This window comes from Phormidesmis priestleyi BC1401 (genome assembly GCF_001650195.1).
Lineage (GTDB): Bacteria > Cyanobacteriota > Cyanobacteriia > Leptolyngbyales > Leptolyngbyaceae > Phormidesmis_A > Phormidesmis_A priestleyi_B.
In genome coordinates this window covers 1-57671 of sequence record NZ_LXYR01000009.1, presented here as the reverse complement: position 1 = coordinate 57671, position 57671 = coordinate 1, and the positions used below count along the sequence as shown (strand labels likewise).

Annotated in this window: 55 protein-coding genes and 1 tRNA gene (1 of these 56 running past the window's edge); 23 read left to right on the top strand and 33 right to left on the bottom strand. The window is 49.3% G+C overall.

The annotated features are described in order from the left end of the window. A protein-coding gene (locus A8707_RS07175; RefSeq protein ID WP_068816124.1) for a sensor histidine kinase crosses the window boundary here: on the bottom strand, window positions 1-1359 show its 5' portion. Its footprint begins 570 nt before the window's first position; only the first 1359 of its 1929 coding nucleotides appear in the window; its start codon is at window positions 1357-1359; its stop codon lies off the left edge, out of view. Window positions 1360-1980: 621 nt separating this feature from the next. Between A8707_RS07175 and A8707_RS07170 the strand changes: the two genes are divergently transcribed. After that, window positions 1981-3669, top strand: coding sequence for an ATP-binding protein (locus A8707_RS07170; RefSeq protein ID WP_068816123.1), 1689 nt, complete (start codon window positions 1981-1983; stop codon window positions 3667-3669). Between the two features lie 10 nt (window positions 3670-3679). On the opposite strand, the gene A8707_RS07165 is transcribed toward A8707_RS07170, so the two are convergent. Beyond that, the gene (locus A8707_RS07165; RefSeq protein WP_197484668.1) at window positions 3680-4489 is read right to left on the bottom strand and encodes a hypothetical protein; all 810 of its coding nucleotides are present in this window, start codon (window positions 4487-4489) and stop codon (window positions 3680-3682) included. Between the two features lie 103 nt (window positions 4490-4592). Next, entirely contained in the window at window positions 4593-5336 is a 744-nt protein-coding gene (locus tag A8707_RS07160; RefSeq protein WP_068816178.1) for a histidine phosphatase family protein, read from the bottom strand. Between the two features lie 166 nt (window positions 5337-5502). Between A8707_RS07160 and ndhM the strand changes: the two genes are divergently transcribed. Continuing rightward, the gene (gene ndhM / locus A8707_RS07155; RefSeq protein WP_068816121.1) at window positions 5503-5862 is read left to right on the top strand and encodes an NAD(P)H-quinone oxidoreductase subunit M; all 360 of its coding nucleotides are present in this window, start codon (window positions 5503-5505) and stop codon (window positions 5860-5862) included. A gap of 5 nt (window positions 5863-5867) precedes the next feature. Here ndhM and A8707_RS07150 read toward each other — a convergent pair whose 3' ends face one another. Both A8707_RS07150 and trmD read right to left on the bottom strand, forming a co-directional pair. Further along, entirely contained in the window at window positions 5868-6827 is a 960-nt protein-coding gene (locus A8707_RS07150) for a DUF1517 domain-containing protein (protein ID WP_068816120.1), read from the bottom strand. Between the two features lie 28 nt (window positions 6828-6855). Continuing rightward, on the bottom strand, window positions 6856-7566 hold the full coding sequence (trmD, locus tag A8707_RS07145; protein ID WP_068816119.1) for a tRNA (guanosine(37)-N1)-methyltransferase TrmD: 711 nt from the start codon (window positions 7564-7566) through the stop codon (window positions 6856-6858). Window positions 7567-7865: 299 nt separating this feature from the next. On the opposite strand from trmD, the gene A8707_RS07140 reads away from it, so the two are divergent. Continuing rightward, window positions 7866-8678: a cyanophycinase gene (locus A8707_RS07140; RefSeq protein ID WP_197484667.1), complete on the top strand. Its 813-nt coding sequence runs from the start codon at window positions 7866-7868 to the stop codon at window positions 8676-8678. Window positions 8679-9083: 405 nt separating this feature from the next. Next, window positions 9084-11798: a cyanophycin synthetase gene (gene cphA / locus A8707_RS07135; RefSeq protein WP_068816117.1), complete on the top strand. Its 2715-nt coding sequence runs from the start codon at window positions 9084-9086 to the stop codon at window positions 11796-11798. A 54-nt stretch (window positions 11799-11852) separates the two neighbouring features. Here the strand turns inward: cphA and A8707_RS07130 are convergent, their stop codons facing one another. The 5 genes from A8707_RS07130 to A8707_RS07110 all read right to left on the bottom strand — a co-directional run bounded on the left by A8707_RS07130 (window position 11853) and on the right by A8707_RS07110 (window position 16623). Continuing rightward, window positions 11853-12032 carry a Sec-independent protein translocase subunit TatA/TatB gene (locus tag A8707_RS07130; RefSeq protein WP_068816116.1) on the bottom strand — a complete coding sequence of 60 codons (180 nt, stop codon included), beginning with the start codon at window positions 12030-12032 and terminating at the stop codon, window positions 11853-11855. Window positions 12033-12143: 111 nt separating this feature from the next. Then, window positions 12144-13094 carry a GDP-L-fucose synthase family protein gene (locus A8707_RS07125; protein ID WP_068816115.1) on the bottom strand — a complete coding sequence of 317 codons (951 nt, stop codon included), beginning with the start codon at window positions 13092-13094 and terminating at the stop codon, window positions 12144-12146. Window positions 13095-13140: 46 nt separating this feature from the next. Continuing rightward, the gene (gmd, locus tag A8707_RS07120; protein ID WP_068816114.1) at window positions 13141-14220 is read right to left on the bottom strand and encodes a GDP-mannose 4,6-dehydratase; all 1080 of its coding nucleotides are present in this window, start codon (window positions 14218-14220) and stop codon (window positions 13141-13143) included. A gap of 424 nt (window positions 14221-14644) precedes the next feature. Continuing rightward, window positions 14645-15349, bottom strand: a complete 705-nt coding sequence (locus A8707_RS07115) for an undecaprenyl-phosphate galactose phosphotransferase family protein (protein ID WP_068816113.1) — start codon at window positions 15347-15349, stop codon at window positions 14645-14647. A 128-nt stretch (window positions 15350-15477) separates the two neighbouring features. Beyond that, the gene (locus A8707_RS07110; protein WP_068816112.1) at window positions 15478-16623 is read right to left on the bottom strand and encodes a glycosyltransferase; all 1146 of its coding nucleotides are present in this window, start codon (window positions 16621-16623) and stop codon (window positions 15478-15480) included. Window positions 16624-16651: 28 nt separating this feature from the next. Here A8707_RS07110 and A8707_RS07105 point away from each other — a divergent pair, with 28 nt between their 5' ends. After that, window positions 16652-16939, top strand: coding sequence for a hypothetical protein (locus A8707_RS07105; protein WP_068816111.1), 288 nt, complete (start codon window positions 16652-16654; stop codon window positions 16937-16939). Window positions 16940-16990: 51 nt separating this feature from the next. Here the strand turns inward: A8707_RS07105 and A8707_RS07100 are convergent, their stop codons facing one another. Beyond that, on the bottom strand, window positions 16991-18760 hold the full coding sequence (locus tag A8707_RS07100; protein ID WP_068816110.1) for an Rqc2 family fibronectin-binding protein: 1770 nt from the start codon (window positions 18758-18760) through the stop codon (window positions 16991-16993). Window positions 18761-18923: 163 nt separating this feature from the next. Between A8707_RS07100 and remA the strand changes: the two genes are divergently transcribed. Next, window positions 18924-19190 carry an extracellular matrix/biofilm regulator RemA gene (gene remA, locus A8707_RS07095; RefSeq protein WP_068816109.1) on the top strand — a complete coding sequence of 89 codons (267 nt, stop codon included), beginning with the start codon at window positions 18924-18926 and terminating at the stop codon, window positions 19188-19190. Between the two features lie 124 nt (window positions 19191-19314). After that, window positions 19315-19884 (top strand): guanylate kinase, encoded by a 570-nt coding sequence (gene gmk / locus A8707_RS07090; protein WP_068816108.1) that lies wholly within the window; start codon window positions 19315-19317, stop codon window positions 19882-19884. 73 nt (window positions 19885-19957) lie between these two features. On the opposite strand, the gene A8707_RS07085 is transcribed toward gmk, so the two are convergent. Further along, on the bottom strand, window positions 19958-20368 hold the full coding sequence (locus A8707_RS07085) for a response regulator (protein WP_068816107.1): 411 nt from the start codon (window positions 20366-20368) through the stop codon (window positions 19958-19960). 214 nt (window positions 20369-20582) lie between these two features. On the opposite strand from A8707_RS07085, the gene A8707_RS07080 reads away from it, so the two are divergent. Both A8707_RS07080 and A8707_RS07075 read left to right on the top strand, forming a co-directional pair. Then, on the top strand, window positions 20583-21116 hold the full coding sequence (locus tag A8707_RS07080; protein WP_068816106.1) for a universal stress protein: 534 nt from the start codon (window positions 20583-20585) through the stop codon (window positions 21114-21116). Between the two features lie 366 nt (window positions 21117-21482). Further along, window positions 21483-21980, top strand: coding sequence for a universal stress protein (locus A8707_RS07075; RefSeq protein WP_068816105.1), 498 nt, complete (start codon window positions 21483-21485; stop codon window positions 21978-21980). A gap of 8 nt (window positions 21981-21988) precedes the next feature. Here A8707_RS07075 and A8707_RS07070 read toward each other — a convergent pair whose 3' ends face one another. The 3 genes from A8707_RS07070 to A8707_RS07060 all read right to left on the bottom strand — a co-directional run bounded on the left by A8707_RS07070 (window position 21989) and on the right by A8707_RS07060 (window position 25422). Further along, window positions 21989-23479, bottom strand: coding sequence for a M16 family metallopeptidase (locus A8707_RS07070; RefSeq protein ID WP_068816104.1), 1491 nt, complete (start codon window positions 23477-23479; stop codon window positions 21989-21991). Between the two features lie 27 nt (window positions 23480-23506). Continuing rightward, window positions 23507-25066, bottom strand: a complete 1560-nt coding sequence (locus A8707_RS07065) for a M16 family metallopeptidase (protein WP_068816103.1) — start codon at window positions 25064-25066, stop codon at window positions 23507-23509. A 62-nt stretch (window positions 25067-25128) separates the two neighbouring features. Further along, the gene (locus A8707_RS07060) at window positions 25129-25422 is read right to left on the bottom strand and encodes a hypothetical protein (RefSeq protein WP_068816177.1); all 294 of its coding nucleotides are present in this window, start codon (window positions 25420-25422) and stop codon (window positions 25129-25131) included. A 296-nt stretch (window positions 25423-25718) separates the two neighbouring features. On the opposite strand from A8707_RS07060, the gene A8707_RS07055 reads away from it, so the two are divergent. Then, complete coding sequence (locus A8707_RS07055) at window positions 25719-26243, top strand: photosystem I reaction center subunit XI (RefSeq protein WP_068816102.1); 525 nt, start codon at window positions 25719-25721, stop codon at window positions 26241-26243. 5 nt (window positions 26244-26248) lie between these two features. Here A8707_RS07055 and A8707_RS07050 read toward each other — a convergent pair whose 3' ends face one another. After that, window positions 26249-27574: a PhoH family protein gene (locus tag A8707_RS07050; protein WP_068816101.1), complete on the bottom strand. Its 1326-nt coding sequence runs from the start codon at window positions 27572-27574 to the stop codon at window positions 26249-26251. 180 nt (window positions 27575-27754) lie between these two features. Here A8707_RS07050 and A8707_RS07045 point away from each other — a divergent pair, with 180 nt between their 5' ends. Then, window positions 27755-30016 (top strand): FdhF/YdeP family oxidoreductase, encoded by a 2262-nt coding sequence (locus A8707_RS07045; RefSeq protein ID WP_068816100.1) that lies wholly within the window; start codon window positions 27755-27757, stop codon window positions 30014-30016. 77 nt (window positions 30017-30093) lie between these two features. Here A8707_RS07045 and A8707_RS07040 read toward each other — a convergent pair whose 3' ends face one another. Together A8707_RS07040 and A8707_RS07035 are read right to left on the bottom strand one after the other, a co-directional pair. Further along, on the bottom strand, window positions 30094-30294 hold the full coding sequence (locus tag A8707_RS07040) for a chlorophyll a/b-binding protein (protein ID WP_068816099.1): 201 nt from the start codon (window positions 30292-30294) through the stop codon (window positions 30094-30096). Window positions 30295-30393: 99 nt separating this feature from the next. Next, window positions 30394-31452 carry an agmatinase family protein gene (locus A8707_RS07035; protein WP_068816098.1) on the bottom strand — a complete coding sequence of 353 codons (1059 nt, stop codon included), beginning with the start codon at window positions 31450-31452 and terminating at the stop codon, window positions 30394-30396. A gap of 168 nt (window positions 31453-31620) precedes the next feature. Here A8707_RS07035 and A8707_RS07030 point away from each other — a divergent pair, with 168 nt between their 5' ends. Genes A8707_RS07030 through hisC form a run of 3 tightly spaced genes read left to right on the top strand, consistent with a single transcriptional unit; the run spans window position 31621 to window position 34534 of the window. After that, entirely contained in the window at window positions 31621-32514 is an 894-nt protein-coding gene (locus A8707_RS07030) for an NAD(P)-dependent oxidoreductase (protein ID WP_068816097.1), read from the top strand. 4 nt (window positions 32515-32518) lie between these two features. Further along, entirely contained in the window at window positions 32519-33454 is a 936-nt protein-coding gene (locus A8707_RS07025; protein ID WP_068816096.1) for a CE1 family esterase, read from the top strand. A gap of 30 nt (window positions 33455-33484) precedes the next feature. Next, window positions 33485-34534: a histidinol-phosphate transaminase gene (gene hisC / locus A8707_RS07020; RefSeq protein ID WP_068816095.1), complete on the top strand. Its 1050-nt coding sequence runs from the start codon at window positions 33485-33487 to the stop codon at window positions 34532-34534. A gap of 91 nt (window positions 34535-34625) precedes the next feature. On the opposite strand, the gene A8707_RS07015 is transcribed toward hisC, so the two are convergent. After that, window positions 34626-34853 carry a hypothetical protein gene (locus tag A8707_RS07015; protein WP_068816094.1) on the bottom strand — a complete coding sequence of 76 codons (228 nt, stop codon included), beginning with the start codon at window positions 34851-34853 and terminating at the stop codon, window positions 34626-34628. A 416-nt stretch (window positions 34854-35269) separates the two neighbouring features. On the opposite strand from A8707_RS07015, the gene A8707_RS07010 reads away from it, so the two are divergent. Beyond that, complete coding sequence (locus A8707_RS07010) at window positions 35270-35743, top strand: 3'-5' exonuclease (protein ID WP_231947966.1); 474 nt, start codon at window positions 35270-35272, stop codon at window positions 35741-35743. Window positions 35744-35920: 177 nt separating this feature from the next. On the opposite strand, the gene A8707_RS07005 is transcribed toward A8707_RS07010, so the two are convergent. From A8707_RS07005 to A8707_RS06990, 4 genes are all read right to left on the bottom strand, one after another. Continuing rightward, window positions 35921-37150, bottom strand: a complete 1230-nt coding sequence (locus tag A8707_RS07005) for a glycosyltransferase family 2 protein (protein ID WP_068816093.1) — start codon at window positions 37148-37150, stop codon at window positions 35921-35923. 124 nt (window positions 37151-37274) lie between these two features. Then, complete coding sequence (locus A8707_RS07000) at window positions 37275-37895, bottom strand: class I SAM-dependent DNA methyltransferase (protein ID WP_068816092.1); 621 nt, start codon at window positions 37893-37895, stop codon at window positions 37275-37277. Continuing rightward, entirely contained in the window at window positions 37892-38638 is a 747-nt protein-coding gene (locus tag A8707_RS06995) for a PIG-L deacetylase family protein (RefSeq protein WP_068816091.1), read from the bottom strand. Before A8707_RS06995 ends, A8707_RS07000 begins: the two co-directional genes overlap by 4 nt. Further along, window positions 38631-39842 (bottom strand): acyl-CoA dehydrogenase family protein, encoded by a 1212-nt coding sequence (locus A8707_RS06990; protein ID WP_068816090.1) that lies wholly within the window; start codon window positions 39840-39842, stop codon window positions 38631-38633. The genes A8707_RS06995 and A8707_RS06990 overlap by 8 nt, the downstream gene beginning before the upstream one ends. A 187-nt stretch (window positions 39843-40029) precedes the next feature. On the opposite strand from A8707_RS06990, the gene A8707_RS06985 reads away from it, so the two are divergent. Continuing rightward, the gene (locus A8707_RS06985) at window positions 40030-40467 is read left to right on the top strand and encodes a DoxX family protein (protein WP_068816089.1); all 438 of its coding nucleotides are present in this window, start codon (window positions 40030-40032) and stop codon (window positions 40465-40467) included. A 13-nt stretch (window positions 40468-40480) separates the two neighbouring features. Here the strand turns inward: A8707_RS06985 and A8707_RS06980 are convergent, their stop codons facing one another. Further along, window positions 40481-41479, bottom strand: a complete 999-nt coding sequence (locus A8707_RS06980) for a hypothetical protein (protein ID WP_068816088.1) — start codon at window positions 41477-41479, stop codon at window positions 40481-40483. A gap of 77 nt (window positions 41480-41556) precedes the next feature. On the opposite strand from A8707_RS06980, the gene A8707_RS06975 reads away from it, so the two are divergent. Then, on the top strand, window positions 41557-42126 hold the full coding sequence (locus tag A8707_RS06975) for a YIP1 family protein (protein WP_068816087.1): 570 nt from the start codon (window positions 41557-41559) through the stop codon (window positions 42124-42126). Window positions 42127-42128: 2 nt separating this feature from the next. Here A8707_RS06975 and A8707_RS06970 read toward each other — a convergent pair whose 3' ends face one another. After that, the gene (locus A8707_RS06970; protein ID WP_074382475.1) at window positions 42129-43166 is read right to left on the bottom strand and encodes a YihY/virulence factor BrkB family protein; all 1038 of its coding nucleotides are present in this window, start codon (window positions 43164-43166) and stop codon (window positions 42129-42131) included. 325 nt (window positions 43167-43491) lie between these two features. Here A8707_RS06970 and A8707_RS06965 point away from each other — a divergent pair, with 325 nt between their 5' ends. Further along, window positions 43492-43911 carry a hypothetical protein gene (locus A8707_RS06965; RefSeq protein ID WP_068816086.1) on the top strand — a complete coding sequence of 140 codons (420 nt, stop codon included), beginning with the start codon at window positions 43492-43494 and terminating at the stop codon, window positions 43909-43911. Between the two features lie 199 nt (window positions 43912-44110). Beyond that, window positions 44111-44872 carry a type I methionyl aminopeptidase gene (map, locus tag A8707_RS06960; RefSeq protein ID WP_068816085.1) on the top strand — a complete coding sequence of 254 codons (762 nt, stop codon included), beginning with the start codon at window positions 44111-44113 and terminating at the stop codon, window positions 44870-44872. A gap of 76 nt (window positions 44873-44948) precedes the next feature. Here map and A8707_RS06955 read toward each other — a convergent pair whose 3' ends face one another. From A8707_RS06955 to purN, 3 genes are all read right to left on the bottom strand, one after another. After that, window positions 44949-45929, bottom strand: a complete 981-nt coding sequence (locus A8707_RS06955) for a CHAD domain-containing protein (RefSeq protein WP_068816084.1) — start codon at window positions 45927-45929, stop codon at window positions 44949-44951. Window positions 45930-46015: 86 nt separating this feature from the next. Then, complete coding sequence (locus A8707_RS06950) at window positions 46016-46885, bottom strand: branched-chain amino acid ABC transporter permease (RefSeq protein WP_068816083.1); 870 nt, start codon at window positions 46883-46885, stop codon at window positions 46016-46018. 405 nt (window positions 46886-47290) lie between these two features. Further along, on the bottom strand, window positions 47291-47977 hold the full coding sequence (purN, locus tag A8707_RS06945; RefSeq protein ID WP_068816082.1) for a phosphoribosylglycinamide formyltransferase: 687 nt from the start codon (window positions 47975-47977) through the stop codon (window positions 47291-47293). A 110-nt stretch (window positions 47978-48087) separates the two neighbouring features. Between purN and A8707_RS06940 the strand changes: the two genes are divergently transcribed. Beyond that, entirely contained in the window at window positions 48088-48993 is a 906-nt protein-coding gene (locus A8707_RS06940) for a carbohydrate ABC transporter permease (protein ID WP_068816081.1), read from the top strand. A 32-nt stretch (window positions 48994-49025) separates the two neighbouring features. Here A8707_RS06940 and A8707_RS28970 read toward each other — a convergent pair whose 3' ends face one another. Then, entirely contained in the window at window positions 49026-49202 is a 177-nt protein-coding gene (locus tag A8707_RS28970) for a hypothetical protein (protein WP_197484666.1), read from the bottom strand. Between the two features lie 163 nt (window positions 49203-49365). Continuing rightward, the gene (locus tag A8707_RS06935) at window positions 49366-49566 is read right to left on the bottom strand and encodes a hypothetical protein (RefSeq protein ID WP_068816080.1); all 201 of its coding nucleotides are present in this window, start codon (window positions 49564-49566) and stop codon (window positions 49366-49368) included. A gap of 205 nt (window positions 49567-49771) precedes the next feature. On the opposite strand from A8707_RS06935, the gene A8707_RS06930 reads away from it, so the two are divergent. Next, window positions 49772-49843: transfer RNA gene (locus A8707_RS06930), tRNA-Val, on the top strand. Window positions 49844-50038: 195 nt separating this feature from the next. On the opposite strand, the gene A8707_RS06925 is transcribed toward A8707_RS06930, so the two are convergent. After that, window positions 50039-51691, bottom strand: a complete 1653-nt coding sequence (locus tag A8707_RS06925) for an ABC1 kinase family protein (RefSeq protein ID WP_068816079.1) — start codon at window positions 51689-51691, stop codon at window positions 50039-50041. Between the two features lie 209 nt (window positions 51692-51900). On the opposite strand from A8707_RS06925, the gene A8707_RS06920 reads away from it, so the two are divergent. Continuing rightward, window positions 51901-52380 carry a hypothetical protein gene (locus tag A8707_RS06920; protein ID WP_068816078.1) on the top strand — a complete coding sequence of 160 codons (480 nt, stop codon included), beginning with the start codon at window positions 51901-51903 and terminating at the stop codon, window positions 52378-52380. A gap of 281 nt (window positions 52381-52661) precedes the next feature. Here the strand turns inward: A8707_RS06920 and A8707_RS06915 are convergent, their stop codons facing one another. Then, a complete protein-coding gene (locus tag A8707_RS06915; RefSeq protein ID WP_068816077.1) occupies window positions 52662-55973 on the bottom strand; it encodes a chemotaxis protein CheB in 3312 nt (1103 codons plus the stop codon). 227 nt (window positions 55974-56200) lie between these two features. Next, window positions 56201-56650 (bottom strand): pyridoxamine 5'-phosphate oxidase family protein, encoded by a 450-nt coding sequence (locus tag A8707_RS06910; protein WP_068816175.1) that lies wholly within the window; start codon window positions 56648-56650, stop codon window positions 56201-56203. 435 nt (window positions 56651-57085) lie between these two features. Here A8707_RS06910 and A8707_RS06905 point away from each other — a divergent pair, with 435 nt between their 5' ends. Further along, window positions 57086-57577 carry a cation-transporting P-type ATPase gene (locus tag A8707_RS06905; RefSeq protein WP_068816076.1) on the top strand — a complete coding sequence of 164 codons (492 nt, stop codon included), beginning with the start codon at window positions 57086-57088 and terminating at the stop codon, window positions 57575-57577. The last annotated feature ends 94 nt before the right edge of the window (window positions 57578-57671 follow it).

Genomic DNA, 57671 nt, shown 5'->3' with positions numbered 1-57671 from the left:
CTCCAGAATGGTCAGATATCGAGCACGACGATCGGGCGACAAATCTGCTTCGCGCAGCATCCGAATCGCCAGCATCATGCTGGTCAAAGGAGTTCGCAATTCGTGGCTCAACGTGCTGAGAAACTCATCCATGCGCTGATTCATTTCCCGCAGTTTTTCAATCTGTCTGCGAGTAGTCTCATACAGCTTTGCCTGAACCTCTAAGCTTTGTTGCAGTTGAGCCGTGCGCTCTTCGACCAGTGATTCAACCTGGCGCAGCGTCTCAGTTTGAATGATAGCAGAACTAATTTGAGCACCGATCAATTGAGCAAACTCAATCTCATCAGGCTGCCACTCGCGAGGCTGATCGTGCTGAAGGGTGATAAACCCCAGCAATTTATTTTTGCTCTCTAGCGGCACCACCAACAGAGATGGCATCTGCTCAGGTTCAAATAACGGTGCGATTCCCGTCGTCTCTGTCTTTGCCGGAAAATCGCCCTTATTGCTTAACACGATCGGCGCGGCTGAATGATTGACCGCATATTGACACACCACACATTCTGACACCCAAAAAGATTGACTGACCGGAGCCTCATTTAAGAGGGAAATTTGGAGCGGTGGAGCGATCGAGTCATTGTCTCGCCACTGACACTCGACAATCACTCTGGCTTTAGGAATGCGATCTAAAGAACGCAGATTATGGCGCGGGTCCCAATATCTGAGGCGAAGCACAGAACCCTGAGCGACCTGAAGGGCTTGGGCTGTACCGTCAATTGCCAGTTTGAGAACGTGCGGCAAATCCGCTGAGTTTTGGATAGCCATTGTCAACTCTCGAATCAGTGACTGATATCGAGCCTGTTTGAGAACTTGTTGCTGAAGCAGAATGTGAGAAACGGCAGCAGCAACTTGGTCAGAAACCGTCGTTAGGGTCGTCACTTCTGGCTCTGTCCACGGGTGAGAATGGGAGCGGATGAGACTAACCGCTCCGTTGACTTGACCTTGAAAGCGAGTGACGACTGACAGGATAGCTGCGATCGAGACTGACTTCCGCGCAGGAACCGAATCACTGATTTGTAAATCCGCAATCATCGGAGTTCCCGCGTCCAACGTCTCAGCCTCAAGCGTTGGATAGATTGCTAAAACTTCGGTTTGCTGAGTGGCGTTGACATCCTTGCTAAACCAGACAGCCATTTGGCGCTGAGTCAGATGCTGAGAGCAACTAGAAATCACACAGCCTTCTGCTCTAAATTCTTCTCCCAAAATTGCAGCAATTTTAGACAACATAATCTCAGGCTGAGAGGCGACCCCTACCTGAGCAATTTTGTGTCCTAAAAGCGCGTCTAAGATTTGCTGAGTCGGTTGGCTAGAACGTTGATGCACGACAGTGCTTTCACCTATGCGGTTAGTGAGGGAATTGCATTCTTGTAGCTTTGTGTGAGCGCACGAAACCTCTGCTTACATTCTGCGATCGTGCCCTTAGTGATTGCTTGACTAGGAGGGTTGCCTCACTCTAAAAAATGGCAGCAGGGTAGATCTGTCTTTTAGGGGCTGAGTGGAACCAGTTTTTGTTAAGCCTTGGTTCAATGGCATTATCAGCCATAAGATTAGCGTGCAGAGAATTTTAGAGTAACCGTAATTTCCCCACGATTTCTTTGTACTATTCTTAAAACCTCCAGACTTGCACTGAGATAGCCAAGAGTGGGCAGAAGGGAGCCTATCAATCCTAATTAACTTGTGAGATGCAGAGATTTTACCCTCACCCTAAATCCCTCTCCCCAAGGAGAGGGACTTTGACTTTCTGGCTCCCTTCTCCTTGGGGAGGAGGGCTGGCGAGGGCTTCGCCCCACTTCGTGAGGAGGGCAGACCGAGTTTACAACTGATTAAGGATTGCTATATCAATCCTTAAAAATGAAACCGTTCTCTCTTTTTGGGGTTGATATAGTACACTTGAACGAACAGTTAGACGATCAGATAAATTTATAAAACGGTTGATTGGCAAGCATGACCCTAAATCAAGCGTCCTCTCTCTCTCTTAAGGTGATTGGCACGGTCAAAGGTCCGGGCGAAAACGGGAATCAGTATGTGTTCATCACATCTGACAATCGCTCGGTCAAGATCGGTGAATATGTTTACTACGAAGTCCGAGAGAATGAGAGTGCGTTCAAGATCTTAGGAAAAATTTCGGCGCGTCGTTTGATCGATCATTTGCCCGATCGCATTTTTGCCGATACGGAGATCAGTCCCGAAGCGATCGCGGCGCTTGTAGGCTTCACTTATGCCAACCCTGAGATCTATGAGGTCAGCGTCGATGTCATCGGCTATTTTGACCGATCATTGGGATTCATGAACCCTCGTAAAAGTCCGAATCCCGGCGCAAAGGTGTGTCTGGCTGACGATCAGATGTTGAGGCAGATTCTCAATCGCAAACAGCCCCAGGAAATTGGATCGGCTCACATTGGGTCGCTGCTGCTGAGAGACGCGGGTGCCGTGCCGATCGCCCTAGATGTCAAAGAGCTAGTCAGCACCCACATGGCAATTCTGGCAGGGACGGGATCGGGAAAATCTTACACGGCGGGCGTTTTGGTCGAAGAGCTGCTGTCACCTCACAATCGAGCGGCGGTGCTGATTCTCGACCCTCACGGAGAATATGGCACTCTGACCGAAATGCGCGGTCATCCAGCCTTTCAAGACCCCGACGGCTATTCGCCTAAGGTGAAGGTTTTAACCCCAGACGATATTCGGATTCGAGTGTCCTCGCTGGATTACTCAGACATTTTGACGCTGCTGCCTGAAATGAGCGATCGCCAACAGTCGATTCTCAACAAAGCCTACAGACTTCTGCAAAAGCACAAAAAAGGTGACTATCGCTGGGGCATTCAGGATTTGATTGCGGCGGTGCGGGAGGCAGACGTGCAGGAAGACGACGAGGGCAACCTCAAACAGGGTTCTTCGGCTCCTGCGTTGGAGTGGAAACTAGAGCGACTGGAGCGATCGGACTACTTTCACACGTTTGAGCACACGGTCAGCCCAAAAGATTTGTTTGAGCCGGGGCAGGTCACAGTGCTGCAAATGAATGAGATTAGTCAAGACGAGCAGCAGGTGATCTGTGCGGCGGTGCTGCGACAGTCAAACCAGGCGCGAATGAACACGCATCGAGGATTGACCGAAAGCAGCGACGAAAATTATCTGCCTTACCCCGTGTTCATTTTGATCGAAGAGGCACACCGCTTTGCTCCTGCCCACGAGCCGTCTCGCTGTAAAGCTGTGCTGAGAACAATTCTGAGTGAGGGACGAAAATTTGGGGTCGGAATCGGACTGATCACGCAGCGTCCGGGCAAGATTGACTCCGACGTGCTGTCTCAATGTATGAGCCAATTCATCATGCGAATTGTCAACCCAGTCGATCAAGAAAGCCTGAAGCATGGAGTCGAAGCGGCAGGTCGAGATTTGCTGAAAGAGTTACCTGCCTTGACGAAAGGACAAGTGATCGTATCTGGCGCGTGTGTCAACACTCCAGTGTTGTGCAAAGTGCGTCAACGTCTGACCAAACACGGTGGCGAAACGCTGAATGCGCCCGAAGAGTGGCGGAAGCACTTTCAGACTCACCGAGTGCAAGAGCGGACGATCGAGCAAGCTCCGATCGCCATTCCCAAAAGAGCGCAAACGGTGCGGGGTCGCAGCATTGACTAAAACAAAACCCTTACTTTACTTTTTCGAGTGCCGCTTCTTGGTACCTGCGGTAGAGAGCGGTGCGATCGAGGGCGATCGCATAGCGTTTGTCGCTGGCAGGAACGGTTCCCATTAGAGCGGAGGCTTTGCCCCAGGTATCTGCTAAGTTCTTCCACTGGGCGGGGGTTTGCGCCGTTCTGCCGATTTCAGAGGCTCTCTCTGCTAAACGAACTGCCGTTGCAAAATTGTCTGGTTCAGGCTTAACCGCACTGGCTGATTGGAGGGAAGTTGGAGCGATCGTCGATCGCCCATTTTGCCAGGTGTAAATCCCCCAACCTGCTAACAGCAGCGCAGCGCTTAATCCCAATCCACCAACGATGCCTTTGGTAAACTGGTGTTTTTCACGAATCAGGGAAGGAGATACTGTTTTGGGGCGATCCAAACTGTCGAGGCGGTCTTCTCGCCAATCGGTTAGAAATCGCTTTAGAGGATTTTTGCGCTCTAGAACAATTTCTTTTGACCAGAGAACCTGTCCATCTGGGTCACGGTTAATTTCTTCGAGCCACAATAATTGCTGTTCGCGGACAATGCGGCTGTTGATGTTGACTCGCCGAACGCTGCGAGGTTCGATCGCGTCTAAGATTTTTTGCACTCGATCGGTGAGCATTGTCTGCTCTAATTGCTCGGCGGTGGGGGCTTCACAGAGCAGTTGCAAAATGCCGTTAGCAAAGATGGCGCGAGTTCTGATGCCAGAGTCAGCGAGTTTGTCGTTCAGCACTTGAATAATGGCTGCAACGCTTCCCTGGTGTGCCTGTCGAAAGATATCGTTAACCGAATCCACTGTTATGCTCATCAGTTTGGTACGGAATGAACCCTGATCGACTTTATTAAGAAATCATGATAACAGGAGATCTGTAGATGGATAGACGAAACAAGAATTCCCTCTAGTTGAGGTGACGAGAATCGTTGAAGCGACGGATTTGCCAAAGGTCAGTGTTAAAGCGATTTTGACTGGTTTGGTGCCAGCGCGATCGGTCGATCCAAAATTCAAAGAGTGCCGTGTTGCTGGCTCTGACTCGCCAAGAGCGATCGCTGCCCAACAGTTCAGCGATTAAGTGCTGCAAAATCCAGCTATGGCTGACAATCCACAATCGATCGCCGTCTCTGTGGCGATCAATCAGTTGCGTGACAAATTGACGGGCACGAGTTCGGGCATCGTGCAGCGATTCGGCTTCTGGGATTTGAATCCAGTCAGGCGAGGCTTCTAAGCGATGACACAACTCAGGGTATCGACTTTGAGCTTCTGACCAGGTTAACCCTTGGAGAATTCCGTTCTGAAATTCTTTGAGTTCGTCGGCATATTGGACGGCGATCGCGCTGCTGTTCTCCTCGATTTCTTCTGACGAAGACTCAGCCGACGGATCGATCAAATCGCTGACTGTGGCAGGAAGCGGCGCTAACTGAAACAAAGACAGCAGAATCTCTGTAGTTTGAGCGGCACGTTTAAGCGGACTGCTGTAAACGTGAGACGGATGCCAGGATTCTGCCAAAAGATATTGCGCGAGTTTTTCTGCCTGCATTCTGCCCGTGCTAGAAAGTTCAAAATCTCCGTGTCCTTGCATCCGTTTTTGCTGGTTGCCAGTCGATTGAGCGTGACGAATGAACAGGAGTTTGAGAACTTTAGACATAGTGAAAACCAGAGGAATGAAAGAGCCGCTAGGCATCGGTATTATTCAAGTTCTAGCATTGAAAACTTCTATTGAAATGTCGCGGATGGTGGAGCGTATTTGGTGTTAAAGTCCGATTACAATTGCAGTGGCAAGTTTTGTGTACCCGGCTCAGCCAATTAATTTTATGACCTTAGTAAAGTCTACAACCCGCCACATTCGTATTTTTACTGCTGAAGTTAAAAATAACGAACTTGTTCCCAGTGAGAACGTTTTGACGCTAGACATTGACCCAGACAACGAACTGAACTGGAATGATGACGCGCTGCAAAAAATTTATCGCAAATTTGATGAGTTAGTCGAATCTTCTGACGGGGCTGACTTGACCGATTATAATCTGCGTCGCATCGGGTCAGACTTAGAGCATTTGGTGCGATCGCTCCTTAACAAAGGCGAGATTTCTTACAACCTCAACAGCCGCGTTTTAAATTACAGTCTTGGCTTGCCTCAAGTTAAACCTGAAAACGGCTCTGCCCCAGCAGAATAGATTCTTTAAATCTGCATCATTCCTGAATATTCGGTGAGCAGCTCATCATAAGTGAGACTGTCGCTCTCATCTTGAGGACTCCAAAGTAGCTCAAACACCATCAAATAATTTGCGTTGATTGATGCAAGCCTCTGTAGGGTCGCCTTCAGAGCCTCTGTGGTACGAACTTCGTTAAATAGGGGCTTGTCGTCAGCCGTTCCAATAATCAGAGTCACCACGATGTAAGATGCGGGATCTTCGTCAGGATTGGGAGTAAATTTTTTGGTGTTGACTCTGCCGCCAACATTGGTTAAGGTTTCGACACTAAAATTGCTGCGCTCGGCGATCGAGGCTTGATTAAACAACGTCTCTGCCTCTTCGCGCGTCTTGGCTGTCTGCGAACTCGCTGACACATGACTCCAGTTTTCGGGCATTCTCAACAGTGCCAGAATGACTTCCTGAAGTTCTTGCTGAAGTCCTTCGGGCGTTTCGGTGTCGGCATTTTGGACAATTTCAGACAACTGCGACTGAATGACGCGACCTTCGGCTAACAGGGCAACCTGAAGCTTGCTGACCGTCACTTTATTGTTATCGAGTTCTGAAGTCAAGCCGAGACCTTTTCTGGCTGAAAGCAGCATCCAAACGAGCAATCCGCCACCGCCCAAGAGCATGAACATTACAACCAGTGACCCAAATCCACCGATCGAGCTACCACCATAGCCGTAGCCGGAGCCTCCATAGGGGACATAGACCGCTCCGCCGCCGCCTCTGTAGCCTCCAGATGAGTTGTTTGACCCACCTGACCCGCTCGATCGAGACGGCGAACTCCGAAATGAGCCGCCACTGCTTCGTCCGCCACTGCTTCTAGCATAGGCAGCGTTATTGAAATCTAATGCTTTGCCCTGGAAAGTGACGATCGGCAAACCGAATGAAAGCAAACAATAGCTGGCGACTGTGGCACAAAAAAGCTTAAATTTTCCTGTCATAACATCCATTCATTAAGTTAACGGTGCTCTAACTCGCATCTGCGCCCTGATTCTCTTCGTCTAGCCATTGCTGATAGAGATCGGGGCGACGAATCCGGGTTCTCTCGATTTGCTGCTCTTTGCGCCAGCGATCGATTTCTGCATGGTTCCCTGATCTCAACACCTGCGGCACTTCCCATTCCCTAAACGTAAACGGACGCGTGTATTGAGGGTAGTCAAGCAAGCCTGCCTCGAAGCTTTCAGCTTTTAGAGATTCTTCTTTGCCGATCGTGCCGGGGAGCAGCCGAATCGTGCCATTTAATAATGCTAACGCCGGGATTTCTCCACAGGTGAGCACAAAATCACCCAGGGACACCTCTCGATCGACCAGATTGAGAACTCGCTCGTCAACTCCTTCATAATGTCCACAAATAATGACAATCTGATCGTAGTTAAGTGCAAGTTCTTTTAGTAGTGGTTGATTCATCGGTTTGCCTTGAGGAGTCATAAAGATCACCTGTCGCCGAGGCAAAACAGGCAACGATTCCACGGCGGCAAACACTGGCTCTGGCTTGATCAACATCCCCACCCCTCCGCCATAAGGCTCATCATCGACTCGACGGTGTTTGTCGATCGCAAACTCACGAGGGTTGACCAGATTTACCTCTGCAATCCCTTTGATAAGAGCTTTTCCAAGCAACCCTGAACCGAGGGGAGAAGCAAAGAAGTCGGGGAATAAGGTTAGGATGTCAAAGCGCATAAATTGGGAGCGAAGAGGATAGAGGAAGTTGAAGAACACAAGCGAGACGATCGCGTCTCAAAACTAGCTCACGCTGCTAAGGGAAAACTCACGTGCAGAAGTCTATGAATTACTTAACTTGTGGTTAATAATCTGGCATGATCTGTATCAATCAAAACTTAACATTTTGAGGTTAGCGATCAGTCTGTCTAGTTTATAAAATCTTGTCAAAACAAGCCCCTCCATTGTCCCCCACTGATGTGTTTCACGTCGTAGAGACACCCATGATAGAGTTAGCTTTGCAGTCCTCGAAGTTGAAAATGCCTCAACCCACAGATACCGCCATTATGGTCATTGGGGGAGCAGAAGATAAAGTGCACGGACGCGACATCCTCCGAAGCTTTTTTTTGCGGGCTGGGGGCGAAGATGCTCGCATCGCCATTTTTCCCTGTGCTTCTCGCGAGCCAGTGGTGATCGGAGAGCGATATCACACCATTTTTACCGAGATGGGCGCAAAGGCGATCGAGGTGCTCAATATCTGCGATCGCGCTCAGTGTGATGACCCGATCGTGCAAGAGTATGTCAGCACCTGCACCGGGATTTTTATGACTGGAGGCGACCAGCTACGGCTCTGCGCTTTGCTGTCAGACACGCCTGTAATGGAGATTGTGCGATCTCGCGCTCAGTCTGGCTCGGTCACACTGGCAGGAACCAGTGCCGGAGCTGCTGTAATGGGCTATCACATGATTGCAGGCGGCGGCAGCGGCGAATCACCAAATTCTTCTTTGGTAGACATGACTCTGGGGCTAGGCATTATTCCAGAAGTGATTGTGGATCAACATTTTCACAACCGAAATCGGATGGCGCGTTTGATGAGTGCGGTGTCTGCTCACCCCGATCGCTTGGGCATTGGCATCGATGAAGACACGTGTGCCTTGTTTGAGGGAGACGGCACTCTGAAAGTTTTGGGCAAAGGCACCGTCACTATCATTGACCCTGGTGAAGTGACTTACACCAATCGGGCTGAGGTGGGAGCCACTGACCCGCTGTGTATTTGCAACTTAAGAGTCCATATTCTCAGCCAAGGATGCTATTACGATCTAAATAAGCGATCGTCTGGAAGCTCTCCGTAATGACAACAGTGAGGCTGTAAAATCAAGCATCAAAGCCTCCAGATTTCGCAATTTTTGAGCTTTTATTCTTAATCTTTCACCTCTCACTTAAGCGGATTTTCAAGTTAGCCTTATGGATTGACCCGGCTGCTATGATGAGTTGTCTGTAGATAGATTTACAATTTTTAATAGTTATGTCATCGCTCATTTTGGAATGGGTGAATCAGTGTCTAGATTGCTTCTTAGCCCGGTTAGCCTACTCAGCGATTTAGAAGCACTTTTAAGTGTGAACTGTTTATCATGAACAGTTTCAGATGTTTCTTGCGTTTGACACTGAGCTATAGCTTCTCCTCCCAACTTATTAAATAGCCGCTTCGTTGTCGGCTGCCATTTGCAGCCAGTCTGTCACTTTCTAACTTTAGCCTTATGAAAATACTCAAGATCCAGACGCTACGCGGTCCCAATTATTGGAGTATTCGACGAACCAAGCTCGTGATCATGCGCCTAGACTTAGAAGACTTAGCGGAGTCGCCCTCCAACGAGATTCCTGGCTTCTATGAAGGTTTAATCGCAACGCTTCCCAGCCTGGTTGAGCACTTCTGCTCCCCTGGCTGCCGGGGTGGGTTCTTGAGTCGAGTTATGGAAGGCACAATGATGGGGCACATCATTGAACACGTTGCGCTAGAGCTTCAAGAATTGGCAGGAATGCCCGTCGGGTTTGGACGCACTCGCGAGACGGCAACTCCTGGCACTTATCAAGTGGTGATTGAATATGAAACTGAGCAGGCAGGACGATATGCGGCTCGTGCGGCTGTGCGACTCTGTGAAAGTGTGATCGCAACCGGAACCTATCCGGCTGATGAGTTGCAGCAAGACCTGAAGGATTTGCGCGAGTTTGCAGCCGATACAGCCTTGGGTCCAAGCACTGAGACGCTGGTGAAAGAAGCCGAAGCGCGAGGAATTCCCTGGATGGAGTTGGGTGCTCGTGCCATGATTCAGCTTGGCTATGGCGTTCATCAGAAAAAGATTCAGGCAACGTTGAGCGATCGCACCAGCGTTCTCGGTGTGGAACTGGCTAGTGACAAGGAAGGCACAAAGCAAATTCTGCGATCGGCGGGCATTCCGGTACCTCGTGGGACGGTAATCAATTATTTGAATGAGTTGCAGGATGCGATCGACGATTTGGGCGGCTACCCGATCGTGGTCAAGCCGCTCAACGGCAATCATGGGCGCGGGATCACGATTAACATCAACGAGTGGGCGCAAGCAGAAGCCGCTTATGATGCCGCTAAGGAAGTGTCTAAAGCCGTCATTGTAGAGCGATTTTATGAAGGCAGCGATCACCGTGTTCTCGTCGTGAATGGCAAAGTCGTCGCGGTCGCAGAGCGAATTCCGGCTCATGTAGTCGGGGATGGTCAATCCCCCATCAGTGCCCTGATCGAAGACACCAATCGCGACTCACGGCGCGGAGACGGACACGATAACGTTTTGACCAAAATTGAGGTCGATCGCACCACCTGGCAGCTATTAGAACAGAAGGGCTATAGCCTCGATACGGTTCTGGCTGACGGTGAAGTTTGCTATCTGCGGGCAACTGCCAACTTGAGCACTGGCGGAATCGCGATCGATCGCACCGATGACGTGCACCCTGAAACGGTTTGGTTGGCGCAGCGAGTCGTCAAAATTATTGGGCTAGATATCGCCGGAATTGATATCGTGACCACTGATATTTCTAAGCCTCTGCGAGAGATGGATGGAGTGATTGTTGAGGTCAACGCGGCTCCCGGTTTTAGAATGCATGTTTGCCCCAGCGAAGGCATTCCTCGCAATGTCGCAGAACCTGTGATCGACATGCTGTTTCCACCAGGATCGCCGGGACGAGTGCCGATCGTGGCGGTCACGGGCACCAACGGCAAAACGACAACGACTCGCCTGATTGCTCACATTTTCAGACAAACTCAGCAAGTGGTTGGCTATACGACGACAGACGGCACCTATATTGGTGACTATCTCGTCGAGCCGGGAGACAACACCGGTCCGCAAAGTGCCCAACTGATTTTGCAAGATCCGACGGTGGAAGTCGCGATTCTAGAAAGTGCGCGAGGCGGAATCTTGCGATCGGGGTTAGCCTTTAGCGCCTGTGATGTGGGCGTAGTGCTCAACGTCGCTGCCGATCACCTGGGGCTAGGGGATATCAACACCATTGACGATATGGCGCGAGTCAAGAGCGTGGTGGCAGAATCAGCGATGCCCAACGGCTACGCGGTGTTGAATGCAGACGATGCGCTGGTGTCAGCGATGGCAGATCACGCATCGGCGCAAATCGCTTACTTCTCGATGAATCCTGACAACCCATTGATTCGATCGCACACTCAGCGAGGCGGACTCGCTGCCGTTTACGAAAATGGCTATCTGTCGATTCTCAAAGGCGACTGGACGCTAAGAATTGAGCAAGCGGTAAATGTTCCTCTGACTTTGGGCGGACGGGCACCCTTTATGATTGCCAATGTGTTAGCGGCGAGTTTGGCAGCATTTGCTCAAGGCGTTCGCATTGAAGACATTCGCGCGGCGCTGGTGACTTTTCAAGCATCGACCCAACAAACGCCTGGTCGAATGAATCTGTTTAATCTGGGCACCTTCCACGCTCTGATTGACTACGCGCACAACCCTCACAGCTATGAGGCTTTGGGCGGGTTTGTCAAAAACTGGACCACCGGAGAGCGTATTGGCGTGATTGGTGGACCGGGCGATCGCCGCGATGAAGACTTTGTGTCTCTCGGCACTCTCTCGGCAACCATCTTCGATCGCATTGTGATCAAAGAAGATGACGATACGCGGGGGCGCGATCGAGGTGAAGCGGCAAAGTGGATTCACCAAGGCGTTGAGCAAGCCAAGCCTGATGCCCGCTGTGAAGTCATCGTTGATGAAGAAACCGCGATTCAAACAGCGCTTGACACGGCGACTCCGGGCAGCCTTGTCGTGATTTTGCCAGAGAGTGTCAACCGAGCCATTCAGTTGATTGAGGCACGAAACCCCGTGCCAGTCGCTACGCCTATGACTCAGCCGACCGTTTACGCAAATGGACACGTCTCTGTAGAAGAGAACGCGATCGTGTCTAGGGCGACGATCGTCGGCAGCTAATTTGTAGCTTACTCAAATCCCCAACTTTTCTTGAAGAGTCGGGGATTTTTTGAACTAGCCTTCGTAATCGTGATCGGGCTTGTCGGGTTCTTCTTCAGCTTTAGTCATGCCTTCTTTAAAGCTCCGCAGCGTCTTACCAAATGCGCCGCCAAGTTCAGGGATCTTCTTGGGACCAAAAATCAAAAGTGCGACGACACCAACAATGACAACTTCTGTCCAGCCCAGATTAAACATGCAGTCTCCTGTGAATCGTCTCCTATCACTATAGAACGGCAAACGGGGTTGTCTCAATAGAATTGTGGGAGTTGCTGAATTCAGATCTGAATTCAGCAACTTTCTCTGAACTTAGTCAGCGTGTTGGCGATACCACGCGATCGTGTTTCTCAATCCTTCCTCAAAGCCAATTTGTGCGGTGAACCCAAAGGCGGCTTTGGCTCGATCGGTGTCTAAACATCGTCGAGGTTGACCGTTTGGCTGATCGGTTTGCCAAACAATTTCGCCCTTAAACTCCATCAACTCGCAGATCAGCGCAATCAAGTCTCGAATCGAGATTTCATATCCCGTCCCCAAGTTCACCGGGTCAGGGGCGCTATAGAATTGAGTCGCCATCGTGATGCCTCGCGCGGCATCGTCTGAGTAGAGAAACTCACGAGTCGGGCTGCCATCTCCCCAAACTGGAAGTTGGCGATCGCCGCGCTGCTGTGCCTCATAAACCTTGCGAATTAGCGCCGGAATCACATGAGAACTGCGCGGATCAAAGTTATCTTCAGGACCATAGAGATTGACGGGCAGCAGGTAAATGCCGTCAAAGTCATATTGCTGACGATAAGCCTGAAGCTGCACCAGCAGCGCCTTTTTAGCGATTCCATAAGGCGCGTTGGTCTCTTCGGGGTAGCCGTCCCAAATATCATCCTCCTTAAACGGAACCGGGGTAAATTTGGGATAGGCGCAAATCGTGCCAATGCACACAAACTTTTGCACCCCAGCTTGATAAGCGGCGTGAATCAGTTGAGTGCCCATCATCAAATTGTCGTAAAACAACTCGGCAGGCTTCTCACGATTTAGACCGATGCCCCCAACGTGAGCCGCCATGTGAATCACGATATCCTGCTGGTCTACTGCCCGTTGGCAATTTTCCATTGTTTTTAGATCGCAATCGCGCGATCGCGGCACCGTGATTTTCTGTAGGTCAGCCCCTACTAAAGCCAACTGGCTGACAACCTGACGACCTAAAAAGCCCGCTCCGCCAGTCACTAAAATCCGCTTATCTCTAAGATCTAACGTGGTTGAGGTCATGGTCTAGACTTTCTTTTGTATGAGGTTTAGTGAGAGCTGTCCACCCTTAAAACGACACACTGCTCTCAAGATTCTCGCGAATCGTTGCCAGGTCTTGAATCGCAGGGATGCTGTTGCCCGAAGAATGAATGCCCAAAGCGCCTAAATCTCCCTCGACCATCAGACGAACGAGTTCTTGGAATGTGACGGAGGGTTCCCAGCCTAGCTTTTGTTTGGCTTTAGCCGGGTCGCCAATTAGCAGATCGACCTCCGCAGGGCGTAAATAGCGCTCATCAAACTCAACATAGTCTTGCCAATCAAGATTGACGTGACCGAATGCCAGGTCTAAAAATTCTTTAATCTCGTGGGTTTCGCCCGTGGCAACCACATAATCGTCAGGCTGGTCTTGTTGCAGCATTAGCCACATGGCTCGAACGTAATCTTTGGCGTAGCCCCAATCCCGCTTAGAATCCAAGTTGCCCAGGAAGAGTTTCTTTTGTTTTCCGGCGACGATGCGAGCAACTGCCCGTGTGATTTTGCGCGTCACAAAGGTCTCACCCCGTCGGGGAGATTCGTGATTAAACAAGATCCCATTGCAGGCAAACAGGTCATAAGATTCACGGTAGTTCACCGTTTGCCAGTGAGCGTAGACTTTGGCACACGCGTAAGGACTGCGAGGATAGAACGGAGTCGTTTCGACTTGGGGAACTTCTTGCACTTTGCCAAACATTTCTGACGAACCCGCTTGATAAAAGCGAACTTCAATGCCTGTGCGGTGCTGATAGTCGCGAATTGCCTCTAGCAGACGCAACGTTCCCATTCCAACCGAATCTGCTGTGTATTCAGGAGAGTCAAAGCTAACGCGAACGTGAGATTGGGCACCTAAATTGTAGATTTCGACGGGTTTAACGTCTTCTAAGATGCGACGTAGGGTGGTGCCATCGGTCAGATCACCATAGTGAAGAAATAACTGTGCGCCCTCAACGTGAGGATCTTCGTAAATGTGGTCGATGCGATCGGTGTTAAAGGTCGAGGTGCGGCGAATGATGCCATGAACCTCATAGCCCTGCTCTAACAGCAGTTCACTTAAATAAGAGCCGTCTTGACCTGTGATGCCCGTTAATAGTGCTCGCTTACGCTGCGTCATTCTTGAGTGTCCTCGTTATAAAACTGCCGTGAAAACGCTAACTAGATGTCATCCTCGATCTGCGTTCGCTTAAATATAACCTCGATCGAGGCTCAAACCGCACCCCTAGTAATCCCACCCTTAGAAGGTCAATCAATACTTCACCTAACGCAAGACCTTTGCTATGTAAAGCGGTGATCCTATTTGGATAGTCATAACCGACCCCTAGGAGTAAGCAGGGGACGCACTGATAAAAGATACGTCACCTCAGTAAGTGATCCGGACGTGATACCTAATTGTTTCTTGAATGTGGCTGATCCCTGCGGGATTGACAACCTGCCCTTGATCGACGCGTTGAGTTCGCCACGATCGCCCAAAAATAAACCCCTCGAATGCTTGGCAATCAGGGGCATTGAGGGGTTCATTGTGTTCAAATAATCAAGCGTTAGTAGGCTCCGTTATTTTTGGGAAAGACAACTACTCCGATCGTTTTTACAACAATCCACAAATCCATCCAAAAATTTCTGGCGTTTGCGTAGTAAAGATCCATCCGAACTCTTTGTGGATAAGGAATGTCATTGCGACCAGACACTTGCCACAAACCAGTGATCCCTGGACGGATTGTTAAGACTCGATCGAGGTGAGAGCCATATCGAGGCAATTCTTCAACGACGAGCGGACGAGGACCTACTACACTCATGTCGCCCATCAAAACATTCCAAAACTGGGGAAACTCATCTAAGCTAGTGACCCTCAAAAAATGACCAATCCACGTAATGCGAGGATCATATTTAAGCTTAAAGTTGTCCTCAAATTCTTGGCGCAGTTGAGGAGAGGTTTCGATCATTTCCATCAACAGTTCGTCAGCATTGACGACCATCGTTCTAAATTTGATGCATTCAAAGCGCTTGTAGTTTTTCCCGACCCGCTCCTGCACATAAAAGATAGGACCCGATGAACTGACAGCAATCAGTAAAGCGAGCAGCAGATAAACCGGGGAAAAGAAAATCAAAACCGTGAGCGAAAAAACAATATCGAACAGTCGTTTAGAGACTTTTCTGTCTACCGCGTCAAGGATAAACGATCGTATCCCCCGCTTCACGAATGTCCGAATCAACTTACCGGAGATGAGTTGGCTTTCGGCAGTCATCTTACTCCTTTACACTTCCACACCACACACAGTCCTGATCATAAAGCCATAGACCGCTTATGCAACGTTTTTGCTCCTGAGTACATGAGCAATTTTTCTTAAATCGAACTGCAAATCATAAAAAATAATTAAGAATTTCTAATCTGAAACTCTTGGTGAGCGTGCTCAAGGAACGATAAATAGCGCTGTTGAAAGATTGTAGGGTGAAACAAGAGCGCATGGTCGCGCAGAATCTCAGGCTCAACGTTCTTTTGATGCTGCTCAAAAACATTCACCGCCTCGACGATCGCGTCCTCGGTTTGACGTGGAAACAAAATTCCGGTTCCTTGACGATCGTGGTGTCGCAGATCTCGCACCGTCTCTAACGTGCCGCCTGCTCCATAGGCGATGACAGGAGTTCCACACGCTTGAGCCTCAACAGGAGCGATGCCAAAATCTTCGTAGGCAGCGTAAACAAAAGCTTTTGCCCGGGACATATAGCGTTCGACAACCTCATCAGGTTGCCATCCCAAGACCTGCACATTGGGCTTTGCAATTTGCTGAATTTGTGATAGTTCAGGTCCGCTGCCGATCACGACGAGGGGCAAACCTAGTTGATTAAACGCCTGGACAATCAAAGAAATTTTTTTGTAGCTGACCAACCGGGAGACGGTGACGTAAAAATCTTCTTTTTGAGATTGAAAGGGAAAGCGATCGACGGCAACGGGCGGGTAAATCACCTCTGCGGGACGGCGGTAATATCGCCAAATTCGTCGGGCAGTGTTTTTAGAATTGGCAATAAAATAATCGACTCGATTGGCAGACAGCACATCCCACTGACGCAGCCGATGGAGCAGGTAGCGAGTCAAAACTCCAGGCGCACCATGACCTAGCTTGCTGCTGTCAAGATAGTCAAACGTCAAATCCCAGGCATAGCGCATGGGGGCGTGACAATAGCAGACGTGAAGCTGATGAGGAGCGGTAAGAACGCCTTTAGCGACCGCATGAGATGAGGACAAAACCACATCATAGGCGCGGAGATCAAGCTGCTCGATCGCCAACGGCAAAAAGGGTAAATATTTCTGCACTCCGCTGCGAGCAAAGGGAAAGTGCTGAAGAAACGTGGTTCCGATCGATCGCTGATAGAGATAGCTACTGGGATTTACCGACTCAAAATCGATCAGCGCGTAGAGATCTGCATCAATGTGCTTGAGGATTTCTTGCACCACTAGCTCTGACCCGCCTGTAGCCTTGGGCGTTAACCATTCATGAACAAGGGCGTAGTTGAGGGTCACAGTTAGGAGGGGCGATCGGGCTTGAAGCTTGCATCATATCAAGGGGCGATCGCGAATCGCTCAAATCGCACAAACTTTAAGCGCTGTATTTCCAGAAAAGCCTACGACCAAAAAAGAGCCAGCCTCGTCAGAAGCTGGCTATGAATCAACCTGTTGTTTTACGGTGGAGAAAACCAAACTGCGCGTTCCTAAACATGCAGCGGGTCTACAGGGTCATCAAGCCCCGATCGTTCGATATTGTAACAATAAACACAAACCTTTTGTCACGAAACTTCATCGATTCCTGACCTATCTATCTCTGATGGTGGATGAATGAAACGGGATTCGCCACTGCAAAACCGTGCGGAGACGTTCCATCGAAGAGTCTCTATGGGGTGGGGCTGGAGGTGGGTTGGGCAAGGTAGCGACTGGCGCGCTGGGGCTGTCCCCAAATGATGCGTTCTTGTTTATAAATTGCGATGCCAGGTTTGGCTCCTTTGGGTTTATAGACGTGGCGAGGCTCTGTGTAGACGACGGGAACCTGTTCGCTCTGGCGCGATCGACTATAGTAAGCCGCCATGTCAGCTACAAATTGCAAATCAGCGTCGTCGGCGACGGCTCCAGGCTCTAGACGCAGCAAAACGTGGCTCCCCGGAATCTCTTGGGTGTGAAACCAGAGATCATAGTCATTTGCCTCTCTGAACGTTAAGTGATCATTTTGGCGATTGTTGCGTCCAACCAGGAGGTCAAATCCTCCGGGAGTTTTGAATCGGTAGGGATGACTCGCCAAATCGTCTTTGCTGACCTCTTTACGATCCTCTTTACGATAGTCTGACCCTTCCATATAGCCCTGCTGAATCAGTTCATCTTTGATTTCTTCGAGGGCTTCTAAATCGTCTGAGGTTTGATAGTCGTTAAACTGCTCGATCGCCGCTTCGACTTGTTCTAAATAATCGATTTCGTCCTGCACCGCGTTTAATAAAGGTTCGGTTGCGGCACGGGTTCGCCTTAATTTTTGGTGACGCTTATAGAGAGCTTGCGCGTTTTGAACCGCGTTTTTTTCGGGATTGAGCGGAATCGTCACAGGCTTCTCAGTTTCAAAATCGAGTAGCTCGATCGCTTTCATACCCGGTTTCCACTCGTGCAGATTCGCCATCAGCAAATCGGCTTGCTGCTTGGATTGATCGGCTCGATCGGACTGATCCAATCGACTCGAAAACGTCTCTGCTTTGACGCGCAGCTTGCTCAACACATTGTCTAGCTTCTGTCGAATTTGATGACGCAGTTGGCTAAATTCTTGACGATTGAGATGGTCAGTGTAGTAGCGATCGACGACTTCCTCAACCGTGTCGGTTCGCTGAGTCAGGCTCCAGCCCATCACGGTGTAGCCATCTGCCGTCCAGCCAGGTTGAAAGTCACCATTTTCTAACGTCTTGAGCCAGGTTTGCCAGCAAGTGAAGAGACGCTGCCACTCCGCGTCGGTCAACGTTTCGGTAAGATGATCGGGTTCTATATCTGCGGTATCTAACATCGATAGCAGCAACGCAGAACTGAGTCCTCGATAGCTTTTGATCAGATTTCGACGAATCGCACCGGGAATCAGGCTGACGCGCGATCGCCAACTTTCTGGTGTCTCGCTCAACGTCGGCGCAGGATCGGTGAGGGCGGGCGGCAACTCGTAGGGCTGTCCGGTTTGAATCGGACGGACGCTCGACTGATTGGCGCTGACTTGATGCGCTGCTGTGACGATCAGATTGTCTCGATTTGCCAAAATCACATTGCTATATTTGCCCATAATCTCAACATAGAGATGCCAGAGGGCGGGGTCTCCAGGGCGGCGAGAAAACTGCAAATCGATCGCGCGTTCCCACGGTGAGACAGGCTCGATCGCGACTAGCGCCAGCCCACCTAATTGATGAATCAACTGCTGACTAAACGTAAAAGTGTCAGGCGTTCGGGGTGGCGGACTGCTAATGCTCAATCGAGCGGCTTGAGGATGCCAAGAGATCGTCAGCCAACTGCGTTGATTGACGGTGCGAAGTGCCAGACAGAGCGTAAAGCGATCGCGCTGATAGACCTGCTCCAGTCGGGCAGGCAGCCAGGTAGTGCGAAGTTCACCGCAGAGGGCTGTGAGGGTTGTAAAGTCAACAGGTTGCAAGGGATTTTTAGAAAAAGTTGGGACTGATACTCAAAAGATTAGAAGTCTAGAACAGCGGATTTCCTCTGTTTCAAGTTAGGTTTCACCTTGTTGCGAGTTTTTTTTATAGATACGATGAAAAACAACTCCCTTATTCATTGCCTTCTGCGGAAGTCAGCTTCTTATGACGGACATCAAACTGGTCAACATTGGATTCGGTAATATTGTGTCCGCTGGGCGAGTGGTGGCGATCGTCAGCCCAGAATCTGCCCCCATTAAGCGTATCATCACCGACGCAAGAGAGGAGAAGAAACTCATTGATGCCACCTATGGCAGACGCACCCGCGCCGTCATTATTGCTGACTCTGGACACGTTATTCTCTCGGCAATTCAGCCAGAAACCGTTGCCAATCGATTTACTCTCAGCAAAGATTCTCATGACGACGGTTAGAGGGCGACAAAAATAAAACCTTCTCGTAGACTGCGTCTTTCCCCCACCCTTTATGATTGCACGCTATACTCACTTAATCAGCAACATTGGGAACACTTAGCGCTAATCAATTTGAGGCAGGCACATGGGCAAGGGCAGATTGATTGTATTGACAGGACCCAGCGGAGTCGGAAAAGGAACGTTACTACGATCGCTCGTTCACCGACATCCTGACCTTTATGTGTCAGTTTCAGTAACCACGCGTGCCCCTCGTCAAGGCGAGGTGGATGGACAAAATTATTATTTTGTGACCCGTCCTCAGTTTGAGCGGATGGTGGCTCAAGGCGAATTGCTCGAATGGGCAGAGTTTGCCGGAAACTGTTATGGCACTCCTCGGAAAGCGGTTGAAGAGAAAATTCAAGATGACAAGTGGGTCATTCTAGAAATTGAGCTAGATGGCGCACGGCAAATTCGCAAAACGTTCCCTAGTGCTCTACGAATGTTTATTTTGCCCCCGTCATTGAGTGAGCTAGAAAATCGCATTCGAGGACGAGCACAAGATTCAGAAGACGCGATCACTCGTCGCCTAACCCATGCACGAGAAGAGCTAAGTGCTGCCAAAGAGTTTGACGTTCAAATCGTGAACGATGACTTTGAGGACGCATTGAGCAAAATCGAAACCGCTCTCTATGAGCCTGTAGCCGCTATCTGTTAGCAACCGTCAAGCGATCTGTCTCAGACAAACCGTTGTCTAAATCGCACAACCTAACGGTCAGGGCTGTCAATCCCTATACCCGCTCGACGGTCTTTTTTCGAGCACGTTCTAAAATGGCGTGAACTTGAGACAAAAGCTCATCGAACTCGATCGGCTTTCTCAAGAATCCCTCAACCTGAACACTCTTAGAAACCGTAGGCTGATCGTGACCTGTGACCATGACGATCGGGATAAATGGCAGTTCAATATTCTCTCGAATCTGCTGTGCGACTTCGTAGCCATTCATTCCGGGCATCATCACATCTAGTAAGACTAATTTAGGTGGGGCTGATTCAATTATGGCGAGTGCAGCCGCGCCGCTATCAGCCACTTCAACCTGGTAGCCTTCATCTTCTAAAAGCATTTGTAGCAAAAAAGAGTTATCAGCAACATCATCAACCACAAGAATGCGATCGGTGGAGGTAATAGAGGGTGAAAAATTCATAAGTCGATGCCGGGATTAATCTACTTGTTATGAGTCGATCATTTCAGTTTCTCTCAGCATCTGCCTCATGCGTAAGATAGATCATCTCTGCCTTGCTCAGGTAGACTTCCCTGGCTAACGCTCTTTGTCTCTTATCCTCACAAGTTCCTCAAATTGTTTCTCTATAGCTAGAGCTAGGGATAAAAAATCTTCGCTAATGGAGGCTAGAAACTCTATGTTTCAAAAGATCTTAATTGCGCTCGATCGCTCTGATAGCAGTCAGCAAGTTTTTGCCGAAGCCATTGCCTTGGCAAAAGCTACTCAAGCCTCTGTGATGTTGCTGCATGTGCTGTCTCCGTTTGATGGAGAATATCCAGGCTCAGTTTATCCTGCGATCGATGGAATCTATCCAGGGCTACATCGTGAGACGGTGCAAATCTATGCAAATCAGTGGCAAGAGTTTGAGCGAGAAGCCTTGGAGTCGCTACGATCGCTCAGTCAAACCGCGATCGCAGCCGGAGTTGCGGCAGAATTTAGCCAAAATTTTGGTGATCCGGGTCGCACGATTTGCGAGATTGCTCACACTTGGGGCGCAGATTTGATCATCGTTGGTCGTCAAGGTCGCTCTGGGCTAAGTGAATTTTTTGTCGGCAGTGTCAGCAACTATGTATTGCACCATGCGCCTTGCTCAGTGTTAACTGTTCAAGGATTGATGAAAGCGTCTCAATCAGACCATCAACCGCAGTCTAAAGCTGCGATCGTCCGTTAGAGGATGTCCAATGAACTCTGGGCGTTGCTGAATCGATCTATGAAGCACAGATTTTACCCTCACCCTAGCCCTCTCCCAAAAGGAGAGGGGACAGGAATTCTGGGTCCCTTCTCCCTAGGGAGAAGGGTTGGCGAGGGCTTGCCCCAATTCGTGAGGAGGGCATTTCATAGCTGCATTCAGCAACGCCGAACTCTGTTAGTGACTTGCGCGAAAATAGAAATCCTCGCTGCGTTTTCCGGGGTTTCGACTGCGCTCAACTCACTAGATACTCAACCTATTAGCTAAGAGTCGAGGGCTGAGCGAAGTCGAAGCCCGATCAGGTGGGACTCCATTAAACCGCAACTCACTTATTCATTGATGAGAGCCATGCTAGATAGAATTTTGATTGCGCTCGACAACGCTAAAAACCCGCAGCCTGTGTTCGCGACAGCGATCGCTTGGGCAAAAATAAACCACTCTCGCTTGCTGCTGTTAAACGTCTTATCTAATCAGATTCATAATGCTGAAACTCACTCAGAAGAATGGAGTTATCAGGTCAGCGATTTAGAAGAACTGCGATCGCTCTCTCAGGTCGTGAACAACGTGGGTTTGATGGCTGACATCGCTCAACCGCTCGGTCATGTAGGAAAAAAAATCTGCGAGATTGCGAATTCATGGGGAGCCGATTTGATCATTTTAGGACAGCCTGAACTGCCTGCTGAAGCAGAAGACCTGCTCAACGATGCGGGTCATTATGTAATCCACAATGCTTCTTGCCCAACCTTAGTAGTGCCTCATCAGACCGATCGAGGGTTTACCTCAACGATCAAGGCGGTTGACGAACACTATGCAGTCCAGAAATCTGCGGCGATGAGCAGTGTCTGATGTCTCTTTTAAAGTTGTTTGGGTTGCGGGATTGTGATGTCGATCGCCGTAACTTTTTGTCCCAAACTTGCAAGAGTCGGCTGAATTTCTTTTTGATTGCCGACAACAAGGGTCACAATTTTATTGGGTTGAAGATAGGTTTTGGCAACTCGTTGAATGTCAGCGATCGAGGTCGCTTCGATGGCTTTGCGATATTGAAAAATAAAGTCTTTGGGATAGCCAAAATATTCGTATCTCAAGAGTCGTGAAAGCGTCTGACTAGGATCTTGAAAGTTGAAGATAAACGAATTTAGCACCGAATCTTTTGCAAAGGCGAGTTCGCGCGTCGCGATAGGCTGAGTCCTAACTTTTTCTAACTCACCCAACACTGATTTGATAAAGGGAACGGTGGCATCCGATCGAGTCTGCCCTCCGGCAACAAACACCCCCGGAAAATCATACTGCGGACTCCAGCTTGCATACACAGAGTAGGCGAGACCCTGACGCGATCGCACCTCGTTAAACAGCCGTCCGCCAAACCCGCTTAACACCGCGTTCATCACCGACAACGCGGGATAATCAGGGCTATTTAACTGTCCGCCGAGATGACCCATTTGAATATAACTCTGCGTCAACAGCGGCTGATCGACGAAGAAAATCCCGCTTTGGTTCGCTTGGGCAACGTTGGGCAAGTCAGATTTTGGTGTTTGCAGGGTCGGATTCCAGATGCCAAATTTAGACTCGATTTGCGATCGCATCGTCTTGCTGTCAAAATCTCCCACGATTCCTAATAGCAGATTACTTGGACGAAAATATTGCTGATAAAACCCGATTAAATCGTCGCGCGAAATGGTCTCGATCGTGGCATATTCCACCACTCGCGCGTAAGGGCTTTTGTCACCATAAAGCAGCTTTTCAAACTCTCGCCCTGTGATGCCGTTGGGGTCATCATTTCGTCGAGCAATGCCCCCTTGAGTTTGCAGTTTTGCCAGATTAAACTTCTCAGGCGCAAACGCGGGTTGCTGAATGACTTCTGCAAATAAATTGAACACTTCAGATAAGTCTTCGCTGAGCGTGTCGAAGCTGGCACTCCCCGACGTGCTGCCGATGCCCGACTCGATCGAGGCGGCTCGTTGCTCTAGGATTTGGTTTAATTCATCTGGGGAATGGCTTTGAGTGCCACCCGATCGCATCACCGCTCCGGTTAAGCCTGCCAACCCGACTTTGCTACCCGGCTCAAAGCGATCGCCCGTCCGAATCAATGCAGTGCCGCTGACCAAAGGCAACTCATGATCCTCCATCAAGTAGACGACCATGCCATTTTTAAGCTCAAAACGGCTGTAGTCAGGAACTTTGATTGCGGGGGCGGGCGCTAATTTTAAGTCGGTGTAGTATTTAGCGGTGTCTGCTGAAGCCGGAAGCACGAGCGTCAACAATAATATGACGAGCGGCACCACAATAAATGTGAATACGAGAGTAATAATTCTGGCGATTCGTTGTTTGCGATCGGTCGTTTTCATAAAAAGTGCCTTTGATATAGATAGGGCTTAATTTCCTTGAGGAAGTATGCGTCCGATCGTGCGATTTTGACTCGTAAAGGTGGCTTGAGAAACTCGCTGAATATCGGCAGGCGTAATGGCAGCAATGGCATCGACTTGCTTAAACAAATTGCGCCAGCTTCCGGTTTTGATTTCGTATTCTAAAAGCGATTCTGCCATGCCAGAATTTGAGTCGAGCGATCGCAGCAGTCCGGCGCGAGCTTGGGTTTTAACGCGATCTAATTCTTGGGCAGAAACTGGCTCGGTTTTGAGGCGTTCGATCTGCGATCGTAATTCCGTCGAGACATCATCCACCGATTTTCCGGGAGCCGTCAGCGCATAAAACATGATTAACGTCGGATATTTATCTCCCGGAAATCCGTTAAAGCCTTGGGCGGTCAAGGCGACTCGCTTCTCTTCAACCAAGGTTTTATAGAGGCGAGACGTTCGCCCATCGCTGAGAAGACTGGCGATCGCTTCATAAACCACGCTATCGGGATGGCTCAAACTAGGACGGTGATAGCCTTCGAGATACCAGGGCTGGGAATTGAGCTTGAGAGTAACTTCTCTGGTTTGGGTTTGAGGTGGCTCGATCGCAGTGACTTCGGGCGGTTTGGGTTTGGCTTTATAGCGCCCAAAATAAGTTTGAGCTAGACGCTTCACTTCAACGGGGTTGACATCGCCAACGACTGCGATCGTCAAATTATTGGGCGTGTAGTGGGTGTCAAAAAATTGCTGCACGTCGGGTCGAGTCAGGTTGCGAATGTCTTGGTCGAACCCAATCACCGGGCGACGATAAGGATGCACTTGAAACGCAGCATTTAAGAAAACCTCGATCATTTGCCCGATCGGAGAGTTTTCAGTTCGCAGTCGTCGCTCTTCTAAGATGACTGCCTTCTCTTTATAAAACTCTCGAAACACCGGATCTAAAAATCGCTCTGATTCCAGCGACATCCAGAGTTCTAGTTTATTGGACGGAAAGCTGTAGAAATATCGAGTCGCTTCGCTAGAGGTGTTGGCATTCAGTCCTACGCCTCCCGACTGTTCGACGATGCGACCAAATTCGTTCTGCTTCACAAACTTTCCGGCAGCAGCTTCGGTTTGATCGAACTCTTGCTGTAAGCGGGTGCGAGTCGCCTGATCGCTCGTTGTCTGAATCTTTTCTGCCAGTTGATCCAAGCGATCGAGCAATGGCTTTTCAGCTTGATAATTGTCTGTCCCGATGCGCGTCGTGCCTTTAAAGGCGAGATGCTCTAAAAAATGGGCAACTCCTGTTTTTTTATCAGGTTCGTTTGCTCCGCCCACGTTGGCATAAGTGAGAAACGACACCACCGGAGCCTCGTGCCGCTCTAAAACAATAAACTTTAAGCCGTTATCGAGTTTGAATTCGGTGACTCGATCGATCACCCGATCTAAATAAGGCTGGATCGACTGAACGGGCGCTGTCTCTGGGGTTTGAGTTCGAGCGAGTGCGGCTTGAGGAACTACGCTCCAACTTAGGACGATCACCCACAAAACAGCTAAAAATCGATACATTTCTTGCATAATCCACTGCTCTAACTGACCCATAAAAGCGCATACTTAGCACTCTTCTCAGGATAGTGAGTTTTGGCAGGTTTATAACAAGTGGACTAATCTCGACGAAAGCTGCTGTAGCGATAAAAGATATACGTGTCAAACAAAGCGCCGACCATCCCACAGGCACCGCCAATGACAAGCGACCCTTCTAGCGCTTTGCCGCTCCCAAACGTTTGCAAAAACGACAAAATTGACCCCGACGACCATTGGCTAAACCCATCAAGCCCTGGAATGAGACCCATTACTATCAGCCCCGCGATCGCGCTACCCACCAATAAGAGAGGGGTGAGAAAGCTAACTAGGCTGGTCAAAAACAAGGAACGCAGATAAATAGGTGGTAGATTCATATCCGTTGAAAACCCTAAGTGCATATAGAACGGTTATGGACTTATAAAAATCTTTCCATAGCGTAAAGGAAATCATAGCGATCGTTCCTAATCTGCAAGGAATCTTAAATGTTCATAAAGAAACTAGATTTTGATCTCAATAGCGTCTCATAGATCTCACGATTAAGATGTAATCTACTTTACGGATAAGATTTCTAGAACAGAGTAGCTATCAAGCCTATATCTTTGGGGCGATGAAGTGCGGATTTCATCCTCGTAAAATTGACCAATCACTATCAATATGAGGAAACTTTTTTATGCAAGTCCTTAGACACCCAGAGGCAAATAACGATCCTAGAGACCCCCGAAATAAGGAGGTTGTCTTCGCAGCCTATGATATTCAAAACGGCAATTTAGCGACTCCGATTAATTCTTCGCCCTTGGTCAAAGCCTATATTAATAGTCTTCCTGCCTATCGATCGGGGTTGTCTCCTCTCCGTCGTGGGTTAGAAGTGGGCATCGCTCACGGCTATTGGATCTTAGGACCCTTCGCTAAACTGGGTCCGCTGAGAGACACCGATATTGCCAACTTGGCGGGGCTGTTGGCGACGATCGGGCTATTGATTATCTCGACCCTTGCTATTTCTCTCTACGCGGGCACCAACCCGCCTCAGCCAACGACGACGATCACGACTCCTAATCCTCCAGACGCGTTTAAATCAGAGCATGGCTGGAACGAGTATGCAGGGGGATTTTTGATCGGGGGCGTAGGCGGCGCAGCGTTGGCTTACTTCCTGTTAACCAACATCTCACTGTTTAAGAACTTCGTGACGGGATTGTAAGATTTTTAGAGGAGAGCAGCGGCGCGATCGGCTAACCCCGATCGCTCTCCTTTAAGTAACGAAATGTGACCTGCTAACGGCTCATTCTTGAAGCGCTCTACAACATAGGTGAGTCCGTTGCTAGCCGCATCGACGTAGGGGTTGTCAATCTGATCAGGGTCGCCTGTCAACACAACTTTGGTGCCTTCACCTGCGCGGGTGAGAATCGTTTTAACCTCGTGAGGCGTAAGGTTTTGGGCTTCATCGACGATTAAGAACTGCTTGGGAATGGTGCGTCCGCGAATGTAGGTGAGTGGCTCAATTTGGAGCAAGCCACGCTCGATCAGTTCCTCGTGACCATGCCGCCAGTGATCGGGTCTGCCTGTCGAATCTTGAGTGCCCAAAATCAGATCGAAATTGTCATAAAGCGGCTGCATCCAGGGAGTCAATTTTTCGTTGACATCACCGGGCAAAAAGCCCAAATCTTTACCCATTGGCACAACGGGGCGGGAGATTAACAATCGACTGTAAAGCCGCTCATCCGCAACTTTTTGCAGACCTGCGGCGATCGCTAACAGCGTTTTTCCCGTTCCGGCTTTGCCCACCAACGTTACCAGCGAAACCGAATCTCGCAGCAGCAAATCGAGTGCAAAACTCTGCTCACGGTTGCGAGGGCTGATGCGAGACACCCCACTGCGAGACAGTTTGGTAATCGGAACTACTTTGCCACTGGTTCCTTCGACGATGCCTAATGCGGTGTGATTGGGGTTTGATTCATCAATCAGCGTCAGCCCTTGGTTTGGAAAGAAATCGCCCTCGACGGTGACTCCGCCAAATCTAAACAAGCGATCGATGTCGTCTGGGCTGACCACGATGATGTCCATGCCGACATAAAGATCATCGACATCGACTTTATCGGTTTTATAATCTTCAGCCGTTAGCCCCAGCGCGTCGGCTTTGATCCGCAAATTAATATCTTTGCTGACCAACACAACAGGGGAGTTACACTGCCGCTTTAGCTCTAGAGAGACGGCAAGAATGGCGTTATCGGCTTTGTCCCCTTCTAATTCTGGCGGAAGTTCTAGCAGGGTTTCTCGATGGCACAGCGCGACCTGCAAAGAGCCGCCTTCGTTGATTGAAATGCCTTCGGTCAAACGCCCCTTGCTTCTCAGATCATCCAACATTCGAGAAACCTGACGAGCATTTCGTCCTGTGATTTCGGGTTGTTTTTTGAAGCGATCGAGTTCTTCGATAATCGTAATAGGCAGCACTACATCGTTGTCCTCAAACCGCAGCATCGCAGATGGGTCGTGCAGCAGGACATTGGTATCGAGAACGAACGTTTTCTTCATGAAGGATTGGGCGATCGTAGAGAGTTTTTGGAGTGATTCATCATCCTACATCGGTCTGAGGGTCGCGATTTTGATTTCTTCACAAGTTTCTCAAGGTTGTGTGCTGAATCTCTCGGTCGACCCATTCCAAAATCTCTCTATTTCGAGTAGGTTTGGTAAAGAATATCACCATTCAAAAGCATGGATAGTCAGAATCTCCAGCCCGTTCCTCCCTTTCATGACAAAAATGAGGAGACACCCGCGATCGGCGGCGGTTTGCCTGTGATCGAATATTGGGCAGAACACACGCTCTCACCTGAAGGTGCAAAACTTTGGGAAACTCTGCTTCACAAAAGTGCCTGTCTGTCTTGCTCTTGGGGCACTGGGGGGCAGAAAGGAGGCTTTACCAACGAGACTGGCGAAAAGCTTCAGCGCTGTATGAAAAGCGTTGAGGCAATCTCAGCAGAAATCAAGCCAGCAGTTCCGGCAGAAGTGTTTCAACAGCGCAGCGTTCAGGCGCTTCAGCAACTCACTTCACTCGAAGCCGATCGCCTGGGACGGCTGAGTTTTCCGATGATCTTGAGAGCGGGCACGTCGCACTATGAGCGCATCTCCTGGCAAGAAGTCTATGAGATTGCGGAAAAGGCGTTTCGCAAATCACCTGATCGGGTTGCGTCCTATAGTTCAGGTCGATCGTCGAATGAGGCGGCTTTTTTACTGCAATTGATGATGCGATCGCTGGGTTCTAATAATCTGGCTGACTGCTCTGATTTGTGTCACGCCCCTTCAACGTTTGCCCTCAAACAGATGTTTGGGACAAACACATCGGTGGTGAGTTTAGAGAGTCTTAAGCAGTCCGATTGTGTGGTTTTAGCGGGTGCAAATTCTGCTTACAACCATCCGCGATTGATGAATGAATTGATTAAACTGCGCGATCGCGGCGGCAAAGTGATTGTAATCAATCCCATGATGGAGATTGGATTGGTTAAGTTTGGCTCGCCAGCGTTTCCAGTCAAATCTTTAATTCCTGGATCGGATATTTCTTCACTGTATTTGCAGCCGATTCCAGGTAGCGATGTAGCGTTGTTTGTGGGCATCCAAAAATCGTTAATCGATCGGGGATTGATCAAGACAGAATTTCTCACAGCTCACACCGAAGGCTGGGAAGCCGTGGTTGAAGAAGCTCGATCGACGAGTTGGGACACCATCACTTCAACCTGTGGAGTTTCTCAACCCGAAATCGAAGCAGCCGCGACCATTATCGGCAACGCGAAAGGAGTCGTGTTTGGGTGGGCAATGGGAATCACTCAGCACGAAAATGGAGTCGATAACGTCTTTAGTCTTTGCAACACTGCGCTGATTACTGGCAACATCGGCAGAGAAGGCGCAGGAGTGATGCCTGTGAGAGGGCATTCAAACGTCCAGGGCTTTGGCTCGATGGGCGTGACGACTCAAACCCTTAAAAAAGGTCTGCAAGACGCATTAGAGAGATTATTAGGACATCCCCTGAGTGAAGTGAAGGGATACGACACTCGTGATCTAATCGAAGCGGCTGACCAAGACAAAGTAGACACATTAATCTGCTTGGGTGGCAACTTGTATGGTGCAAATCCTGACTCGACTCAGGCAAAGCGATCGCTGAGCAAAATCGACACCATTATCTATCTAGCAACCAAGCCAAACATTGGACATTTTCACGGACTCGCCAAACAGACGACGATCGTGCTTCCGGTGCGAAATCGATTTGAGAATCCCTACAAAACGACGACCGAATCGGGCAATAACTTTGTGCGATTGAGTGACGAGGGCGAGACGCATCTCAAAGACGCAGACTTGATTGCTGAAGTCGAGTTTTTGACCGAGCTAGCTCACCGAATCCACGGCGAATATCCAGTAGACTGGCGTAAACTGCGCGATCCAAAGTTTGTCCGAAAGCTAATATCCGAGACGGTTCCCGGATACGAGAAACTTGGAACGATCGACGAGACTAAAGAAGAATTCACGATCGCAGGACGCATTCTCACTGAGCCTAAATTCTCAACCCCATCGGGGAAAGCCTCACTGGTTACAACGCCACTACCAACGTTGACGTTACCCGACGCACAATCATTTAACAAATCAAATCCGAAGGGAATTGTGGTCGCGATTATGACAGGTCGCAGCTATTCTCAACACAACACCGTCGTTTATAAAATTGACGACAAATATCGAGGGATGCCTCACCGAAACTGTATTTTGATGAATCGGTCGGACGCAGAAATCGCGGACTTGAGCGAACATCAGCGTGTGACCGTACAAGGGGATGCTGGCAAGCTAGAGCAGGTCGAAGTCATCTATGGTGCCGTGCGTCCCGGAGCCGCCGTAATGTTTTATCCAGAGGTGAATGTGATCTTCAAAGCAAACGTTGAGACTCGATCGGGCACGCCCTCATTTAAGCGGGTTCCAGCCCTGGTTCACGCATGAACGCTCGACAGAATTGCTGCGAAGTGCGGCTTCAGACACCTGTAAACCAATCAAGGTAATTGGCTCAAGCCATCTAATTACTTGATCAGATTCAAAACATCACGCAGAACGCTGAAGCCTGCAAGATCCCAAAGCAAGTAGGCAACAAACCCAATCATGGCTAAACGCCCGTTCCACAGTTCGGCTTGAGGCTTGAAACCAAAGAGGAACGCATTGCGATCGACCCCGTTATATTCGTTCGTGGTAGAAGCAGGACTGGTCGTTTTGTTGGACTGCATGATTTACTTTCCTTAACATTCCGTTACAACAAGATACTATCACAGATTTGATTTTTGCTGCTTGGCTCCAAAGGAATTTAAAACTCAAAGTAGCGATTGTCAAACAGGCTGATTGCGCTTCGACAATCCCATCAGATTGCACAGTTTATAGACGGCTCTTGCCCCGACATTGCCATCCCATTCGCCATCGCCCACTTCAACCACGTCAAACCCAACAATCTGCCGCCCACTTTCAACGACCTCGCGAAACAAACAAATCGTTTGCTCTAGCTCTAGACCTCCCGGAACTGGAGTGCCTGTGTTGGGACAAAGTTTAGGGTCAAGTCCGTCGATATCAAAACTGATATAGACGTGCTGCGGCAATTCTGCGACGATTTGTTTGCACATCTCTAGCCACGAAATACCCGCGTAGAGTTTTTGCTTGAGCATCGGGTCGTAGTAGGTAGACACCCGCCCGTTCGAGGATTGAATTAGGGTCATTTCGTCGTGACAAATATCGCGAATGCCAACCTGAACGAGCTTAGATAGTTGCGGCAGTTTCAGCGCATTAAACATAATCGAGGCGTGAGAAAACTCAAACCCTTCATAGGCATCTCGCAAATCGGCATGAGCATCAATGTGCAAAATTCCGAAGTCGGGGTAACGATCGGCGATCGCTCGAATCGCACCCAACGGAACACTGTGATCGCCGCCAATCACTGCGACCTGCTTGCCTTGATTCATGGCGGCTTGAGTCTGGTCAAATAGCCATTGATTCACGGTCTGACATTCTTGATTAAGGGTGTGTAAAACCTGCACTAAATCGGGATCATCTTCAACTCGTCGCCCCTGTTCCATCTGTTCAATAATTCGGGTCGCGTCTTGTCTTAACGCCTGACTTTTTTGCTGAATCTGATCGTCAATTTCGACCATAAAAATGCCTTGCTTCCAACCATCGGGATAGTCAAAATCATAGACATCTAGCTGGCGCGAAGCATCCAAGATTCGGCGCGGTGCGGCAGCGGTGCCTGCTCGATAAGAAACCGTTACCTCCCACGGCACACCGATCACAATGATGTTGGCTGACTCGTAATCAAAGGGCAACCCTAACAAATTTCCGTTATCGACTCCGATCTCATTCGGGTCGAAGGTTTGCAGAATCTCTTCTCTCGTCGCCATTTGAGTGTGTCCTTAGTCTTTCTCTCAGTTTATCTTTCTCCACAGACTTCAGGTTTCGGTAGTCAGATGAAACCTGCCTTGAGATACAGTTTTCCTATCGATCGACCCGTCAGACTGAGTGAAGAGTAAACACTGCATTGACCTAAACCACTTCACCAGAGATAAATCATGGATCAGCACATTGGCTTTATCGGTTTAGGAAACATGGGATTGCCAATGGCAACCAATTTGCTGGATTCGGGCTATTCGCTTCGGGTTTATAACCGATCGCCTGAAAAAGCACAGCCACTCCTTGCGAAAGGAGCCAAGCTTGTCCACACGCCCGCAGAAGTCGTGGAGTCACGGGGATTAGTGATCACCATGTTGGCAAATGACCAGGCGCTAGACGATGTAGTGATGGGCGAAAACGGTATTATCAACCGATTAGGAGCAGACGGCATTCACTTATCGATGAGTACGGTGTCTCCGGCAACCTCTAAGAAATTAGCCGAACAGCACGATCGCCAGGGTTCTCACTATCTAGCTGCCCCCGTGTTTGGTCGCCCCGATGCTGCCGCCGCTCGAAAACTGTGGATTGCTCTTTCTGGCAGTGCAGCCGCAAAAGAGCGCGTAAAACCTGTTTTAGACCAGTTGGGGCAAGGCGTGTTTGATTTTGGAGACGCAGCAGAGTCTGCAAATGTCGTCAAGTTAACGGGAAATTTTTTGATTATTAGCGCGATCGAGGCAATGGCAGAGGCATTCACGCTGGCAGAAAAGAATGGGGTCGATCGCGAACAGCTTGCTCAGTTATTCGGTCAAACGTTATTCGCCTGTCCGATCTATCAAAACTATGGGCGAATGGTTGCCCAGCAGCAATATGAACCCGCTGGATTCAAGCTCTCATTGGGTTTGAAAGATGTCACTCTAGCGCTGCAAACCGCACGAGAAAGTCAGATGCCCATGCCGCTAGCGAGTCTGCTGCACGATCGTCTCTTAGCAGCCGTTGCAAATGGCAAAGGCGACCTTGATTGGACAGGGTTAGCGCTGAGTGCGTCTGAAGAAGCAGGCTTAAAACAAGGTTAACGGTGTGATTCGATTTCAAACAACTCTGACTCAATGGGTTCTGCTGTTGATGTTGATTGGCATCTCGACTGGATGCCGCAATCAAGCTACGGCAGAAGGCTTTCAGTCTCTAACTCCTGTCTCTAAACCTTCTCGATCGACTGCACGTCCCGGCAATGAGGTTGGCAGCCTTACGCACAAAGGGCAACCCCGAACTTACGTCTTACACACTCCAAAGTCTTATCGGTCTGATCGTCCGCTTCCGATCGTGATTGCCTTTCACGGCTATGGCTCGCAGGGCAAAGATCTGGCAGCGAGTAGCGGACTGAATGACCTCGCGGATCAGCAAGGATTTTTGGTCGTTTACCCTGACGGACTCGATCGTCGCTGGAATTTGAGCCAATCCCTATTCAGCCAGGTCGATGATGTCGGGTTTGTCTCTGCCCTAATCGATCATCTCACTCAGATTCGAGCCGTTGACTCCCGACGAATTTATGCAATGGGAGTCTCGAATGGTGGATTTTTGGTGCAGCGTTTGGCGTGTGAATCTTCCAGTCGCATTGCAGCATTTGCCTCAGTGGTTGCCACCTTACCCGCATCGCTGCAAACCAACTGCAAGGCATCGCGTCCAGTGTCGATGCTGATGACGAATGGCACCGACGATCGCAAAGTGCCTTGGCAAGGAGGTCGTTTGTCTTATGGAGAAATCCTCTCAGTGCCAGCCTCGATCGAGTTTTGGCAACAGCGCAATCAATGCAGTACAAAATCCAGGATCAAACGAGCCGTGAACGATCGGGTAGATATCGATCGCCATCCCAACTGTCAAGCCGGATCAGAAGTCGAACTCGTCACCCTCAAAGGCGTAGGACATCTGTTTCCGAGAGGCGGATCAGGACCAAACTCACTGATTAACGGCAGTGAAGAAATCTGGACGTTCTTTCAACGACATCCCCTAAAATAGAGGGTCTTACTCCACCAGATTGAACCCGTCATGACCTCTTACTTTCGTCCTAGCGTTGATGCGATCGCGGGCTACGTTCCCGGTGAGCAGCCCAAGCCAGGAACACCCATCATTAAGCTCAACACCAACGAAAATCCTTATCCTCCATCTCCTGCCGCGATGGAGGTGCTGCGGACTTTAGACAGTGAGTGGCTGCGACGCTATCCAGATCCATTTGCGAATGAGTTTCGTCAAGCGGCAAGCGATGCGTTAGGGGTTCCAGCAGATTGGATGATTGTTGGCAACGGCAGCGATGACTTATTAAATGTGATCATTCGCACCTGTGCAGAACTGGGGCGTAAAGTCGTTTACCCCACTCCAACGTATGTGTTGTATCAGACGTTAACCGAGGTGCAGGTTGCTGAACCCGTCGAAGTGCCTTATGGCGATGATTATGCGTTACCGATCGAGGAACTCGTTGCGGCAGATGGTGCCGTCACTCTGATTGCTACACCGAATAGTCCTTCAGGTCATAGTGTCTCGATCGCTAATCTTCGAGAATTAGCCGCTCGATTATCAGGCGTATTAGTCATTGATGAAGCATACGTTGACTTTGCTGATCAGACAGCGTTACCACTCGTGAAAGAATTCAACAACGTAATTATCACTCGCACATTATCGAAAGGATATTCTCTAGCAGGGTTACGGCTCGGTTTTGGCATTGCAAATCCGACTCTGTTGAGTGGATTGTTTAAGGTAAAAGATAGCTATAATATTGACGCGATCGCGTGCGCGATCGGAGCGGCTGCGATGCGAGATCAGTCCTATAAAAACAGATGTGCAGAACGAGTTAAATCATCTCGTTCAACCCTGTTTTCTGCTCTCAAAAATCTTGGCTTTGGGCTGTGGGAGTCTCAAGCTAACTTTCTGCTCACACAGCCTCCTACGGGAAATGCAGAGCAGCGTTATCTCGCACTGAAAGAAAAGGGAATTTTAGTGCGCTATTTTAACCGATCGGGTTTGTCAGACAAATTGCGGATCACGATCGGCACCGATGAACAAAATCAACAATTGGTTGAAACCCTGATGCATCTCGTGTGAATTAAGGGCGACAGACATCTTTAGAATTTGCTAAACACAAGTCTTGAAGAGCGTAAAACCGCCTAAGGCTATGGGCACCTCAAGCCGGTGTTCACATATCCGCTGGGGTTACTTTGGTGTGCAGTTCAACCAAAGCATCGCGCTGAAACCGCAACACACGAGACAGTGAATTTCGGGAACTCTCAGAGGTAAAAACAGATAGAGTAATATTGTTCAAATCTGGATCGATGACACGTTTCACGGTACAAATCTGCATCTTGTTGTTGCAATAAGCAATGATGCGATCGCCAGACTCTATATTGACTGCTTGAATTTTCAATGGAAACTCAACCTTTGTAGTGAATTGACCCAGGCAGTTGCCTCTAAAACTTCTGCTGGGAGTGTATGTAATGGGCTAGCTTCTTCTTCTGAGCCTTGTCAGAGAGCGGTTAATTTCTTTTAGCACTTAAAGAACTCGGCACTCGGTATCCCACTTTGTTAATCTATATGTTGCTGATTATACCTTAAAAAGTCGATTTTCGTTGAACTCAATGTCTATTTGTCAACATACCTTTTGCTGAAAGTTGCTCTGAACAAGTAAAGTAAGGTCGATTGATGAGTTAGAGAGGACTTGCGGATGAATGAGACTTTTGCAACCCTGTCAGCTAGTTGGTTAGAGTGGATCATCGTATTTAGCTATTTGTCGTTTACGTTTTTTATCGTATGGCGCGTGTTGGGCAGCAAATAAAATCGTTTGTGGCATTAGATTTTGAGACGGCAGATCATGGGAGAGACAGCGCTTGCTCGATCGGGCTAATTCGCGTCGAAGATAATCAGATTGTGCAGCGAGTTCATGCGTTGATTCGTCCGCCTCGCCGATCTTTTCGGTTTTCTTATGTTCACGGCATTCATTGGCGCGATGTCGAAGATCAGCCGACCTTTGGTGAGCTGTGGGAGACGCTGACACCTTTACTTCAAGGGGTTGAATTTATTGCGGCTCATAATGCCAGTTTCGATCGAGGAGTGCTTTATGCCTGTTGCGATGCCTATAGCATTCCTCACCCATCTCAACCGTTTGTTTGCACCGTGCAGCTTGCTCGTCAAACTTGGAGAATCTATCCCACTAAACTCCCTGATGTGTGTCAACACCTCGACATTGATTTGTTGCATCACCACGCGCTTTCAGATGCAGAAGCCTGCGCTCGAATTGTGATCGCTGCTAGTTCTTAAACGATAGAGTAGACCTCCTGCGTGAATCCAGACAGCCCTCCTCACGAAGTGGGGCAAGCCCCACTTCGTGAGGAGGGCAGACCGAGGTTACAACTGATTAAGGATTGCTATAGAACCTCTTGTTCCCTCTCCTTAGGGTGAGGGCGAAGGATTCGTGCAGGAGGTCTAGTCTAGAAGTCAGGCTGAAATTAGAACCCTAGACTCTTCTGACCTGAATCTTTTTAAGCACGATCGCAGGTCTTGAATTGCATGTCTAATATCTACGAGTGCCCATTTTTCTGCCCAGATTTTTTCTTCTTGCTGGCGTTGCTCAACTCGTTCAAATAGCAATCCAAAGGTTTGTGGCTGCGATATTTCTTGCATTAACCAGCGTATTGAAATCCCTAATTCGGCAGCAATCGGTTCAACGTTTACTAATACTGGCTGATAGCCGTTAAGAATTTGTAGCCAAAGTGTTCTAAGTTGTTGACGGGCACGTAAACGGGTTGCGATCGCCCCGGCTGATTCGACTAAAAACGGCTGTTGTCCCATTGTTGTCCACTCATTTAGTTGATTTGCGAGTCCGATTTGAGTGCGTCCGGTTTGTCGTGCCGATGTCACCACTCGCACGATCGGGCTATGACGAAATCGAGCATTCACCCGCAGCAACGCTCGATAAAGCGCCACATCTTCGGGCGATCGCACGAGCGGCAGTCCTCCCGCTTGAGCATACATTTCTGCAGTGACTGCCAGACTTGCCCCATAGTGCTGATAGTGACGCGGAAAGGGGTCGCAGGGGTCAGGGTCGAGATAGCTTTCTAACTCTGCGATCAGCGATCGATAGCCGACTTCTCGCAAATGACAGGCTCTAGCGTGAGGATGCAACCGAGCCAAGCCTGATGGGTCAAGCACAATTCGTCCGCCTACTGCATCGGCACCGTTCGCAATTTCGTGTAAGACGGCTGCAATCCAAGTGGGGCTAACCTGAGAATCTCCGTCTGTGGAGGCAATTACGCTACGTTTGTGCCCTAGATCATTCAGACGACGATGAGCCTCATTCATCAACATTTGCCGAACTCGACCAATATACGCTTCGGAAGGTGGCAGCGTTTTTTCGACAATGTGCAGAGTTAAGCGAGGATAACGCTGGGCAAACTGACGGGCGGTCGTCACCGAGCCATCACTACAGTTATTGGCTAATAGAATAATCTCGTAGCGATCGAGGTCTAAAGGTTTAGCGTTTAAGTCGAGTTGATTTGTGAATGCCGTTAGCGTTGCCTCTAGCGTTGCAGCTTCATTGCGAATGGGAACAATGACACAAGCCTCGCAGCCGAGAGAAATCGGAACCTGAACAAGGGGCTGAGAAAACTCTTTTGATGCCGAAACCGATTGACTAGCAACAGTCTGCGAGTGGTTACTCTGCGTCACGATCGCTGCTCCATCTCCTAAAAAACGGGTGGTCTGTGTTCATTAAAACTTTGAAATTTGATCACTCTGGTTAGAGACAATTGTGTAGGTTTCACTTCTCGCTTGAAATCTGTCTTGTGAGAGATTATTGGGTTGATCTGGGTCTAAGTCGCGGTGTTGTTCTTTCAAACAAATCGAGACGATATTGCTCTTCGCGTCGCCCGTCTAAATGTCGAAGATGGGTGGGTGACAGCTCAAGAAACGCATCGTGCACTTCATCGCCGCTTAAGGGATAGTCTTTTGCGTAAAGAGTCCAGTGCACTAAGAGCAGATGTCCGCCTGGTTCTAGCTGATTTAGGATCTGTTGCTGTGATGATCGTAAATCGTCCCAACTCCAGTAATAGCCGACTTCTGACACGAGAATTAAGTCAAACGTTTGATCGGGAAACTGCTCTGGCACTCGCATAATTTGAAAGTGAACCTGAGAGAGATGCTGACAGCGCTGAATTGCCTGATCTTGTGCCAGTTGAGACACGTCGATCGACCACAGCAAATCACAGCGATCGGCTAATTTCTCAGTCAAGACTCCGATCGAGCCACCGATTTCTAACGCTGACTGATATCGAGGTTTGGGAAACGCCGCGATCGTTGCCGCATATTTACTCGCTTCATAGTCGCTCGTCTCGAATCTCCAGGGGTCAGGGTCGGCTCGGTAAAGGTCGTCAAAATAGCTCGGCGGCAGAGAATTTGGCTGATTTGGATTCACTGAATTTCCTCAAAATAGACTTCCCAGGGGCGCACAAAATTTTCCAACATCTCAGGCGTTAATCGAAAGCCGTTGGGATCGTCATCAATCAAATCAGTGGTCTGCGATCGATAGGCGGCGATCGCCTGTTTTTTGAGCGACAGCACGGACTCAATATCAAGTCGCCACCCCACAATCCGATCAGTATTGGGAGAATCGCCGCGCTGATCTAAGTCCCAATCCCAAATGGGATACTCAATTAGCCGAGGAGTAAATGGCAAATAAGCAATGGCTGCGTGAATGAGCTGCCAAGTGGCTTGATGATCAGGGTGCGGATCAGAACGCCACGGAAGAAAGATCGTTTTGGGCAATATCTCCTTCAAATAAGCACCACACGCCGACTGATTTTCCTCCAAGGTTGCCAAGGTCGAAATTGTCCCGTCAGGCAGTCGCAAAAACGTCACAGTTGTAGGATCGACTCCGAGTATCTTCAGCGCGTCTAGCGTTTCTTTCTGACGCAACTGCTGCAAAACTGAAGGAGGATATTTGCGCGATCGAGGATGCGACATCGTGCCATCACTGATCACCAACACCGACACCTGACAGCGACGTGAACGCAGTAGCGCGATCGCACCTCCACAGCCCAGCGTTTCATTATCAGGATGGGGCGCGACGACTAAAACTGGGTCGTGTGACGTGAACGATCGAAACGGCAGTTTCGTTGGATTTGTAAAGAGTGATTCATGCACCGACCCTTTATCCATGAGACCACAGACTTTTAGCAGCAGTTGGGTGAGTCAACACATACTGTCCAACATTGGCAAGAGCGGCATCAAAGGCAGGTTGACGCAAGTATAAGGTGAGATCTCGAATAATGCGCTCGATCGGGGTTGGGGGCAGTAATCCCCGTGTTCCGACTGAGCGCTCACAGGCTTGGATCACCTCCATGCAGATTTTCTCAATCTCCGATCGCACCATATTGGCGTATGCAACCAGTTGCTCGGCTTGCGGGTGTGGCACGATCGGAGATCCCGCAAAAATGGGCGAGTAGGCGGCGATGAATTCTGCGGCACCCTTGAGCCAAAGATTGCCACTTTCTAGGGCGATCGCCATTTTCCCCAATCGTTCTTCTTGGTAAGGGTCTTGGGTGCGCCCCAAACTCTGCAAAAATTTTCGAGTTTCGTCAAATAGCGCTTCGGCTCCTCCAAGCTGCACCGCCGCAAAGCGAATCACCCCGACAGACAGCCAAGGTTGACGATAGTAGTCATTGGGTTGCCCGATTAAAGCACTGGCATCGAGTTCGACTCCGCTAAAATCGACTTTATAACTAGCGGTTGCCCGCATTCCTGATGGCTGCCACCAAGACGGATCGCTGACGGTTGCGACTTGATCCATCGGCACGATACACATTTGCCAACGTCCGTCGGGCAACGAGCCGTTAACAAACGGACGATCGACGTACCCGCATCCTGATGCAAAAGTTTTGCAGCCTTCCAGCCGATAGCGACCCGTTTCAAGAGGAATCAGCTTGACTCCATCGGCGGATTCAGCGTTCCAAACTCCAAAGATTTTGTGCCGATCGCGGACATCTTTGGCATAGGCTTCTATCTGAGCCTGAGTCCCGAAGGTTTGAATGAGCTGTAGGGCGTTGACATGCCCCTCATAGATGCGCCCGACGGCTAGATTGCCATGCCCAAATTGCTTGAGAATGTGCAGCAGATCGCGGGTTACAGCCGCCTCAATGCCTAAACCGAGTCCGCCCAATCGGCGATCGAGAGGGGCTGACAACAACCCCGCTTTTGCAATTTGCTCAAACTCTTGATGAGGAAACGCGCCTACGCGATCGAGATTGGCAGCGTTTAAAAAAGCATCATCAGCGATATGAGTCGTTCGAGTGAACAACTCAGGAATAGATGCAGGATGAGAACAAGTCTTTAATAGAGGTTGAGCGCTATTGACTACTTTCACGATCGATAGAATTTAAATCTTATGGTGATAGTAAAGCGAGGTGATAATAAGCACCTCTATCCTGAGGGTGAGCCTTTTAGCTGACACCGAGAGAGAGGATTTTTGTTTTAATAACCCTCCGTCGGCTAGATGAAGTTTTCTTTGTCTGTCGCTAAACTACGGGTAAATATTTACCTCTTAATAAGCTATGTCTTTAAGCATTTCCACAAATCGACGAAAAGAGATTTTACGAGTGATTCTCTCAGTGTCAATAATTGTGGTAGGAACCACTCACTTTCTGACTCCTATTCCATTTGTTCGCATTGTGCCGCCGCAGCTTCCTAACCCATTAGCACTCGTGTATATTAGTGGTTTTTTTGAAATTCTTGGCGGCATTGGTTTACTGATTCCAGTTGTGAGTGTCGCGGCTGCTTGGGGATTGATTGCACTATTCCTTGCAGTGTTCCCCGCTAACATTAACATGGCAGTTAATCAGATTGCGATCGAGGGCATCCCTCACCAGCCAATTTTGTATTGGGTAAGGCTTCCATTTCAAGCTGTGTTAATCGCTTGGGCTTATTGGTATACGCGGCACCCAGAGCGACAGCCCGGAGTAGATCGAGTGACAAAACTCACAAAATCTTAAGTCATTGACTTGATTATTTGATTGACCAGATTGGTAGCTGATTGACGTGTTGCAGAGTTAGCTCTGCGTAGGTTATTTTTGTGCCATCGACGATCGCTTGCCCAAAATAGCCTTGATCGCCATCATGCGTGTGATTACCACTCTCTAAAAAGTGAAAGCGTCCCTGCTGTTTTGCCTGGTTAAATGGAGAGCCAATCGTCCAACTCCACCGAGAGGAAAATACGATGCGAGGAATGCCTTCAACCCAGTCACGTTGACCTTTGAGGTGATAGACCTGTTCGACCGTGTTAAAGCCTGCTTCTCCATCGAATGCGCCCCCGGCTGACACCACTGTGATCTTAGCTGGCAGACGATCGTGAAGATAAGGAACCGCTCCTAACGCCACCTGCACGCCGCCACTGGTGCCCAGCAAAATCAAATTAATGGGCTGTTCAGGAGACTGTGGAATTGGATGAACGGCATTCATGCGATCGACCACTGCTGCAGCGATTCCTCGCCCATAAACGACCCCATAGCGATCGTCAGCAGCGATCGCAAATCGCCAAAGATTCCGAATTTTAATCAAGACATTTGCAGTCTTAAACCAGCCGTCTGCTTTCTCAGCCGCCTTCCACAGAGGGGCTAGAAACCGTTCTCCGCCTAAATCTTTGTTGGCAACTGAATAAGGAAATACATCGCGAACCGTCGCACAGTTAGGGTGAAGTTGTTCTAACCGATTTAAGAAGAACTCTTCGCCCGCAGTCAACTGGTTCGCCGAAAAGTCGCCCACTCCAGGCAAGTAGACGATGTAGCAGTCGATCGTCCGTTTCGCTGATTTTGCAGTCGCCGGATTGCTGGCTTGCAGTCGTCTTGGCTCCTGTTTTTTCAAACCTAGACTTTCTGCACTTTGACTCAGCCACCAAACCAATGTGCCGATTGGGGCAACCGTTCCCCAAATCAATAGCCAGATTCCTGCTACGACCAGCAGCTTTAAAGTGTCGCCTCTCAGTCGCCGTAAAATTCGTTCAATCACCGCAGCATTTCACTCAGATAGACTCCCCTAATAGAGTAGAGTATTGCTGCAAAGGAATCAGATTTTAGGGTATCGGCGTGAGACATCAATCGTCACAAGAAGGATTTTGGAGGACGTTAATCAGCGCTCTAATGCTCAATGCTGATCTTTATGAAAACGTTCGCAACACGCCCAAAAATCACCGTCTGGCACTGGCGATCGTGCTGTTAGCCGCCGTTTCTCATATGCTGGGAAGTGCCGTGATTTTGCTGATCAATCGAGCAACCGTTCCGGTGTTTTTCGTCGCACTTTTGTTCAATGGCTTGAGCATTGTAGTGGGCTACTATTTTTGGGCATTCACCATTTGGAAGGTCGGACAGTGGATCAAGCCCATCGACCCCACTTACAGCGATTTGTTGAGTCCGATCGGGTTTGCTTATGCGCCTCAAGTTCTAAACTTTTTGACGTTGATTCCCTTGTTGGGGAGACCAATCGAGTTTGTGCTGGCAGCCTGGAGTTTGCTTGCCGTCATTGTTGCCGTGCGTCAGGCATTAGATTGTCGGACTCGTCGGGCTGCTTTCATTTGTCTAGTTGGGTTTCCGGTGATTCAAACGGCGGTCGGACTGATTCAAATCTTAGGACAGCGAGTTATAGGCTGGACAACTTGAGATCATTTAGCTCGTCTGCGTTTCGACTGAGGTTTTCGACGCAGCATTCCACCGATCGTCACGACAGAACCCAGTAGTCCGATCGCATACTGCACGTAAGGAGTTCGACGATGCGCCGAGTGCTGAATAGTAGAGGGTTTGTTGGGTGACTTGTCGGACTGCTTAGGGACTCGAACTGCGTGTTTAGAAGGCTCGATCGGCAGCCCCCGATATTTAGAATAAACCTGGGTAAACTCTGCCCCAAATAGCAAAATCTGGGCAGAATAAAACACCCAAATCAGCACCACAACCAACGAACCTGCTGCCCCATAAGCCGAACTGACACTACTACTTCCGAGATAAAGCCCAAGCAAAAATTTACCCAAGTTAAATAACAGAGCCGTCACACCTGCACCGACCCAAAGATTTTTCCAAGGAATGTCAACGTCAGGTAAGAATTTATAAATTCCTGCAATCAAAACCGTAACTACGCCAAACGAAATGACAAAGTTAACAGTCTGACCAACAATTAAAAATCCCGGAACCAAACTTCCGAAGTAATGGGAGACTCCTGCTAGAACGGCTGATAGAACGAGTGAAACTAATAATAAAAATCCGATGACTAATACCATTGCAAATGATAAAAATCGAGATTGAATAAAGCTTTTAATGCCGTTCCCGGGCTTTGGCTTAACTTCCCAAATAGTGTTGAGAGCAACCTGCAGTTGACCAAACACACCAGAGGCACCAAACAACAGAACGACCACTCCGATAATGGTTGCGGTCGTGCCTCCTGATCCCGGTCGATTCGCGTTTTGAATCATCGCCTGAATCGCTTGTGCCCCTTCTATACCCACTAATCCCTGAATCTGTCCGATGATTTCTCCGCGTGCTGCCTCTTCGCCAAAAAAGAACCCGGCAATGGCGATCGCAATCAGCAGTAAAGGGGCGAGAGAAAACACCGTGTAGTATGCCAATGCAGCAGCTAAAAGCGGCACGTTGTCTTCGCTCCATTCTGCCACCGTGTCTTTAACGAGCTTAAAGCCGTCCTGTAAGCGCATAGTCTACGTTCCTATATCAAAAAATCTGACCATTACATAAAGGCAATGACTCTTTAAAAAATAAGAAATTTCAGTCAAATTTATCCCTATCGTTAGAAGTAAATTTGCTAAAAAGCTGATAGCTCCCTCTGTAAAGCTGACCACTCAAAGGTGATGCCCAAATTCTCACCGAGTAGCGGGAATGAGAAGAGTTATATTCCCAAAGATAGACGAAACTAGCTTTTTTATGGACTAATCCATACCTTGAGATAGTGTGACTGAAGATACTAAAAACCGTAGTCTGAACCTCGACGTTACAAACTATTCTTTAACGAGGTTCTGCATTATGTCTAATTTAGAAAACAACACTAAGAGAAATATCGCGTCTGACAGTGCTGATCGAGTCGAAGACGATAGCTACGACGCTCACATCATTCCAGCCGAAACAGCAGCGCGTCGCGAACGAGAAGGCAACCTCTTTAAAACCCACCCCACAGAAGAGCGAGAAGCAGGTGCCCCTACTGATGACCAAACCGATTCAGGAAGCATTCGCACCACTGATGGCTACACCGTAGATAAAGAAGGACTGGTGAATAACTACGCGATCGAGCCAGAAATGTACTACGAAACTCCGGGTGATGCGACGGCGCAAGCTGAAGCAGACAAAGCAGCCCGTGCTGAAGAGCTGAAAGAAGTTAACCAGAGCAGTCAAGGCGAGCTGACCGAAGAGGACGACCAGCGTGGTAGAGGGACAGGGGCTGTTTGACGAATATTCTGATGACAGCAACCTAATTTGAGGTGTGAAGCTCACCTTTATAGATCTCCCAAATCCCCAACTTCTTTAACCGAGTCGGGGATTTTTAGTGAAAAAGTAGTCTATATTTTTGATACATTTGGATGCGGTTGCTCTGCGGCTTCATGTCAACAACGCTCTTTCCCCAAGCATCCAAAGCTACAATATTCTTATGGAACAAGAAGTTATCACCCTCCTCTCTAGTCGCGAGATCGAAAAAATGCGCCGAGCCGGACGCTTGGCAGCAGAGCTATTAGACTATTTAGAACCTCTCGTAAAGCCAGGGGTCAGCACCCTTAAACTCAACGACGAAGCCGAACGTTGGACTCAGGCTCACGGGGCAAAAAGCGCACCTTTAGGCTATCACGGGTTTCCAAAGTCGATTTGCACGAGCGTCAACGAAGTCGTTTGTCACGGCATCCCAAACGCGAGACAAATTCTTAAAGATGGTGACATTATTAATATTGACGTGACGCTGATTGTCGAGGGCTATCACGGCGACACCTCTAAAATGTATTTTGTGGGCGAACCGTCACCTCTAGCAAGGCGCTTAGTTGAAGTGACTGATAAGTGTCGTCAACTGGGCATTGAGCAAGTCAAGCCAGGAGCCAAAATCGGCGATATCGGAGCAGCCATTCAAGACTATGCAGAGTCTCAGGGCTTCTCAGTAGTGAAAGATTTTGTCGGACATGGGATCAGCAACATCTTTCATACAGCGCCTCAAATTCCTCACTATGGCAAACGGGGCACGGGCAAAAAACTGCGTCCTGGAATGGTGTTTACGATCGAGCCAATGATCAACGAGGGCACCTGGGAAGTTGAGGTGATGAAAGACAAATGGACGGCGTTGACGAAAGACCGCAAGCTGTCGGCGCAGTGTGAACATACGCTAGTCGTCACTACTAGCGGGTATGAGATTTTGACTCAATATTAGCTCCCGCAGAGGGGCGCTAGAACTCTTGTTCCCTCTCCTGCGGGAGAGGGCTAGGGTGAGGGTTATTCGTCGATCGCTAGACGGGATCACTCGCTGGAGAACTGCACAGCATCCGTAATCGCGTCCGAAATTCTGGGTCTAAATAGCGCTGCTGTAAGGTCTGCCACGTTTGCAGCGCATCGGCAACGTTTTGGTCAAGCTGTTTTGACAGAGTAGGATACTCGTCGTGAACGGATTCCTTGATCTGCGATCCTAGATAGCTTTGAAGCAGCGCACTGTCTTGAATCTGCCCCAATACTTCCTGAAGGGTTTTAAATTCCTCAACTTGTGCGGCGTAGGCTGAGTCATAGAGGTCAACAAACAGCTCTGTTTGATAGCGCACTCGCTTCATCTGCTTGCGGAGATCATGCAGAGTAGGGCTGTGCTGTTGGATAAAGTCATCCAACGTTTCTGGGTGGATGGGATGCACGATCGCCTGACCCTTCTCAAACGTCGCGCTCACCAACCAGGCAGGATGCAGTAATGTCTTACTGATTAACGGTAGCAATAGATCGGGCAACACTTCTTGGATCGGCAGTTGCGCGATCGCGGCAAATCGAGGCGTTTCTAACCACTCGTTAAACGCGTCTTTAAGGGCATCATATTTAGAACTCTTAAGCGTTCGCTTCAGTTTAGCGAAGTCTCGTTTGCGCTCTTTGTTCATCGTTTTGAGCAGCTTTTTTAATGAGTCTTGCTCTAATGGAGGCAAGTTTGCCTGCTGAGTCTTGAGTTCTGCGGTGAGCACGTCAAGATCTCTGACTGCACCCAGCGAGTGAGCGATTTTGCTGATCGCGCGATCGCTCACAGACTTCGGTAACTCCAGGGCAAAGTCAAAAACGTCTATTGCAGTTCTTAACCGACGCAACCCCACTCGCATCTGATGCAGCGATTCTGGATCTTGGTCGTCAAGAACGTCTGACTCATGTTTAATCGATTTCTTAAAGTGTTTCTCAACGGCTGCGTAAGCAAAACGTTCTAGCGTTGCAGGTTGAGTAACTTTTTTTTCTGTGGTCTGCATACTTTGTGAAGAGAATTTGTAATTTAGCACACCCTTTTTACAGTGCCATAATTTCAGACGCTTTTTCTCATTCTAGTGACATAGACTTACATCGTTCCTTTAAATAATCCCTGCGGACGCACTAATAAAACGAGCACCATAATCAGAAGTGCAACCGCTAATTTATATTCCGATCGCAGCCAATAAGTGCTGAGTTCTTGAGCGACCCCAATCACCAATGCCCCAGCGATCGCTCCATAAGGGTTGCCAATTCCGCCCAAAATCACTGAGGCAAACAGAGGCAAAATCAAGAACCAGCCCATATTGGGTCTCACGGCTTCGACCAAGCCCAACATACTGCCGCCGAGTGCCGTCAGACTTCCTGCAATCACCCACGTCCAGATCACCACTCGATCGACGTTGATGCCCGTGACTCTCGCCAAATCAATATCGTCTGCCACTGCTCGCATGGCTTTACCCACTTTGGTGTATTGCAGAAGATAATGCAGAGCGGCAATCGCGACGATTGCTAACCCAACCACAACAAGATTGTAGAGAGGAATTTTCACACCCGCAAACGTCAATGCCTCAGCAACCGCTAAATCATAGCGCTGGTTACTGCCGCCCCAAACTAAAATAATGCCATTGCGAATGAACAGAGCCAGCCCGATCGACATAATAATCAACGTCGTTGAGGTGGCTCGTTTAACACGCATCGGTGCCCACAATAGCGTCTCAATCAGCAAAGTGACTCCGACAGTGAGGGCAGATGAGAGAGCGATCGACACCCAAATTGGAAGATTAGTCACCGTGTTGAGAAACAGCGTCAAATAAGCGCCCAGCGTCATGAAATCACCGTGGGCAAAATTAGACAGCCGCAAGATCCCATAAGTCAGGCTTAAGCCTACGGCTGACAGGGCGATAATGCTGCCGAGTGAGATGCCGTTTACAATCAACTGCGCGATTTCGATGTCCATTGCCGAAAATGTTTAGAACTATCGCTTGATTGTCTATGAATCAGGCAAGTTTGAACAGTTTAAAGCCTATGCAATCCCTAGCGTTGCCCTCTAACGATCGCTCGTCAGGTTAGAACAAGGGGCTTAAGCCCCTTGTTTAGGCGGCAGGTATTTTACGTGCAGCAATGTCCTAATCCAGTTGGCTACAGCTATGCATCTCACCCTGCTGAATCAAAAATTCCAATAAAAAAGCAGCCCCTACCCGGTTTGGACTGCCTTTGTGTTAGACGATGAGCTTCTCAATCTGGTTATATAGTGCCGCAGTTTATTGAGAGGAACCTCTTCCTAAAGGCAGATACCTGAGAACCTGCCACCCCTAACCCATCAACCGCAAACAACTGCACAAATGTATTCGTCAATACCCTGCTACACAGTCATCTCAGAAGCAGTTTGAGGCACTTGTTTTCGAGAGTGTTGAGCGGCAAGCCCGATCGCTTGAGGATAAACCAGATGCTCTTGAATATGAATCCGATTTTGCAGGGTTTCAACGGTGTCATCAGGAAACACCGGAACTGCTGCCTGCATGATAATCTCGCCGCTATCGACTTCGGGCACGACGATATGAACCGTGCATCCCGCAATCTTCACTTTCGCTTCTAACGCTTGCTCGATCGCTCGATTGCCTTTAAAACTAGGCAGCAAACTGGGGTGAATATTCAAAATTCGCTGGTCAAAGGCGTGAATCAACACCGGAGTCACAATTCGCATCCAACCCGCCATGATCACCCAATCCACCTCAGCCGTTTGCAGGATCTGGACGATCGCCCGATCTAATTCCTCTCGACTGCCAAACGCTCGATGATCAACCAGCATAGACGGAATGCCCCACCGAGTCGCCCGATCGTTGACCGCTGCCCCTGGATTGTTGTAAACCAGCACTTCAATCTGAGCGTTAAGTCGTTGGTCGGAAATAGCTTGCGCGATCGCTTCAAAGTTGCTGCCGCTTCCTGATGACATCACCCCCAATTTAACGGGGAGGCGATCAAGCGCAACTTGACCCAGGCGGGGGGAAATCAAACTGGGGCTATCGCTGAGTGCCAGACTACTGCTCATCACGATCTATGTAAAACTCAATCATAATAACAGCGAGTATTGCCGCTCTCATCAAAAGTTAGCCGCCTTCGATAAAATGGCTCCACCCTACACAAGCAAAACTCTGCTCTATGACCTCTGATCTTCGTGAGCAAAAAACCGATAGCGTTCTGTCTCGCACTTTGGATAATGAGACGATCGCCGCCTGGATCTTTCTGTCTCCAGCGCTCATTTTGCTCGGCGTGTTTGTGCTGTTTCCGATCGCCTATCTGGGCTATCTCAGCTTCACAACGGGCAGCTTTACCAGAGCCGGGGTGCACTGGGTGGGGTTGCGAAACTATTGGCGATTGCTGGTCAACCCTGATTTTTGGCAAGTCTTGGGCAACACGGCTTATTTTACGATCGCCACCGTGATCCCCAGTCTGGTCATTCCATTAGGGTTGGCGGTCTTGCTCGATCGATCCTTTGCGTTACGAGGATTTCTGCGCGCCGCTTACTTTATTCCATCGATCACGTCGCTCGTGGCGGTAGGGTTAGGGTGGCGCTGGCTGTTTCAAACCGATGGAGTGGTCAACGACTGGCTCGGTGCGATCGGGATTGCTCCGATCGCGTGGCTACAAGATCCCACATGGGCGATGCCTGTCTTAATTTTGTTGAGCGTCTGGAAGCAGATAGGATTTAACCTCGTGGTCTTTCTAGCAGGATTGCAAACCATTCCGATGAGTCGCTATGAAGCAGCCGAATTAGACGGGGCAGGCGCATGGCAGAAATTTCGATACGTCACCGTGCCGGGGCTGCGTCCGACGCTCGTATTTGCGGCAGTCACCACGGCGATTTTTACGCTCCGCAGCTTTGAGCAAGTCTATGTAATTACGGGCGGTGGACCGTTTAACTCGACTAATCTGCTGGTCTACTATGTCTATGAGCAAGCGTTTGCTCAGTTTGATTTTGGCTATGCGGCAGCAGCGGCAACGGTTTTACTGGCAGCAACGCTGATATTGGTTTATTGGCAACTCCGATCGAGCGAAGAATCATAGGGACAAAGTTGCCCCTACAAAATTCTGCTTTGTCAGTTCTCGACAGGAAAGGTGCGCTTAAACTCGTCAAGCAGGTCGTCCATCTCCTCTAGCGCCTGATTGACATCAATGCGTAGAGTTCCTAAATCGGGCTGTTCTAACAAACGAAGTAATGACTCGCGTTTTCCTTCGATGAGTTTAATGCGTTCTTTAATGATCTCGGCTTCCATAATGCTCTCGACTGGCTCCCCAAAAGTTGAAATGTTGCTAATAGTTAAGCTTTCACAATTCTAATCAGCTTCGGGGTGAAGTGGTCGATCGAATTCGCTTTAAAAGAAATGGGCAGCAGACGATTGAGGCGCATCTGCTGCCCATTTCTCAACGTTAATTTGCTTAGAAGCTTTGACGAGACACCAGTTTCTCGACAGTGGCTTGAGTTTGGTGCAACAACTGTTCGCGGCTACCAGCAGTGTTGGTAAGCCTGGGCATCAGGTTGCGAGCTTGCAGCGCCATGTGAAGTTGAAGATGGGCGACATATTCGCTGAAGTCTTCCCGAAGGGCAGGGTTGGGGGTTTGGTGTAAACGAGATTCCAAAGTGTTCTCCTCTCCTAAATGCTGCGCGGTTGGTTCACTCTCTTGAAGTTATCACAGACTTTAGAGTTGCCTAAGGGGTTCGTAATGAACTTTAATCATTCTTCAGATGCGCAGAAAAGCGGGGGTTTGCATCGATCGCAAACCTTGTGCTATGCTCGCGTAGGCAGTTAGAAGATGTCTCTGCGATCAGATTAGCGCTAAAAGCGGGGGTTTAGCTCAGTGGTAGAGCGCTTGCTCGACAAGCAAGATGTCACTGGTTCAAGTCCAGTAACCCCCATCGCAAAGCCTCTAGATTTCGGTCAAGAGGCTTCTGTGTAGATAATAGACTTGCAAAAGTTCCTGCTCTCACCCTAAATCCCTCTCCCAAGCTTGGGAGAGGGACTTTGAAATCTGGCTCCCCTTCTCCCAGGCTTGGAAGAAGGGCTGGGGGATGAGGGCATCTTTGGACTTTTGCAAGAAATTTAATATCCCCTTACTTCAACTGCCCCGATCGGATAATTCCCCAAATCAACCACAGCCCTAAGAAGCTCGCAACTGCAAACAATACATCGCTGATCCAATAGACTTGATTCGACTGAGTATTGGCAGAAATAATTGCCGCTCCAATGATTAGCGACCCGACCACGACGCTAAACGATAGGCGGTTTGCAGACGTATCTAGAGCGCGACGAACGGGGTCGAGTTCTCTGACTGACACATTCCACTGCAAGGTTTCTGAGGTGACGCGATCGAGCAACATCTCTACCTGACGCGGTGACTGCAACGACAGGTTTTTGACATCTAGTGCGGCTCTCAGCAGCGCTGCTAGCGGGGCTTCTCCGACAATCTGACGTTGAAACACTTCTGTCATCATCGGGCGAATCTTATTCGGGATGTTGAACTCAGGATCAAGAGTACGGGCAATGCCTTCTAAGTTGGCGATCGCTTTTGCACACAGTCCCAAATTTCCAGGAATGCGAATTTTGTTACTCCGTGCCACCTGCAAGACTTCATAAACCAGCTTACTGAAGTTGACCTGCGAGATGTTGAGACTATAGTAGCGACGCAGCAGTTGATCAAATTCGGTTTCGAGCTTGAGGCGATTGATCGGTTGAGTGGGGGGAGCGAGTTGCAGCACTAACTGAGTGCAGCGCTGGGCATCGAGATTGACGATCGACAAAATCAATTCCAGCAAAATCTGCTGAGTGCGTGGGTCAAGTCGCCCGACCATGCCACAGTCAAACAGCGCAATTCGCCCATCTCGGAGATAGAACAAATTGCCGGGATGCGGATCGGCGTGAAAAAATCCATCAAGACAGATTTGCTGAAAAAACGCTTTGAGCAACAGCGTCGAGACTTCTTCACGTTCACGATCGGCATCGCCATCAAAGGCTGGATTTGCAAACGAAGCCGCTAAAAGCGGTACGCCGTCGAGCCATTCCATCACCAGCAGTTTTTCGGTGGTGAGATCCCAATTGATCTCTGGCACCGTGAGGCGACCAGGTTCGATCCAGCGAGACTCTTGCAGGTTGCGGCGCAGCAGATCAGTGTTGTGCGCCTCTTGCGTAAAGTCGAGTTCGGCTCGCAGCGCTTGGGTAAATTCTTCAGCGATCGCGACAATATCGTAGTACTGTCCAAAGTCGGTTTGGGCAACGAGTTTTGCAATCAGGCGAATCAGGGCGATGTCTTGCTCAATGACGATTTCTAACCCCGGACGCTGGACTTTTAGCGCTACGTCTCGCCCATCTTTGAGAGTGGCACGGTGAGTTTGAGCGATCGACCCTGCGGCGACGGGCTGATAATTGACCGAGGCAAAAGTTTCTTCGAGCGATTGCCGCAACTGTTGCCGAATCACAATCTCGACTTCTAGCCAATCAACCGGAGGCACCTCAGCTTGCAGAGTGGATAACGTATCGATATATTCAGCGGGCAGCAGGTCGGGGCGGGTGCTGAGAAGTTGCCCAAGTTTGACATAGACGGGTCCAAGCTCTACCAAGATGTTTCGCAAAACGGCGGGGGGCGGCAGTTTTGGTTCGTCAACTTTGCCACCCGTCAACAGCCGTTTCATATAATCCCAGCCGTTGCGAAGCACGACTTCGACGATCTCACCTTGTCGAGAGCTAGTTTGGACGATGCGTGAAAACATAGAAAGACACGTAGGGCGTTAATTGAGGGACTTGCTATCAGCCTAGCCCCTAAAACTTACCCTATGGAGCGATTTTCAGCTATCTAACTTTTGGGGCATGAACGGGCGGTTAGCACGACCGATCGCGCCACTCCTAAACCCTAAAAAACGAGCTAGTCTGAGGATAGCTCCTCTGGAGTGAAAGTCTTTGAGCAAGGCGGAGAATACGGATGAATCGCTTCTTGAGCGTTGCAGGAAAACTGGTAGGTAGTTTGTTTTTGTGCGGGGGCGGCACGGTGACGATCGGGCTACTGATTGGCATGGCGGCATGGCACCCGACGGGGTGGGCAATGGTGGCTCTGTGGGTGCCAACGGTGGTCTTTGGCTTGGCACCGTCTGCGATCGGAGGGTTTCTGCTTTACGGCAGTTCTAAAGCTCATCGTCACGCGCTTCGAGAACGGTTTTTTCAGCTTTTGCAGAGCAATCGAGGGCGGGTTTCTCTCCTCGATTTTGCCACCGCTACGAGATTAGAACCTGCGATCGCGCGTCGTCATCTCGACGAATGGGCAAAAGACTGCTACGCCACGTTTGACGTGACCGATGGCGGAGACGTTTATTATGTGTTTTCGGCTGACCCGATCGCGCTTCCAGGTGACGCGCGCGCTCAAGAACTTCGTCGGGCAGTTCGTGAGTTTGTCCGCTCTTGGTGAGGGTTAGCTTCGGGCGTTGCTGAATATCACCCTCACCCCCAACCCCTCTCCCACAGGAGAGGAGAGCTAGAAATCTTGTTCCCTCTCCTGCGGGAGAGGGCTAGGGCGAGGGCGAATTCGTCAGTTTGTATTTCTAGCAAATGAAGTGCAGATGGTGAATTCACCCGACGCTGTAGAGACGTTTCGGTGGAACGTTTCGTCCGATCGTGCCATCACCGATCATCGGTCGCATTCAAGAATCGAAATGACATCACCTTCTAGACGATGACGAGTCTATCTACTTAAGGAATTTGCTGTAGCGGCAGGCTAACAATCATCGTGGTTCCCTGCCCCTCACCTAGGCTCTCTGCCCAAACGGTGCCCCCATGAAGCTCGACGAGATGATGAACGATCGCTAGCCCCAATCCAAGTCCTTGAGGGGTGTGGGTGCCATCATCTCCTTGTCGAAACCGATCAAAAACGTGGGGCAGCAAGTCTGCACGAATACCGCGCCCTGTGTCGATGACTCGAGTTTGAGCATGGGTGTCTACTGCGTCGAGAGTGACTTCAACTCGCCCCTCTGAAGGTGTAAACTTGATGGCATTTGCAAGCAGATTCCAGAGGATTTGATTTAAGCGATCGACATCTCCCATCACCGTTACCGGAGTCAATCGCGACGTGATTTGAATGTTCTTTTCGTCGGCGGATAGCTGTGCCGTGGCGATCGCCACATCTACCACTAAACTGAGATTGATCGATCGAGTGTTTAACCGAATCTTTCCGCTCGTAATTCGTGCGGTGTCTAGGAGATCTTCAATCAGTTGAGATTGTGCTTTTGCACTTCGTTCGATAACCTGCAAGTAGCGAGTGGTTTGCGGCTCATCAAATTTACGTGACTGAAGAATTTGAGCATAACCCAGGATGGCAGTTAACGGGTTGCGGAGTTCGTGCGAGACGGTCGATAAGAAGTCATCTTTCGATCGGTTAGCAGTTTCAGCGACGTTCCGGGCAGTTTCTAGCGTCTTGGCACTGCGTTTGAGGTCGTTAATATCCACCAAGATCAACACTGCACCGTCAATTTTATTTTCGATCGTGCGATAAGGGCGAATCCGCAGGTTATACCAATGTTGATCATAGTCTTGCACTTCAAACTCTTGGATGTTGAGAGTATCAATCACCTCTACAATCAATTGCTTTAAGTTGGGAATATTGAGGTTACATCGAATGTCGTCAAATGGTCGCCCGATATCGGTGGCAATCAGATTAAACATGCTCTGTGCCATCGGGGTAAAGCGCCGGATTCGCAGATCACTTTCTAGCATGACGATCGGAATATTAATTCCAGACAGCAAGTTTGTCAGATCGTTGTTGACCTGATAGAGGGCGAGATTGCGGCTGCGAAGTTCTTCATTGGTTGTGTTGAGTTCTTCATTCGTCGCCTGAATCTCTTCTTTCGCGGTTTCAAGCTCCTCATTCGTGCTCTGCAACTCTTCATTGCTCGACAAGATCTCTTCATTGGCAATGCTGAGGTCTTGATTGACGTTCTCATGCTCATGAACAATGGCTTGCAAATAGTCTTGAGCGATAATTCGTTCTTGATTCGCGATCTCAAGCTCTTGCCGAAGCTGCCTCACCTCTTCCGTCAAGTCTCCCTGCGAGCGTTGAGGGTTGACTTGAGAAGACTCGATCGCGGGCGCAACGTCTTCAAACAAAACTAGAAAATAGAGTGCGTCGGTCGTCGGCGCTTTAAACGGAATCACTTCAAGGTTGACGATTCTAGAGGATTCACCCGACTCGATGCGCAACCCGTCTTTTCTGACTGGAGCATTCTGCTGCTTGGCTTGATGAACAGCAGTTTGCAGCCCGACTTGCAGCTCGGCTCGTGCCATTTTGAGCAAATTTAGGCTGGCTTTTCCAGGTGCGAATCTGAGGTAGAGACTGGTTTCTCCCCGAATCTGCAAAACATCTAGCTTGGAATCGATCAGAACTGCGATCGGAGAAAATCGCTCTAAAACAATCCGATCCGCCTCTTTCAGCAAATCAAAGGGAGGAACCTCATCACTCATTTTCGGACGACCATTCTCTTTTGCAACCGGATAGTTGTTTGTGACAAATGAAAAGCTTGGGCGAGTTGCGGTTAGCTTTTTAGAATAAATTTTGCACTTCTTATTTTCTAAACTAAACAAGTCAGAAGACGACCCAATACTTTCTGACGTGCCCAACAGCAAAAAGCCATCGGTCTTAAGCCCGTGGTGAAAGACGGGAATCACCTGCCTTTGCAGCGTCTCTCCCAGATAGATCAGCACATTGCGACAGCTAATCAAATCGAGATGAGAAAACGGCGGGTCACGGCTTAAATCTTGTCTGGCAAAGATGCACCGCTCGCGCACAAACTTGTTGATTTGATAGCCGCCCTCAACCTCAAAGAAGAAACTGCTGCGCCGCTCTGGTGAAACATCGACCATCTGATTCTCGCTATAGATGCCCGATCGCGCCGTGTCGATCGCCACCTGGCTCAAGTCTGTTGCAAAGATCTGAATCTGAGGCGTGATTTCTGCATCCTGTAGAAACTCTAATAGACAGATGGCGATCGAATACACTTCTTCACCCGTCGAACATCCGGGTATCCAAATCCGAATCGGGGAGTCGGCTATACTTCGCGCGATCACCGGAAACACCTGTGCCTTCAGTGCCTCAAAGGCTTCAGGGTCACGAAAAAAGCGAGTCACATGAATCAGAATTTCTTTATAGAGCGCCTCGACTTCAGCCGGATTGTTTTGCAGATATTCGACGTAATCCTCCAACCGTTCTAGCTTATGCACCAACATGCGTCGCTGAATGCGGCGATCGAGCGTCTTGGGCTTGTAGTGAGTAAAGTCAACGCCTACGCTCGATCGCAGCAGCGCAAAAAGAGTAGACAGGGCGCTCTCGCTGTCTGGATTAGAGACCACGGCTTGAGGCGGGGCAGACACAAACGGGTGGCGACTGATTTGGGCGAGTTCTGCGGCGATCGCGTCGGGAGTCATCACAAAGTCTACGTGACCCGTTGCCACAGCATTACTCGGCATACTCTCGTCTTGTGACGTTTCCCCAGATTGAGCAAACGTCACGCCGCCTGCCGCCTTGATCGCCTCAATGCCCACTGACCCATCACCATCGCCACCCGTTAAAACGACCGCGATCGCTTTGTGCCCTCGATCTAGCGACAGTGAGACAAAAAAAGCGTCAACAGGCAAATAGGTGCCCCTAACTTTTTCGCGCGGCACCAGGCGCAGCGCCCCGTCTACCAGCGTCATCTTGGTGTTGGGCGGAATGACGTAAACCTGATTAGGTTCTACGATCGTGCCGTCTTGCACTTCACTGACTGGCATTGAGGTGGTTTTTGCCAGCAGCTCGGTGAGCAGACTCTTGTGGTTAGGGGCTAAATGCTGAATCAGCACAAATGCCATTCCGGTATCGGTGGGCAGATGACTGAGCAACTGTGTAAAGGCTTCTAAGCCACCTGCCGATGCACCGATGCCCACGATGGGAAACTGGGCATCCGATCGGTCTAAGGTGTCTTCAGAAATCACTTCTGAAACGTCATGAGATAATTCAGAAGATTTAGAGTTCATGCAAATTCTTGTATCTCTAGCTTGAGACGTATCTTCACGTTAGTGGATGTCAGACAGAAATATCGCTCCACGGACAGATGGTATCACTTCGCAAGGAATCTTTCTTGGCGTTGCTGAATGCAAATATGAAATGCCCTCACCCTAACCCTCTCCTTGGGGAGAGGGTTAGGGTGAGGGCAAAATCCATGCTTCACAAATCAATTTAGCAACGCCTCTTTTTTGACTAATTACCGACTGCTGACTCCATCCGTCATCCGTCCGGTCATCTCGGTGGGGTGAATGCGATAAATTTCAATCACTTCAGCCCGACCCTCAGCATCGATCCAGGTGCGGTTAATCGCAGGCGACAGCGTTGGATTTTTTGCCTTAATCAACGGCATCACCCGATCGATGTCTGGCTGCTCAGTCAGGCGCTTGGCTTGACCCATCACCACGACGCTGCGCCAATGCCCCAAATCACGAACCTCTTCTACCTGCAAACAGACCTCTGGGTTGGCATCCATATCATGAGACTTCATTCCTTCAGTCGTAAAGATATAGAGGTCTGAATCTTTGAGATAATATTGCATGGGCATCACATAAGGCTTCCCTTCATGAATGCAGCCTAGATGCCCACGTCCGACTTTCTGCAAGAGTTCTTGAATTTCGTTTGAACTCATTTCATCGATATCTAACATAATAATTTTCTTTGAGTTGTTAAAAAGGCTGAACTGAAAAGTTGCTTTGATCTCAAATATCGATCGCGCTTGATGATTGACTTGAATAACCAATTATATGGCTCTCGTGTCAGAACGTGTGTGTAACTCTGTCTTACGATGTCAGGTTTATGCGAGTTCTTGCGTGAGAAGATTTAACACGTTTCATGCCAAGTTATACAAATCAAACATCTCTTTATACACGATCACGATCGGTGCCATGTCATACTTTGGGTTAGAGAGTCCGAATCTCTGCTCATTCTTAATCTGGTACCAAATCTATGTCTTTAGGTATGTTCGTCCCAATTGCAAATCGCTAGCTGTAGCTGATAAATCTACCTCAAGTCGCTCTTTCAGCTAGTCTTATCAGACGATCCTTCTCAGAGTCTAATCACACTTGTTGCCAGATCTGAACCTATGCCTGAACCCCTTTCCTCATTTTGGAATCTGCCGATCGAGCAGGTGTTAGATCGCCTCAAAAGTCGCGTTCAGGGCTTGAGCCGCCAAGAGGCGCAGCAGCGTCTTAGCGAATATGGGGCAAACAGTCTGAAGCAGACACGATCGTCAAACCCACTCGTTCTGCTGCTCAACCAGTTTAAAAGTCCGATTATTTTGATTTTAATGGCGGCGGCGATTCTCTCTGGCTTCCTGGGAGATGTCATTGATACCGTCATTATTTTGACGATCGTGCTCATCAGTGGACTTCTCGGCTTCTGGCAAGAGCGAGGCGCTACTGATGCGGTCGCAAAACTCCTGGCATTAGTGCAGGTAAAAGCCACCGTGTTGAGAGACGGTCAATCTCAAGAAATCCCCAACGAGGACGTGGTTCCGGGTGACATCGTAGTGTTGACTGCTGGGGATAGTATCCCAGGTGATTGTTTAGTTTTAGCGTCAAAAGATCTATCGTAGGACTTACGCATTGACAGACATAGAGTCATGTGAGTTGCAGGTCTGAAGAGGGTTCCGAGCCATTTTTTAAGATGAATTGTCGAATCACCGGGAT

What these genes read in the sequence shown, in the direction of transcription:
- remA (WP_068816109.1), top strand. Translation starts at nt 18,924, where the DNA reads ATGACGGACATCAAACTGGTCAACATTGGATTCGGTAATATTGTGTCC.
- A8707_RS07125 (WP_068816115.1), bottom strand. Translation starts at nt 13,094, where the DNA reads ATGACCTCAACCACGTTAGATCTTAGAGATAAGCGGATTTTAGTGACT.
- A8707_RS06905 (WP_068816076.1), top strand. Translation starts at nt 57,086, where the DNA reads ATGCCTGAACCCCTTTCCTCATTTTGGAATCTGCCGATCGAGCAGGTG.
- gmd (WP_068816114.1), bottom strand. Translation starts at nt 14,220, where the DNA reads ATGACGCAGCGTAAGCGAGCACTATTAACGGGCATCACAGGTCAAGAC.
- A8707_RS06920 (WP_068816078.1), top strand. Translation starts at nt 51,901, where the DNA reads ATGAATCGCTTCTTGAGCGTTGCAGGAAAACTGGTAGGTAGTTTGTTT.
- A8707_RS07045 (WP_068816100.1), top strand. Translation starts at nt 27,755, where the DNA reads ATGGATAGTCAGAATCTCCAGCCCGTTCCTCCCTTTCATGACAAAAAT.
- A8707_RS07040 (WP_068816099.1), bottom strand. Translation starts at nt 30,294, where the DNA reads ATGCAGTCCAACAAAACGACCAGTCCTGCTTCTACCACGAACGAATAT.
- hisC (WP_068816095.1), top strand. Translation starts at nt 33,485, where the DNA reads ATGACCTCTTACTTTCGTCCTAGCGTTGATGCGATCGCGGGCTACGTT.
- A8707_RS07160 (WP_068816178.1), bottom strand. Translation starts at nt 5,336, where the DNA reads ATGTCTAAAGTTCTCAAACTCCTGTTCATTCGTCACGCTCAATCGACT.
- A8707_RS07070 (WP_068816104.1), bottom strand. Translation starts at nt 23,479, where the DNA reads ATGAAAACGACCGATCGCAAACAACGAATCGCCAGAATTATTACTCTC.
- A8707_RS06955 (WP_068816084.1), bottom strand. Translation starts at nt 45,929, where the DNA reads ATGCAGACCACAGAAAAAAAAGTTACTCAACCTGCAACGCTAGAACGT.
- A8707_RS07035 (WP_068816098.1), bottom strand. Translation starts at nt 31,452, where the DNA reads ATGGCGACGAGAGAAGAGATTCTGCAAACCTTCGACCCGAATGAGATC.
- map (WP_068816085.1), top strand. Translation starts at nt 44,111, where the DNA reads ATGGAACAAGAAGTTATCACCCTCCTCTCTAGTCGCGAGATCGAAAAA.
- trmD (WP_068816119.1), bottom strand. Translation starts at nt 7,566, where the DNA reads ATGCGCTTTGACATCCTAACCTTATTCCCCGACTTCTTTGCTTCTCCC.
- A8707_RS06940 (WP_068816081.1), top strand. Translation starts at nt 48,088, where the DNA reads ATGACCTCTGATCTTCGTGAGCAAAAAACCGATAGCGTTCTGTCTCGC.
- A8707_RS07150 (WP_068816120.1), bottom strand. Translation starts at nt 6,827, where the DNA reads ATGACAGGAAAATTTAAGCTTTTTTGTGCCACAGTCGCCAGCTATTGT.
- cphA (WP_068816117.1), top strand. Translation starts at nt 9,084, where the DNA reads ATGAAAATACTCAAGATCCAGACGCTACGCGGTCCCAATTATTGGAGT.
- A8707_RS07130 (WP_068816116.1), bottom strand. Translation starts at nt 12,032, where the DNA reads ATGTTTAATCTGGGCTGGACAGAAGTTGTCATTGTTGGTGTCGTCGCA.
- A8707_RS06910 (WP_068816175.1), bottom strand. Translation starts at nt 56,650, where the DNA reads ATGTTAGATATCGATGAAATGAGTTCAAACGAAATTCAAGAACTCTTG.
- ndhM (WP_068816121.1), top strand. Translation starts at nt 5,503, where the DNA reads ATGACCTTAGTAAAGTCTACAACCCGCCACATTCGTATTTTTACTGCT.
- A8707_RS07050 (WP_068816101.1), bottom strand. Translation starts at nt 27,574, where the DNA reads ATGAAGAAAACGTTCGTTCTCGATACCAATGTCCTGCTGCACGACCCA.
- A8707_RS07080 (WP_068816106.1), top strand. Translation starts at nt 20,583, where the DNA reads ATGTTTCAAAAGATCTTAATTGCGCTCGATCGCTCTGATAGCAGTCAG.
- purN (WP_068816082.1), bottom strand. Translation starts at nt 47,977, where the DNA reads ATGAGCAGTAGTCTGGCACTCAGCGATAGCCCCAGTTTGATTTCCCCC.
- A8707_RS06970 (WP_074382475.1), bottom strand. Translation starts at nt 43,166, where the DNA reads ATGCGCTTACAGGACGGCTTTAAGCTCGTTAAAGACACGGTGGCAGAA.
- A8707_RS07115 (WP_068816113.1), bottom strand. Translation starts at nt 15,349, where the DNA reads ATGACTGCCGAAAGCCAACTCATCTCCGGTAAGTTGATTCGGACATTC.
- A8707_RS07055 (WP_068816102.1), top strand. Translation starts at nt 25,719, where the DNA reads ATGCAAGTCCTTAGACACCCAGAGGCAAATAACGATCCTAGAGACCCC.
- A8707_RS07075 (WP_068816105.1), top strand. Translation starts at nt 21,483, where the DNA reads ATGCTAGATAGAATTTTGATTGCGCTCGACAACGCTAAAAACCCGCAG.
- gmk (WP_068816108.1), top strand. Translation starts at nt 19,315, where the DNA reads ATGGGCAAGGGCAGATTGATTGTATTGACAGGACCCAGCGGAGTCGGA.
- A8707_RS06965 (WP_068816086.1), top strand. Translation starts at nt 43,492, where the DNA reads ATGTCTAATTTAGAAAACAACACTAAGAGAAATATCGCGTCTGACAGT.
- A8707_RS07060 (WP_068816177.1), bottom strand. Translation starts at nt 25,422, where the DNA reads ATGAATCTACCACCTATTTATCTGCGTTCCTTGTTTTTGACCAGCCTA.
- A8707_RS28970 (WP_197484666.1), bottom strand. Translation starts at nt 49,202, where the DNA reads ATGGAAGCCGAGATCATTAAAGAACGCATTAAACTCATCGAAGGAAAA.
- A8707_RS06985 (WP_068816089.1), top strand. Translation starts at nt 40,030, where the DNA reads ATGTCTTTAAGCATTTCCACAAATCGACGAAAAGAGATTTTACGAGTG.
- A8707_RS06925 (WP_068816079.1), bottom strand. Translation starts at nt 51,691, where the DNA reads ATGTTTTCACGCATCGTCCAAACTAGCTCTCGACAAGGTGAGATCGTC.
- A8707_RS06995 (WP_068816091.1), bottom strand. Translation starts at nt 38,638, where the DNA reads ATGGATAAAGGGTCGGTGCATGAATCACTCTTTACAAATCCAACGAAA.
- A8707_RS07085 (WP_068816107.1), bottom strand. Translation starts at nt 20,368, where the DNA reads ATGAATTTTTCACCCTCTATTACCTCCACCGATCGCATTCTTGTGGTT.
- A8707_RS07065 (WP_068816103.1), bottom strand. Translation starts at nt 25,066, where the DNA reads ATGGGTCAGTTAGAGCAGTGGATTATGCAAGAAATGTATCGATTTTTA.
- A8707_RS06915 (WP_068816077.1), bottom strand. Translation starts at nt 55,973, where the DNA reads ATGAACTCTAAATCTTCTGAATTATCTCATGACGTTTCAGAAGTGATT.
- A8707_RS07140 (WP_197484667.1), top strand. Translation starts at nt 7,866, where the DNA reads ATGCCTCAACCCACAGATACCGCCATTATGGTCATTGGGGGAGCAGAA.
- A8707_RS07170 (WP_068816123.1), top strand. Translation starts at nt 1,981, where the DNA reads ATGACCCTAAATCAAGCGTCCTCTCTCTCTCTTAAGGTGATTGGCACG.
- A8707_RS06950 (WP_068816083.1), bottom strand. Translation starts at nt 46,885, where the DNA reads ATGGACATCGAAATCGCGCAGTTGATTGTAAACGGCATCTCACTCGGC.
- A8707_RS07030 (WP_068816097.1), top strand. Translation starts at nt 31,621, where the DNA reads ATGGATCAGCACATTGGCTTTATCGGTTTAGGAAACATGGGATTGCCA.